Source organism: Rahnella rivi (assembly GCF_019049655.1).
Classification (GTDB): domain Bacteria; phylum Pseudomonadota; class Gammaproteobacteria; order Enterobacterales; family Enterobacteriaceae; genus Rahnella; species Rahnella rivi.
This window is the reverse complement of the sequence record NZ_JAFMOX010000052.1, coordinates 57,672-115,162: the sequence shown is the minus strand read 5'-3', so window position 1 is coordinate 115,162 and position 57,491 is coordinate 57,672. Positions and strand designations below refer to the sequence as shown.

Here is a 57,491-nt window from a genome sequence, read left to right as displayed (position 1 = left end):
CCCACCGGTCATTGATGTGCTTGAAAAAATCAATATCGATGATCATCATTGACAGCTGTGTACTGGTCGTGCTGCTGAGGGTTTCCACAAAATAACGCCGATTCGGAAGCCGGGTGAGTTCATCATGCAGGGCGCTGGTCTGCGCCACGGAAAAACGTGAATTCATCCGCATGATGATGCAATAGACGCTAATAACGGTGAGAAGCATTCCGGACAGCTTTAACAAATCTTCGCAGAAGTAGCCCACCCATCGCGGTTGACTGACTATTTCATCCATCACATCGAATGCACCTGCAGCGATCCAGAGTATGAGGCCGTTAATTGCTCCGCTCAGGGGACGTCCGTCAACGAAAACACAGGCAACATTCCCCAAGGTAAAAATCAGGAGCAGCAGGAAGAAGAGATCAATATATAACCCCGGACTGGACATGATTTCACGGAAGGTGCCCAGTGGGGAACCTGCGCTGATGGCCACAATGGCAGCAGTAGTGAGTGCCATGCAAACCCGGAGGATAACCGCCACCCTGAAGCGAACGGATGAAGACTGCAGCATATTGAATTTCCGTAGTGGTGGATGATGTTTAAAACCAGGACCCATGGAGACGGTGTTTTCGTGTGTCAGTTTGACGCACCACACCGCACAGGCTCGCTGCGATCGGGGCAGTTGTCAGGTAAAACAGGTAACTCAAAAGTAGCTCTGTCAGATAAAGGCGTAAACTCATGATTACCGAAATATTGTCACACCCGGACGACCTCTTAAGTTATCAGAATGGGTAACAAAGGAAGTCGGTTCCCTCCGCCCTCTCGCCGGGTTTTAACCCGCAGCACAAAGCCGACCATCACTCCCTCTAAATTAATGAGCTCACCTAATAAACCCTAGAGAATTACCCACTATAATCAAATTAATCACTCTGCGTTATGCTTTTCCGACACAACAGCTGAAGGATAACCTCATACAAACGGTACCATTTTACAATGGTATCGACATGCCCCTGCTGGACTTTGGTGTTTTTCAGATGACGGATGCCGCCGTATGCAGCGCGCCGTTATTGATGCCATCAATACGGGTTATCGCCTGATTGATACCGCCGCCTGCTGCCTGAACGAAACCCAGGTCGGCAACGCGCTGTGAGTTCAACGAGTCGATGCAACGCTAACTGAACTAACGGGCCGCAAAGAGCGAAAAGCGGACCTTGTTTATGGAATGTATGGTGTTGAGGGGGGGACCTCAAACAAACAACTTCTCAGCAATTAAGCCTTCATAACCAGAAAGCTTAATTGCCAGAGAATGCGCGAAGAGTTTCAGTTCAGAAAAGGAGGATTCTCTTCAGAGAACCAGCCGGGAACGTACTCGCTCCAGCTGAACTTCCACAAACCCTCTTCTTTGCGAAGCTCAATTCGATAATGAGCACCGTACATCCACTCACCATTCTTATTTTTTATCTGTCCTGGTATTAAGCGCCCCGTCCACATTTCAGCTGTTGTACCGTCTGTTCTGAGGGTGATTTTTAGTGGGACACCATAATGCTGCATCCAGGGCCAGTGACGACGAAACTCTTTAAGCGATCCTACAATACTGTGCAGACCTTTTAATGGTCCCAGTGGAGGGAATTGTCCGCAAGCATCTAAGGTGTAACAGGTCCGGAACTGGCTAAAATCATTCTGGTCGATCCCCCACGAATAACGTGAATAGGACTCCTCAATTTGCTCTTCTTCAGTCGCCTTTATCTGGTTCTGCGCAATGCAATGCCAAGGGGAATCCAGCTCACTGACCAGAACAGGTGGCGCATCTCCCGGACGCCACCCCTGTTGCCCAGGAGGCAGACGCCAGTTAACCAGATAATCAGTATCACCTTCCGCCCAGCCGATGTTTATAAGCACTTCGGTCAGCTTCCAGCCATCAGACTCTGCTTTCAGCGTCAGTCGCAACACTGCGCCAAACAGGGCAACGGGATTATATTTTGCGCCTGGTGCTACCTCACCATACAGATAGGCGCTTACCATGGCGGTCCCTTCTCCGTCCGCAGCCGCGTAAAAATTAGAGGTCACCAGATTTAGATGCTTTTCAGAGGATGTATCTTCACGTAACGCTGTGATTAATGCTGATTTACCATGAAGTATGCCTTTGTGGCTGCTTCTGAGTTTGACCGTTTCAGCCACAGAGCAATCCGTATCGGCCCAGTGGCCGGATTCCCAGCTTTTGCGAAGTGTTTCCATAAAACTGAGTGCATCTGAGCGGCTAAGGGGGGTAATCATTGAATATCTCCTGTCTGTACAGCGCCTGTTTTCGATATTTCTCTGTCTGATGTGGGCATTTTTAACGGTCCGGAATTAACCAACGCGATCGCAGGCTAAGAGTGATGTCTTAACGCTTTCTGATTTCGGTGATGTAGGTAATGGCGGCCCAATCGACAAAGTTCGGCACATCCCGGAAGGCTTCCTGACCAACCGGCGAGTCAAATGCAGCCACGGCATCTTCAATGGAGTCGAACCATAATTCAGAAAACCCATCTACCGGGGCATCAGGGTATTTTTCCCGATCGACGGGATTTAAAACGTAGCCCCGTAATCCCGGCAAACGCAGAGCAATTTCCGTGTGTACTTCATCCCAGTGCTTTACAAAGTCTTCAAAACTCTGTCCTTTTTTACGAATAAGAAAGCCCACATGCTTGAAGCCGTTTGAAGGTGTCATCGTGTTCTCCTGTGTGCAGTGTCCTGCAATTCATTGTTTGAAAAGGTGTTATTGATTAATCTGGTGCATCTGGACTCAATGCCATTTACATGACCATCAGCAGGTTAGTGCTGCCTGATGTGCCCGCGCATGGACATTTCACTGGCTGCGCCTCAGTTATGATCTTCAACATGGAAGGGATAGTCGGTATAGCCTTCTTCCCCCCCGCCGTAATAGGAACTTCGCCTGGCCATAGTCAGTGGCCAGCCCTTGCGGACCCGCTCAACAAAATCTGGATTGGCGATAAACGGACTGCCAAAAGCCGCAAGATCGGTCAGCCCATCGTCGATAAGTGCCGCGGCCTGAGCGGGAGTAAGGCCACCGGCGAGGATAAGCGTGCCACGCCATACCTTTCGGAAATCGCGCAACAGGCCGTTAAACATCACGGGCTCCTAGGCCATCAGGTGGACATAAGCTATCCCTCTGCGGCTAAGCTCCTTACCGATATAAAGATAGGTTTCTGAGGTATCGGCGTAAGGAGCCATGTCCTGAAGCTGATTACAGGGGGAAAGGCGCACGCCCGTCCGGCTTGTACCAATTTCATCTGAAATGGCGTCAACAATTTCCAGAAGAAGGCGCGTACGGCTTGCCAGGCTTCCGCCGCCATAGCCGTCATCGCGCGTATTCAGTACAGGATTAATGAATTGTTCAATGAGATAGCCATTGGCACCATGCACCTCCACGCCATCAAACCCCGCCGAAATGGCGTTGGCAGCGGCCTTGCGAAAATCAGCCACTATCAGCTTAATCTCTTCAGTCAGCAGGGCGCGGGGCAGGCTTGCAGTAACCGTTGCAGGTTCACCATTTTCATCCCAGGCAAAGGCGCTGCCACCCTGAACGGCGACGGCGCTGACAGGGGGCTGCCCTCCAGGCTGGAGGCTGGTATGAGATACCCGTCCAACATGCCAGAGCTGAGCAAATATTTTTCCTCCTTTCTTATGCACGGCCTGTGTGACGGGCAGCCAGGCTTCAACATGACTGTCGAGATAGATCCCCGGATTAAAGAGATAGCCAGTGCCTTCGCGAGAGACCGGTAAACCTTCAGAAATAATTAATCCGGCGCTGGCACGTTGTGCGTAATAAAGTGCCGTTAAGGCATCAGCATGCTCGTCCCGTGCGCGGGAGCGCGTCATGGGCGCCATGATAAAGCGGTTTTTCAGGGTGATATCGCCGAGCCTGTAGCCGGTAAATAGCTTTTTCATAGCCATCAGTTCCAGGCTTCAGCGATGAGCTGATGTGACCTGATCCTTGCATCGGCATCATGTATCCACGAATTCACCATAATTTCATCCGCACCGGTACGGCGGACCAGGTCATTCAGGCCGGTCCGGACGGTCTCTTTTGTGCCCCACACCGATTCACGCAGCTGAGTCAGTACGCGCTGAGCCTCTACCGGATGCCAGAGCGCATTCATATCGTCTACCGGCTTCGGTAATTTCACCTCAACGCCCCGCCCAAGATTTACAAACTTCTGCAGTTCGGTAGTCGCCAGATAGTCTGCTTCGCTCTGGTTTTCAGCGGCGACGACGTTGACGCAAATCATCACATACGGTTCGGCAAGCGATTCTGATGGGCGGAAGCCTGAACGATAGGTATCAATGGCAGCGAGCATGGCATCGGGCGCAAAGTGAGAGGCAAAAACAAGGGGCAAACCTTTCTGCGCCGCCAGCTGTGCACTGAAGGTACTCGAACCCAGCAGCCACAACGGAATATCGAGCCCCGCACCAGGCACGGCCGTAATACGCTGTCCGCGTTGTGCAGGCGCAAGAAAATGCTGTAGTTCATCCAGCATGTCGGGGAAGTCGAGTCCCTTGGCGCGGGTTTCACGGCGCAGCGCCTGCAATGTTTCCTGGTCAGTGCCCGGCGCACGGCCCAGTCCTAAATCAACGCGGCCCGGATACATAATCTCAAGGGTACCAAACTGCTCAGCGACAACAAGCGGTGCATGGTTTGGCAGCATAATGCCACCCGAGCCAATACGAATTTTTTCAGTTTTTGCGCCGATATGGCTGAGTATCACCGCCGTCGCCGCGCTGGCGATATCGACCATATTGTGATGCTCTGCCATCCAGAAACGGTGATACCCGGCTTTTTCGGCCGCCTGCGCCAGCCGCACGCTGTTGGTAATGGCGTCAGAAAGGGTATTGCCTTCGGTAATGGGTGCCAGGTCAAGCAGTGACAGGGGGATTGTTTTCTCTTTCATCATTATCTCCACATCGCCGGAACAGTCGTCCGGAGGTAAATTAATCATTTCGGAAATTACTATGATTGTTTTTACACGGATGATAAATCGGGTTTCGGTCGCATCTATGCGGACTTAGATTCTACAATCCTGTTTCTTCTTTAGGGGTATCTTTGATGTCTTACTCTGCGTCAACAAACCAAAACCACCTGCGACACGACACGACAGACAGACAAGGAAAAACCATGACTGAAGAGCAGATTTGGAAAGCCCGGTATTACTCGGCATGTGATATTGCCCATCGCTGGTTTGCTTTTTTTGAGGGACAAACAGAGGAGGTCAGCCGGCATCTGGATATTTTTACTCCGTACGTCAGGCTGGTTCATGCCGGCACGCATCTTCTGGCCGAGGGAAAAGACGGAATGGATAGCTGGTTGAAAAGCCTGCCATACGAAAAGGGCTCGCACTTTATCCGGCGCTTTGAATTTATTCCCGGCCAGGAAAACGAGGCAACCGTTAATATGGATATTGGCTACCAGAGGGTCGAAAGTGATTTGACGGTGGGAGGGGCACTTTCGGAATACCGGACAACGCTCTTATTCGGTGAGGGAGAGGACGCTTTTTTTACTTTCATGCAGAAAACTCCCGTATATCAAAACCCTGATAAGGTATTCCGTGAGTCATTCAGTGAAAACCGGGTACATTCGTTTATAGCCCGTTTCTTTCAGCTTATGCTGACCGCAAGGTCTGGGGCTGTTTCAACGATCGTTTCCGGGAAAGCCGATGAGAATACACGGCAGAATTTACCCGCATTTTTACGCAGTGCCGATCCCGACGGGATAAGTATTGAAGAGACAGACATTCTGGCGATGAAGAGCACCCTGTTACTTCCTGTAGATGGTATTGAACGGAGACTCTGCCTGGAACTGGCTGAAGAGGGAGGCCGCTACCTCGTCATTCGTCACGCAGACTGGTCCTGAAGCACTTAACGGAATATTCAACATGCGAAATACCGATCACCTGGGCGGAATTACCGCCTTTGTCACTACTGCACAGCAGGGAAGTTTTACCGCGGCGGCTGAGAGACTCGGGCTGACAAAATCAGCCGTTGGTAAAAGTGTGGGTCGCCTTGAAGCCAGGCTGGGACTTAAATTGTTTCTGCGATCCACGCGGCGTCTGAGCCTGACGCCGGATGGTGAGCGTTTCCTGATAAGTTGTCAAAATGCCATGGATATTCTTGAGCAGGCAGAAGCCGAGTTGACCTCTCATATCTGCCAGCCTTCAGGGCGGCTTCGGGTGGACTTACCCGCAGCCTTTGGCAGACAGCGTATTTTGCCGATCCTGCTGCAGATTACACGCCGTTATCCCGAACTCGCATTGACCGTCACTTTCAGCGAACGATTTGTCGACCTCATTGAGGAGGGTATTGACCTTGTCATCCGCATTGGTGAACTTGCCGACAGCAGTGGGCTGGTTGCCAGAAGGCTGACCACGCAGAAACTGGTTATCTGCGCTTCTCCTGACTATTTACTGTACGGTGGAGAACCCGTTTCATCTGAAGAACTGAGCCAGCATCAGTGTGTGGTGGGGTTTCGCCGGAATCAGCCGATCTCCTGGCTACTCAAAGAAAATGATGGTCAGATTTCGCGGTATACGCCGCCAGCGACCCATGAGTTTGCGGACGGAGATGCGATGTTATCGGCCACGCTGGCGGGCTGTGGGCTTTCACAACTGCCGTTATGGCTGGTTGGAAAATATCTTGAATCAGGGGAGCTGAAAGAGGTTCTGGTCGGACATTCCGGTGGAGAAATGCCCATCAGTGCGCTCTGGCCTAAAAACCGCCAACTGTTACCTAAAATTCGTTATGTTGTGGACACGTTGATAAAGGCAGCAGAAGACGGCTTACTTGACTGATGGGACGGCTATGCCGTTGTATCTGGCCAGAACGGATAATCGGTATAGCCTTCCTCAGCCCCACCATACATTGTTGCCCGGTTAACTTCATTCAGCGGCCAGTTGTTTTTCATCCGCTCTGTGAGGTCAGGATTGGCAATATAGGGTCTGCCAAAAGCAATGAGATCCGCTTTTCCTTCCTGCAGGTAAATTTCGGCTCGTTGCTTATCGAATCCCCCTGCAATAATGAGAGTGCCACTGTAGGCCTTTCGGAATTTCTCAATGAATCCTTCAGGAATAGCCTGTTCACCTAAAGTCTGTTGATCGCTCAGGTGAACATAGGCCAGCTGGCGTGTCGTGAGCTCTTCTGCCAGCGTCAGCCAGGTTTGTTCTTCACCGCTGAATGCATGCATATCAAACAGACGACCAAATGGCGCAAGTCGTATGCCGGTTTTTCCTCCACCGATCGCCCGTGATACAGCGTCAGTCACTTCAAGCACGAATCGCAGTCGGTTCTCAATTCTCTCACCACCGTATTCATCGCTGCGCGTGTTCAGAGCGCCATTAATAAACTGTTCAAGCAGATAGCCGTTTGCCGCGTGGATTTCGACGCCGTCAAAACCCGCTTCAATAGCATTTTCAGCGGCCTGTACATAATCCTGAATGACCAAACCGATCTCTTTGGCTGAAAGAGCGCGCGGGAATGAAACCGGAACAGGTCCAGCAATGCCATTTTCATCACGGGCATAACACGTCGAGTTTTCAGCCCTGACGGCAACTGAGCTGACGGGGGCGGCGCCATTCTTTTGCAGACTGACATGCGAAATTCGCCCAACATGCCAGAGCTGGATGAATATTTTGCCGCCTGCCTGATGAACAGCCTGAGTCGTTTTCTTCCATCCCTCTACCTGTGCAGCAGAGTAGATACCAGGCGTAAAAAGATACCCCTGCCCCTGAACGGAAATTTGAGAGCCTTCGCTGACGATAAGGCCTGCTGATGCGCGCTGACGATAATATTTAGCGGTGAGGTTATCGGCAATATCCCCTTCTCTGGCCCGGGAACGGGTCATCGGTGCCATGACAATACGGGTTTGAATTGTCGTGTCGCCGACGGTGTATGAAGTAAACAACTTTTCCATTACAGGCTCCTTTTAATCACTGAACTCCATAATGCGGTGCTGAAAGAGGGAATAAAACCCCCGTTCTGTTCCGAACAGAGGTTCCATAGATTCTACTTAGAGCAGCGATCCGTCTTTATTTTTTTCAGGCCATCTCTTCCTGAACCGGTACTGATTTAGTATCAGAGCGGTGTTTAATCAGAATGCTGACAAATGCCAGCAGAGTGAAGATCACGCTGCTCAGTACCACCGAGTGCGTCCCCAGGCGGGCGATAAACCATCCACCCGTCAGTGAACCGAGGGTAATTCCCAGATTGGAGAACGACATATAAAGGCTGTTGGCAAACTCGGGCGCTTCGCTGGCTTCACGCATCAGCCAGGTCTGACTGACCACCAGGCCGGATGAGTGGAATGCGCCCCAGAACACGGTCAGCAGGCACATCACCAACGGTGAAAAGCCAAAGAACCATACCAAAAGCAAAAGCAAGGTGAACAGCAGCGGGTAAACCAGAGTGGTTTTAACTACGTTCTTTTGCAGGAAACTGCTGAACACGAAGTTGCCAGCAAAACCACAGACACCAAAGAGGATTAGCATGGCGCTGATGTAATTGTTATTCAGGTGAGTAACGCGTGAAAGATAATCTGCAACATAGCTAAAGCTGGAAAACATTGCGGCGAAAATTAACGTTACCGTTGAGATGGTCAGCCACAGCTTACCGTTCCGCAGAACGGAAAGCTGGCTGGCAAAGGAAACCTTATGCAGGGTCGGCATTGATGGCATCAGGAACAGGACGCCCAGGAAGGCCAGCACGCACGCTGCAGCACCAAAGTAAAACGCTGCGGATAAAGAGAAATGCTCGGCAATCAGAGAGCTGAGGGGGACACCCAGCACCAGCCCAATGGCCACTCCGGCAAACACTTTTGCTGCAGCGCCTGCGGCTTTTTCTTTCGGTACGGAATTAGCGGCCACAACCAGCGCAACGGCAAAGAAGACGGCATGAGCCAGCGCAGGCAGAATGCGAAACACCAACATCAGGTTGAACACGTCAGTGGTGGCATAAATCAGGTTCGACACAATAAAGACGACAATAATGCTCAGCAGAACCGTTTTCTTGTTAAAGCCAGACAGCATCAGCGTGATAAAAGGCCCGGTAACGGCCACGATAATGGCATAGATGCTGACCAGAAAACCGACCTGGGTGGGCGTGACGTGGAGCTGAGAAACCAGTTTTGGCAGTAAGCCGATGATGGCAATTTCGGTGGTGATTACCCCGAAAACAGCCACAGACAGCGCCAGTAAAAGCAGAGTGCTTTTATTTTGCATGGAATACCCTTAGAAACATTGCAGATGAAATTCACAAAGTTAAATAGCGAAACGTAACTTTTATGCGTTGTTGCCCGGATGATTTTCCGGAGAAAGGATCATCGCTGAGTTTGATAAGGGGGGAAATACGTATTCAGGCGTTTCTATGTAGACATAAATTCTTCAATGCAACAGACCTGATCTTCGTTGGTTGGTATAACTGACCATGAGCAATGTCCGCTTCTGGCACGAAGCAGACATACTGATATGAATGGTCCGCTGTGAGCGAAAAGCTGAAGGTTAGCTCTCGCAGAAGACATATGCGCTTTTATATCCAACTAATCATAGTGGTCATAACTTTGTGAAGATTCTTTGGTGTATATATTTTTGGGTGTGAGCCCAGCTTTTTCATTGAACCCTTCCTGATATATTTTATCAGGCTGTTAGATCATGGCTATCTTCAAGCAGCTCGTATATTTCTTTGGAAGATAGCGGACTGGAAAGAAGTATGCTTATCCAGTGCTCTTTGTTCATGTGGTAAGCAGGAAAGATACCCTCTTTTTTACGCAATGAGCCGATGTGCTCCGGTCTGACTTTCACTTCTAGCACATCGACCTGATCTTCCGTCTATAGACCCAGCTTAGTGCCAGATACATTCATCACGATACCGAACCATTTCTTTCCGTCGTGATGCCTGAGTACTGCGGAGCCCGGCAGGTTGCTCCAGAGATATTCCGGTTCAGATTTAAAGTGTTCTCGTGCGTAGCTGTATAATGCATCTCTCTTCATCATAGTTTCCTTAACATCACTTACTTTATATTTTACTCTGGAAGTTATAATACCGCGTTCATGCCTATTTTAGTCATCCGCATTCTATTTAAGGTGAGTCCGAAAGCACTGGTGCGGGGCAGCTTAGGGCGAAAGCGGTTGTTAACCGCATCCGGATATAATCAGTTTGTCAGAAGCTCTCTGAATGTGGACGATTGGAATTACACGAACGCCTAGATTTAAAGTGCAGCAACAATGACGGCTTCCATTTTCTCCGGCGTAGTGATCGGTGCAAAACGCCTGAGGGGTTTGCCGTCGCGCCCGATCAGGAACTTAGTGAAGTTCCACTTGATCCGCCCACCCAGCACACCGGGTAATTCGTCTTTCAGGTAAAGAAACACCGGGTGCGTAGCCGGGCCGTTGACTTCCACTTTTTCGAATATCGGGAAACTCACGCCATAGTTGATGTGGCAGGTCTGCGCGATGTCGTCGGCACCGCCGGGTTCCTGATTACCGAACTGGTTACAGGGGAAACCAAGCACCACCAGCCCCTGGGCGGCGAACTTCTTGTAGAGCGATTCAAGGCCTGCGTACTGCGGCGTGAAGCCACAATGGCTGGCGGTATTCACCACCAGAACCAGCTTACCCGCATAGTCGGCCATAGAGATGGGCTGGCCACCCAGACTGGTGGCGGTGAGTTGATGAAAGGTGGTCATGTCGGGCTCCTCAGAGAAGATGTGCAAAGTCGAACAGAGGGTGACGCAATAAGTTGCTGTAATAACAGGCGACATGCGGCAGAAGCTCAGTCCGCAAAACCGATGCCTGCAGGGCATTTTAGCACTTTGTAGATCTCAGAAATAACCTGCGCCGTTGCGTCTTCGATGATTCCTTCATTACGGCATAACACCCAGCCCTGAGCTGCAACTTCTCGCTCGAACGCCCTGCTACAAGCGACATGCTCTTCCAGCTTATGAATGACAGTACTGCTTAGCCCACGCGTTCTGGCCGCGGCCCTGGCCCATGAAATGTCAGGCGCAGTAACCACCCCGATATGCAGGTCTGGCGTACGCACGTTTCGTTCAATATTAAGCTGTAAAATCTCTGCAAATGGAACCTTCCGGCGAAACGCGGCTTCCGACGGGTACCAGCGATCCATTAAGATAATGCTGTCCGGTGGCTGTTTAGGCAGCACATGCTCGGAAATCCAGGCACGGCTATCAGCAAAGCGCTCACAAACTTCCCGCTCCAATTCCAGGGAGGGATGTCTGGCGAGCCTGTTCACGAGGGCCATTGTTTCCCCCCTGTAAGGATCGCTTTTTTTCTCGCTAAGTCGGATCACCTTCTTGTTATCTGCCCTGAGCACTTTCGTCATGGCCTCCAGCAGTGTGGTTTTGCCGACTCCCTTGGGCCCGTCCAGAGAAATAAACAGCGGACGACTCATTGTGGAAATGACGTTTGACATAGGGTTTGCTTAACACTCAACTCTGGCAAAAGCATCTTATAACCTTCTCAGTAACAGCCGACCACCCTGTCGTTCGCAGCCGCTGTCTGTCGCGTCAGCATGATCCACCTACCCAAAACGGGTAAGTGAATCGATGACCAACTGATTAAGTAAGATAATGATTTAAATTGATTTTTAAGATCAATAGTGAACCAGGCCGCCGTCCACCGCATACTGGCTTCCGGTTACGTAGGACGCATCGTCTGAGAGCAGAAAAAGTGCCACGGCGGCAGCTTCATCAGCGGTACCGGCTCGCCTGAGAGGCACCTGGCTTACCACAAAATCTTCAAACTTTTGCCGCGACTCTTCGGACATGAAGTGCCTGAAATTCGTCTCGACAGGTCCCGGCACCAGCGTATTGGCGCGAATGTCGCGCGCGGCCAGTGAGGCGGCCCAGCTTTTTACCATGGCAACCACGGCGCCTTTGGTTGCAGCATATAAGCTGGTCATGGGCGCACCTTCGTAGACCGAAGACGATGCGGTGACCAACACGGATGCACCTGGGTTCAACATGTTGGAAAGTGATGCAAGCTGCAACATCGGCCCGCGTACATTGGCATTCATCATGCGGTTAAAGGCGTCGGCCGTAACGGATTCCGGTGCACCAATTTCTGCGTAACCCGCATTCAGCCACAATCCGTCGAGCTGCCCCCAGCCGCTGACTGCGGTAGCGAGCGCATCAATATCCGCCTCACTTGCCGCATCACTTTTCAGGATCAGCGCGGTGTCCGGCAACAGCGTGCGGGTTTGGGCCAGACGTTCGTCACTCAGCCCCGTGATGGCAACCTGTCCTCCCTCTTTCACAATTCGCAGCGCGCCTGCCAGCCCAATACCGCTGGTGCCACCCGTGATAAGTACACGTTTACCGTGAAATCTTCCCATCATTACGCTCCTTTGAACCTTTGAATCGGCATTTACCTTACGAAAGATAACCGTAGTCGTCATCTGTTTAATCATGTGGAAGTGACACGAATGGATGCCCTGCGCAGATCGATTCTGGCAGTACAATTTTTCCATCGGATGATAAGGTGAGATTTCCCTAAATCTTCCGGGCAGGAAAGAAAGTGAACATTTCAGAGAAACATGAGTGGCAGAAGGATATGTACCTGGTAAGCACAGACACAGAGAAATTGGATGTAGAGGCTATACACCGGTATCTGACCAGATCTACCTGGGCTAAAGGTATTGGTCTGGATATTGTCTCTGCATCAATAGAAAACAGCCTTAACTTTGGCGTTTATCATAATGAAATCCAGATAGGTTTCGCTCGTCTGATAACGGACTATGCGACATTCGCCTACCTTTGCGATGTCTATGTGCTTGAAGAATATCAGGGAGAAGGCCTTGGAAGATGGGTGATGGAATGCATACACCTTCACCCTGTGTTTGAAAAGCTACGCAGAATAATGTTGTTCACAACAACAGCTCCCTGGCTTTATGAAAAGCTTGGGTATGAGCCCGTAAATCGCGAAAACTATGCATGGACCATTACCCGGCCTGATATTTATACCCATGACAACAAACCGGGCTGACAAACACTCACCTTCCGCTCCCGGTTGACTTATTTACGCCTGTTTTTGCAAGGGCTGCATGGGCACGAAGCAGCCAGAGGCGAAACTAAGGGCTGCTTTGAGTGAAATGCGGAAGAGTAGTATTCAGCTATTTTCTTGGCTTCTTTTTTCAGGAAAATTACCATGTAGCATAACTTCTGTTATCTCAACCACTTCTCCGGGTGTATTGATCATATGCGTAAATTACAAAAAACTAATTGCAGCCGAATATACCAATCCTCCACCTCAATCCAGTCTCCCTTCGACAGCGATACCTCGTATTGCTTCAAAATGTCGAATTGATGAAGTTGCAGATGCACATATCCTTATAAAGCAGCTCAAAGCTGAGTTGGTCACAGTTCCTGATTGTGATGGAGATACACAGGATGACATCTGGAAGGCTATCGAACTGTTCAGAGCCATCTTGGCGAAGGTAAAATAATAAATTATCCTGACGAACGCCCCTGGCACGAAGCAAACATGAGGGGGTAAATGGTCCGCTTTGAGCGATTAGCGGCCGGTAGAGAAAAGATTATCACTAGAGTGAGTGCTGGTTAAGGTAATCCCTTGAACAATTTAGCTTGGCGCGGAAAGTATAGTTATAAATAACGAAGTTGCTCAGTGATCTTCATCGCACAAATTTCTTTGTTTTGTTTGTCGTTAGCATTTAGAATCCCCGAGTAAGCCATTTGTTTTAAATAGAATATGGGGTAATAATGAAACATGATAAAAGTCTTAAAACTGAAAGACATCATTGGTGGCCACAAACAATTTCTAAACACTGGGGGAACTCAAGAGGCTTCATTAATAGATTGAATGCAAAGGGAGAAAGCACCGAAGTAAAACCAAAATCCTTAGCTGTAATAAAAAATGGTCATATAATTAAACTCAGCGATAATCCAGAAAAAAGGTCGAGTTTCGATCAAAATTTTGAATTTTTTTTTGATAAAGCAGACTATAATTCAAACGTAATAATAAATTTATTATCAGAGATTCGGATTAAGCACTTTCAATGTGAGAGTGAAAGCTCTACAAAATCTAATATCTGTTCGTCAGAAGAACATGAATTACTCATAGAAATAATTGTTTCACTAGCAGTAAGAAGCCCAATGTATAGGGATGGATGTATAGCCATTGCTGAAAAAATTAGGGGAGAGATACGGGCGCTAGAGAAGGATAGGTTGATCGCTATCAATATGAGAGATGCGCTTAAAAATATTACAAATCATATAAAAAACGAAGCATCAATTTACCTTCTTCTAAGTAAAGAAAAAGAGTTTATCTTTGGTGATGGATTTTATCATGACATTCCAACAGTTACTATACCAAATAGATCACCGACATTAGTATGTCCACTTACACCTCATATATGTGTCATTATCGATGCAAAAGAAAGAAAAAAAGATGATTCGTTAATATCAGTAGCAGTAAATGAGGAAGAGGTAAAAATCTGTAACGACACCGTTCAGGTATATTCAAAAAATGAAATATTTTATAGGGAGGATAAGCCAATATTATCTGAGCATTTTAAAGATAATATAAGAAAAGAATATTACCATTATGACAACCCACTATTAAAGTTACTTGAAAAAATCAAGGCGCAAAATCGTTCAAGTTAGTGAGATAAATGGTTTCGTAAGCATACATCAAGTACAACTAGCCGCCAACGGCAACTCTTGGTACAGGGCTGAGTTTGCAGCCCTGACAACCTTAGACTTCAATCGATTCAGGGATCTCTAGCGCATCATCGACTTCAATGCCCAGATAACGGACTGTGCTTTCCAGTTTCCTATGGCCCAACAGAAGTTGGATCACCCGGTGATTATAAGTTTTCTTGTAGATCAGGTAATGTTTTGTTCTTCTCATGGAATGTGTCCTGTACAGTGAATCGTCGAGGCCAAGCTTTGCTACCCACCCATGAAAAATTCGGTTATATTGCCGCGTTGATATGTGCTGGTCAGTACCTACCAAAGATCGGAACAAGAAGTATTTACTGTGCAAATTACCAAGGTTTATCAATGTAGTAATAGCTTCTCTCGTCCCTTGGGTTATCTCAAATTGCACAGGGTACCCGGTTTTCTGCTTCAACACCGTTGCTCTGCTTGAAACAGAGCTATCATATACAACATCAGATACTTTAAGTTTTACCAGATCACAGCCTCGTAACTTACTGTCCAGAGCCATATTGAACAGAGCCAAATCGCGCGTCTGACCTTCCAGTTCAAGCCTGATTAGGAGCCCCAGATATGAGATATCTGAAGTGGTCTTTTTTGACCGACGATACGGCCTTTGTTCCACGGTGACGTGTTCATGCTCAAATCTCCTGCAATGTGGGAGATTTGAGTATGGTCGTCCCTTATGAGCCAGGAGCGGACTAAATGCTTATCTCAGCGGTCAAACAATATTTTTCTTTGACCGTTCTCTTTACAAGAAAATATTATCTATTAGTTTTATTATGAATGTCACTGATTACATCGAGGTAATACTCTTTCTCCTTCCCCTTGAACACTAATCCGAACCCATGATTAATTATAACTCCAACGCTTTTTAAAAGATCGATTTTTGGTTTGGAAGCAGAGTCATTATAATAATAATGAGGAATGTAATATATTACCTCATGTTGTAAGTTTATTTTATTTGTAATTCTATTTCTTTCTCTGAATGTAAGCAACCACCAAAGATCAATCTCTACAAAATCCAAATTCAAGCCTACGACATATACATCCTTAGTAAAAAAATCATCGATCCAACTATTACCAACATCATTTCTTTTCAACCGTTTTGTAAGCGGTTCGTTGTACGATTTATTGGAATACTGACTTCCGGTAGTTGTATAACCCCGCATGCTTTGCAAATAACCACTGTAATGCTCATAGCCAAGGATTATTGAACTTGGGTTATTCAATGCTCCATGTATATGCCATATTTTTTTGTTTTTCACATTATGATGTCTGAAGATATTGTATTTGCTTTCTTTTATTATACCTTCATTCTTTAAATCTTCAGGTCTAACGCCGTCATCTAGGCAATATTCAAACGCCAAATCATAGTTTGTTGTTAGTATATTATTGCATTCTAATTCTATTATTTTCTGGTGGATTTCATTTGGCTTTATTGTATTTATCTTTGATGCAATGGAATTTTTTATTTTATTTTCTGAAAATCCATTCATTTGTTTATGTGAAATATTAAAATAAATCTCTTCATAAGCTAGTGGAAATGGTTTTCCATGTGTGTCAATTATTATCCCATATGTTTCCCCTAGACTATTTAGAACGTCAAGCCAAGAATTTCCATTTGTAATATTATTTATGCCATTTCCAATAAGAAGTGAATAATCGCGCATTTCTATCCCTTTTTTTAGATGAATTTCTTACACCCTACTACTGATAGTATAATACTAATCATTAACATGTTCGACACCGATATGTGCGATCTTACCTAGCAATAGTGGAGCTTTGCAAGTAGACCTATAATCGAGTCCTCAAATTATATATCTTCCACACATTCACTGCGATTAGGTAGACTTTACTAACAGTATTCCGTGTGAATCAATTGGAAAAAGGTCAGAGGATACAGATCAATAAGATCTATCAGACATTTTACCACGTGAGAGTAGGGCAAAGATGTTATTTTAATTAAAACTAACCATCAGCACCTATACTTTGAGCCGATTCTGGACGAACCGACTCAAACTACAAACACATGGAATTCACCAGATAATAGAACATGTTACAATTATTTATACCACTCTGACTTAATGGCAGCAAAATCCATGAATTTCCATTCCTCCTTCCAGAGTTGCCAATAAGGAATATCATTTGAAGATGGGGAGTGAGTACATGGTTCAATTTGGACTATTGAGGGGAGAATTATAGATTCACCAACTAGTAATGCTTCCCCTTGACGAAACGATGTCATTTTATCGATTAAAGAACCGAGCGAGTCTGGAAGTAACTTTTTAACGTATCCTTGATCCGCTGGATTGGTTAACCGCATAGCAATAAAGTTGCTGCACTGTGAAAATATTGTTTCGGATATCTCGGACGGACGCTGACTTGCTAGCAGTAGCGTCACACCATATTTTCTACCCTCCTTTGCAATTCGCTCTATGGCTACTTTTGAAGAACGATATTTCGACAGATCACTATTAGGGACATATTTATGTGCTTCTTCATAAACTAATAGAATCGGAATGTCATTATTGATTTTTTCATTAGGATTTTTGGCACAACGCATACGCTTGTATATGTAACCATATTCGAAGACGAGGCGTGAAATAAGGGATACTGTTATGCTCAAAACTTCGAACGGAACTCCACTTAGGTCAATAACGGTTACGTTCGACTTACTCTTCGAAGAGTATCCCAGCAGCTTTTGGAGGGTTTCTTCAAATGTAGTTTTCATGGATTCTTCACCAAGGAAGAAATTTAATCTACTGTCATTAAGTTTGTTTTCAAGTCGATTCACAAAGTTCGTCAATTTTCCATGGAGACTACCCTGCGTATATTTTGGCTGCCCCGCTTTTTCTTTGTTGCTTGCCGCGTAAACTTCTCCAGTATCAATCATCTCTTCATTTTTTGCGATCGTGTATGCAAGGACTTGCTGAATATCGAACAGGATAGGAGTGTCGAGGTGGATATTTTGTTTTTCAGCATCTGAACCAGAGAATTTCGCAAGTCTGTCTTTTACTATAGCTTCTTTAAAAATATTTCTCTGGTTGTGATCATTGGCCTCAGTATCGAGGAAAAATTCTTCCAACTCTTCACTGTTCAGCATCCAATATGGTAAAACTAAATTGGATATATCAATGTGATTTGCTGATGGAAATGCTGATTTATACTCGGAGTGGATGTCGAAGATAATCACATGTGAATTATTTAGTGAGAAATTCCCTCCTTTTTCGGAGACAGCTTTCTGAATAATAGTCGCTAAAGTATGTGATTTTCCGGAACCAGTGGAACCGACAACTGCAATATGCTTATTAAAAAATTTATTTCCGTTGACGGGAACAGGAACACTGATGTTTGAGGCTAATGTAGCAAAACGGAAAGATGCCTCTTTAGGAACTGAGTCTTCATAGATTTTCTTTATGTCAGCGATGGTTGCTGGCTGAACTTCTTTTGGGGGAATTGCTAGAGAATCACCACCACGCTCAAACTTACCATTTCTTAAGATGCCTAAAGGAAAAGCTTCAATGATGTGATCCCGCTTTCCATCAACGCTAACTGCAATCTGGAAGTTTTCAATGATTGCGATGAGGACTGCGTTTTCGTTGTCAGCAATTTTGACGTAAGAACCAACTTTCAATGATTCTTCCGCTATCTTAAAGTTTTCGAGGTCATCCACAACTATACGTACTTTATCTGGGAAAACGGCAATGACTTGGGCATTGATCTGTTCTTCCTGTCTGTGGTCCATTTTCATTTTCCTTCAACTAGATTATTGATTTAATGTCTGAAAGTTGTTCTATCTGAATTTTGACGTGTTGGACTGCTGGTTTGTTGTATTCAAAAAAGCTAGGGCCTATGTGAAATTGGTAAATACGCCGAGTTTTAGTAATGGTATCAATAGTATTTACAACGTTTTGAAGAGTATTCAGAACCTTAAGCTGGATACCATTGCCATGCGTAGCTTTCAGCATAACCGATTGACAATTAAACTCAGCACCATGGAAGTCGTGACCGTCAATGATCTTAAAACCTTCGATGCTGAGTTCATTTTTAAGTGCAAGTAACTCACTGTCTGGTACCCCTTGCACATAAATGTACGGACAGAACGGAGAAGGCTCTCGCTTCGACAATTTGGACCACTTACGGGAAATCTCAAATAAAAGATTCTTGAGTTCGTATCGAACGTAAGAAGCCGCATCTAGCTCTACAAGAAAGAAACGTTCGAAAGGAGATATGTTCACTTCTGAGAAATATTCATTACGTAGGGCTGAAAAATGTGTTTTCTTTCCTTTTTTCTCTACGAACCATTCATTGAAGAGAATACTGGAAGTGTTAATCTTTTTCAAAAAATCGCCCTTGGTAATTGAGCGATTTGTTTGAGTAGCCTCTATTGAAAGCTCGCGTATAACAGCTAGAGAGTTATTGTAATAAAAGTATTCGGCTGAAAACGACTTAATATTAAATATTGATTTGAGAACATCGATCACTTCACGAAACTGTGTATCAAAATCCACTGCTCTGATGTTTATGGTTAACCGCTTCAGAAACTCTTCAAGATCTGCATCGGTAAGTTGTAAATCCTGATGATGATGGTAGGTAACTTTTTCTTTGGTGTAGGTAAGAAAGTGCTTCTTTAGGAATGCAATGTCTATCTCTATATCTAGTTTTTCTTGACCATACGCATAATGTCCGTAAATGGAGTACAACATCTTTTGCTTCGTACCTACTAGCGTTTCCTTGAAATGTGATAGCATATGCTTAATAGCATCTTTAATAACAGAGTGATTATATTCTGTCTTGGCGTAATACTTGCATTGTGTGGCAGTGACTTCAGTTGCAGTTCGAATATCAATGTCCTCAATGCATTCGATTTCAACGGATTCGTCTAAGGATGTTAATTTTAAGATGCTGAGAATAGTAAGATCAAATTGATAAAAATAACCTCGTATTGTATCAACTGCACTTCTGTCGGCCATGATGTATCCAATAGTTATCGTTGATGTTTTTTAATATTGACTCTCATATTTTTCAGTATGTTACAATTAGATGCATAGTCCAGTTTCTGTGCATGAAAAATTCCAGCAACTAGCGTTTTCGAATAAGCATCCCCATGAAAGTCTTCGATTATTATACCTCTTAATATCCCACAGAGTGCTCTTCGTAGTCAGAAAATGAGAACCCGATAACATCAGCTCATTGATTTACTCCCTACGCAGTATGCGAGTTAGAAACGTCCGCTTCTCGCACAAAGCAAACATGCGTACCTGAACAGTCCGCTCATGCGAGGAGCAGACATTCGTCTTTACCTACCCCAGACTCCCAGCCTCCGGGGTTCCCTGATGAAAAACCAGCCTCCAATGCCTGCTATCAGAACACTCCCAACATGAAGTACGAAGGGAAGCCCTGGTACCCTCCGGATGAATTGTCCGGTAATGCAATATGGCAAAATCATCCCTGATGCTGATGAGCCGGAAGTCGCTGCTGAGAATAGCAGGGGCACCTTCTTCGGCGGTAAGAGAATCAATCGTCTCCTGCCGATTCACCCTTACACCTGATCGTGTGATTTCCGTGAACTCAGGGTGAAGTATCTGTTCAAGCCATTTCCGATCGTTCCCTTTGGCACCGTGAAGGGTGCATTCGAGCGATGTAAGCTTTTCCAGCAACATGGCGTTCCTCCTCGTTAAATTCTGACAGTCGCGCTTATTACTTTAATCATTTTGTGGCGCTTCGCTAAAATGATTTAAACGTAACCAGGGATTCTGATACAAGGCCGCCAGTATGCAGACACAAAAGATCCGCGGAGGTCCAGTTTGCAAAGAACAGGACATGAGAGTGTCTGGATTATCCGCGCTGAATACAAAGAGAGATGCATGAATATTCTTATCGCGAAAATCACTCCGGACAACAACGGTTTTTTGGCGTTAAAAGAGGAGAGCATGGCTGCTGGATTTAACATGCTACGCAGACTTGAAGAAAACTGGCTCAACGGGCAGAACCGCTTTGATAAACCCGGTGAGAATTTGTTAGGTTTTTACGCTGACAGATTACTGATTGCCGTATGCGGATTAAACCAAGATCCTTACATGCCTTCAGTCCGGGCCGGACGACTCCGTCATCTCTATGTAGGAATCGAGTGGAGAAGAATGCGGGCCGGTATCACTCTGCTCAAAACAATACTGGAAGGTTCTGAGCGCTGGTTTGATTTTATCAATACTAACGCGCCTCAGTCAGCATTCAGCTTCTATGAAGGTGCTGGCTTTATTCCACTGGCAGATGCCGGTAACGTTACCCACCGCCTCTACATGAACACATATCAATTTCATCCTCTGAACTGATGCAGGTTGATTGAGACACCATGTTGTTCATCACGTTTGTTTAGCGCGAACACTGCAAGCAGGAGGCAGACGCTTCTTTGTGAACTTCATTCCGCCGCGCTGACATAAAAAAACCGGGCTTTTGCCCGGTTTTCGTTTGCAGCACGTGCTGAAATTACAGCCCGTTTTCGGCAATATCCATGGCGAAATACGTCAGGATAATGTCTGCGCCCGCACGTTTGATCGCACCCAGGCTTTCACGCACCACGGCACGCTCGTCGATGGCACCGGCCTGCGCCGCGAATTTGATCATCGCGTATTCGCCGCTGACCTGATACGCCGCCAGTGGCAGACGGGAGGCTTCGCGGATGTCGCGGATAATATCGAGATAGGCACCGGCAGGTTTCACCATCAGCGCGTCGGCGCCTTCCTGTTCATCGAGCAGGGATTCGCGCACCGCTTCGCGGCGGTTCATCGGGTTCATCTGATATTGTTTGCGGTTGCCTTTCAGCACGCTGCCGCCCGCTTCACGAAAAGGTCCGTAGAGCGAAGACGCAAATTTGGTGGAGTACGCCATGATCGAGGTGTCGATGAAGCCGGCTTCGTCCAGAGCGCTGCGGATAGCCTGCACCTGACCATCCTGTGCAGCGGAAGGCGCGATGAAATCTGCGCCAGCGGCGGCGGCAACCACGGCTTGTCTGCCGAGGTTTTTCAGCGTCGCATCGTTATCTACGCCGTGATCGTGCAGGACACCACAGTGGCCGTGCGAAGTGTATTCGCAGAAGCAGGTGTCAGACATGACGATCATTTCAGGCACGGTGTCTTTGCAAATGCGCGCCATACGGGCAACCAGACCGTTTTCGTTCCAGGTATCGCTGCCGGTGGCATCCATATGATGCGAAATCCCGAAGGTCATGACGGAGCGGATACCGGCGCGGGCATAACGTTCAATTTCAAACGCCAGACGGGATTCGGGGATACGTTGCACACCGGGCATGGCTTCGATAGGTACGTATTCAGAAGACTCTTCCTCTACGAAAATCGGCAGCACCAAATCGTTGACGCTAAATTCAGTTTCCTGAAAAAGTGTACGCAGGGATTCGGACTGTCTCAGGCGGCGAAGGCGTGAGCTCGGGAACTGATTCGACATGAAAACTCCTAAAAATTAATCTGTTGCGCTGAAATTTTTAAAAACAGGAGCGCAGACAGTTCAGACGGCAGGAGGCATTGCAGCGCCGTCAGACGATGAAGCCCGCATTTTATAATAACTTTTAAACAAATGATGAACTTTCCGTGAGGAGATGTAACAGAGGCCGCATTTTTGGCAAGGCGATCCCGGATGAGGGATCGCCTGACGCACACTAACCCAGCCTGATTTCGCGATCGGCGGAGGCGATGGTCGAAGGCCGGTGCGCGATAAATATCCGCGTGATATCCAGTTCGCTGATGGCCTGATTAATGCGCATTTCGTTGTCCAGATCCAGATGGCTGGTGGCCTCATCGAGGAACAGAATGGCCGGACGGCGGTAAAGCGCACGGGCGATCAGCACACGCTGTTTCTGACCGCCGGACAGGCTGCCGCCCAGTTCGCTTATCAGCGTTTCATAGCCCATCGGCATGCGTTCAATATCATCATGGATATTGCAACGGCGGGCGCAATCGATGATGCGCGCCTCGTCTTTCTGCTCGTCAAAACTGGCGATGTTCTCGGCGATGGATCCGGCGAACAGCGTATCATCCTGTAACACACAGGCGATGCAGCTGCGGTAATTGTTCAGACCGGCGGTGGTGATGTCCATGCCGTTGATCAGAATTCGGCCTTCGGTTGGCGTCAGTAAACCGGTCATGATTTTCATCAGCGTGGTTTTGCCCTGCCCGGACGGCCCGGTGATCGCCACACTCTCCCCCGCTGCCACCGACAGATTCAGCCCGTTAATCAGCGGCGCGGTCAGGCCATCGTACTGAAACACCAGATCGCGCACATCCAGCGACGCCGCCTCGCCCGCCCGCAACAACTCACGCTCCGGCAGCGATTTTTCAGTGTCAGTCAGCGCAATATCCGCGATACGGTCACGGTGCAGCGACAGCATTTTCAGCTGTAACATCATATTCAGCAGATTGGCTGCACGTTCTGAAAACTGCCCGCGATAGGTGTTGAACGCCACAAACATGCCGAGCGTCATATGGCCGTCGATCACCTGCGTGGCGCCCAGCCACAGCAGCGCCACCTGATCCAGCGTGGCGATCAGCGTATTACCGCCGGTAAACATCATTTCAAACTTGGTTTTACGCACCGTCGCATTGGCGTTATCAATGTTCAGATTCAGCCAGAAATTGGCGCGCGCTTTCGATAAACCGAGCGCTTTCAGCGTGCTGATGCCGTAGAGCGTTTCCATAAAATGCGAACCGGCGCGCGCACCTTTGACGATTTGTTCCTCCGAAACCTGACGATATGCGTTGTACGTTGCCAGACGGAAAACGACGTACACCGCCGTGAAGCCGAGGATCACCCAAATCAGCCAGCCGCCGTACAACACCATCATCACTATCAGCCCCACCGACATAATGCCGTCGATAATACTGTTCACCACGTTGGTGGTCAGCGTGGTACGCAGCGTGTCGAGCGAGGTAAAGCGAGACTGAATGTCGCCGAGTTTGCGCTTCTCAAAATAGTCGAGCGGCAGTTTCATCAGATGATCGAACAGCCGCGCTTTCCACTGCACGTCAATCAGCGTACTCATCACCAGCGAAGTCCAGGCGCGCAGCATGCTGACGCCGGTGCGGAAAATGATAAAGAACAGCAGGCCGAGGCAAATCAGCGTCAGTAAATCCGGATCTTTCGCCGGGATCACGTGGTCCATCACCAGCTGCATCCCCACCGGCAGCAGCAGATTGACGGATTCAATCATCAGCGACAGGCAAAAGATTTTGGTCAGCGCCGGAATAAGCCCGCTGACGGTACCCATCATTTTGCGCAGATTGAGACGCACGCGCGGTTTTTCAGAGGTAAAACCATTGTCAGGCCAAAGCTCGAGCGCCACGCCGGTGAAATGCTCGGAAACTTCGCGCAGCCCCAGTGAACGGCGGCCAAATGCGGGATCGTGAATAATGACCTTGCCCTGTTTAACGCCGACCAGTACCACAAAATGGTTGAGATCCCAGTGTAAAATACAGGGCGTTTTCAGTGCGTTAAGTTCGTCGATGTCCAGCTTCAGCGCGCGGGATTTCATCTCATTCGCCGCCGCGATATCCATCAGCGTGCGCAGCGTCGCACCGCGTGACGAAATACCGTGGCGCTGGCGCAGACTCTGTAAATCAACGTGTTTGCCGTGATAACCAAACACCATCGCCAGACTCGCCAGCCCGCACTCGGCGGCTTCAGTCTGGATAATCTGCGGCACACGCTGGCGCCAGCTAAAGTGCAGGCGGTCAGCCAGCTCCCGTACATTATCGAGATTCATTGATCGGCCCCACCACGCTTTTCTTCATGCTGTAATACGGAGACAACATCCACTGATATAGCGGCCTTTTCTCCAGGAATAATGTCGATTCGGCTTTCATGCCGCTGGATAAATTCAGCGTCTCGCCGTGCCAGTCCATCGCTTTTTTATCCAGTGACACAATCACTTTGTAATACGGCCCGCTGACCGTGCCGCTGGCGTTTCGCGGTGCGCTGGCGTAGGAATTCAGTTCCTGCTCCGAAACCGGCGCAGAGGAAATCGATTCCACCTTGCCGGGGAACTGGCCATATTTTTCAAACGGATAGGCTTCGTAACGAATATTGATGTGCTCGCCCGCTTTCACGTAAGGCACGCTTTCATTGGGCAACCAGGCAACCAGAAAGAACGGGGAATTGCTGGCAGGTACCAGCTGCGCGAGGCTGTCCCCGGCATTGACCATCTGGCCAGGCGTGACGCTCAGCGAGGAGATTTTGCCGGAGGTTGGCGCCGTGATCAGCAATGAACCTCTGGCATCAGCCTGCGCCAGCTGACGTTCAAGATCATTACGCTGATAGCCGTACTGCGAAATCTGGTTATCGAACTCGGCGGCGCGCGTCACCAGTTCGCTGCGCAGATTGGTGATTTGCAACGCTTCCTGAATCGCCTGAGTGTTCAGGCTCTGGAATGACGTTTGTTGCTGATAAAACAGATAGCGCTGATTATTCAGCTGATCGGTATTGATCAGCCCCTTCTTCTGATATGCACCGTAGTTCTGCATGCTTTTCTTCATCGCATCCAGTCCTTCCTGCGCGGAATCCACCATGCTTTGTGAAACCTGATGGGCTTTCTCATATTGCTCTAACTGCTGTTGCAGGTTTTGCAGCGTTTCCTGCTTATTGCGTTGAAGTTGCGCGACGATGGCATCAATTTGCTCACGCTGTTTTTTAATCGCGGCGAGCGTGGTGGTGCTCACGTTGCCCGCCTGCGTCACCCGGCTGACGTCAATTTCATACAGCGGCTGGCCTTTTTTAACCGGTTTACCGGTATCGACATACAGCTCAGTGATCACGCCCTGTTCTGGGCTGAATAAGTTAATGCTGTGCGGCTGGGTGATAATTTCACCACTGACATTTATCCGTCGGGTGTAATTAGTGAAGATTAGGAATATGAGTAAGGAAATAAGAAAAACAGCGGTCAGTGACGTCACAATCCATAGGGGCCAGCCGGCGAGTAATAACGCTTTACCCGTCCAGTGATTTTGCTGATGTTCATTGACCTCTTTGCGAAAGAGCATATTTATTGTTCCGGAAAAACAGGCTGTAAAAACAGAATCTTTGAAAGATAGCAGCCAGAAAACCTCCTGCCACCGCGATTACTCTGAAACATCGCTGGCGGTATTTCCGTATGGAGACAGTCACGCGGTAATATTAATTTACTTTCTGTAGTGAAAATAATATCTCTCAGTCGTCCGGTTATTTTTTATACGCCAAATGAATAAATCAGATAAGCTTAAGTATTAATTCACATTAAAAACATATAGTTAAACTTAAAATTCTACTTAGGAGATTATTCCTAGTCAAATTCTTCTCCGGGTGCTCTAGGCTTAATCCCTGTGAAGACATTGCGTAGAAATTATCTCCATAGCATTACTCAATGTTTTCATCGCCCCCGGAATATCGGGGACTGGCTTTAACAGATAAGAGGATGACCTAAGATGAAACAATTAACAGAACGTGATATTGAAATGGTTAATGGTGCGGGTTGGTCGGAAGATGTGAATAAAGTGGCCGACCGCTTGTCAAACTTTGGTCAGGACGCGGTAAGTGATACCGGTAATGCGGTGAACAAAGCGTATTCACAAATTTCCGACGGTCTTGCTAAAGCACAGAACTATCTGACAACCTAGTTTACAGTCTTTAAAGGTTTATCAGAGTTATACCAGCCCCCATTTATTTGGGGGCTTTTTTTTGTCGCAGATTTACTTATGACAAAATAAACGTCAGACACCCGCCCTGGTTTTATCGCTCTTCACCATGCTGTTTTTCAGCTTGCCGATGAGCTCACGGCGGAAATCGCCGAGTTTGGGTTTATCCCCTTCCAGCCACGGCAGCGGGCGGCAGAGCTCCATGGTTTTGATGCCCAGACGCGCGGTCAGCAATCCGGCACCGATACCTTGCGCCGCACGGGCAGACAGACGCGCCGCCAGGTCCTGTGACATCCAGTCCATCCCCACTTCGCGCACCAGTTCGGACGCCCCGGCGAAGGCCATATTCAGCAGCACCAGACGGAATAAACGGATGCGGCTGTAATAACCCAGTTCGATGCCGTACAGCACGGCGATGCGGTTGACCAGACGCAGGTTGCGCCAGGCGATAAACGCCATATCCACCAGCGCCAGCGGGCTGACGGCGATCATCAGCGCCGATTCCGCCGCTGAATGGCTGATCTCACGTCGCGCCTGCGCATCGAGCACCGGCTGAACTAACCGCGCGTAAAGCTCGACCACTTCACGGTCATTCTGGGTTTCATGCAGCGACGCCTGCCAGCGTTGTAATGCCGGATGGCTGTTATCGAGCCCCGCCTGCGCCGCCAGCTTTTCGCAGAAAGCCCGCCCCTGCCCCAGTCCGTGACTGTGCATTAACTCACGAGCCTTATCGCGCTCGTCGGCACGCTGCCGCAGGCGGTATAAGCGCCGCCATTCGGTGGCGATTGAGCCGACACCCGCGAGGATAATCAGCCCGCCTGCCGTGCAGGCACCGAGTGCCACCCAATCCTGTTGGATCCAGGCCTGATGCACCAATTGAACGCCCTGCGCCACCACGCTGATGCCCAGCACCGCCACGCCCAGACGCACCAGTTTACTCCACACGCTGCGGCGCGGTTTGAGTGCGCGGCTGAGTACCGCTTCGGCCTCGCCCTCTTCCTGTTGTTCATCCGTTTCGGTGGTGACCGGAATGAAGCGCTCTGAAGCGAATTCGTCAAATGCCAGCGCCGGTTTGATCACCGGTTCGGCCGGGGCTTTTAATTCCGTTTCAAAATCGATACGCGGTTTTAAAGGTTCGCTCATCGCATTTTATCTCCCAGTAAAAACTCCATCACCGCATCCAGACGGATGTGCGGCAACGGCTGATCCACGCTCATTTCCCGCGGACGAAACTCGTCAAAATGGAAACCTTGTTTTTGCCAGAACGCGTGCCCCGGCAGGCGCGCCGGCACTTCGCCGGGGAAAACGGTCAGCGGCGCGCCGTCCTGCAAACGGTGACCTTTCAGCGCAGGCAAACTTTGCCCCTGATATTCCACCAGGCCGGTTTCCGTCGCCTGAACAGAAGCCAGTCCGGCGCAATCCATGCTGATGCCTTCGAACGCCGCGTTCTGCCACGCTTCCTGCACCAGTTGCTGTAACAACGACACCAGATTGGCGTGCTGATCGCCGGTGATGTGATCGGCTTTGGTGGCGGCGAACATCAGTTTGTCGATGCAGGGATTAAACAGGCGGCGGAACAGCGTGCGTTTACCGTAGTGGAAACTTTGCATCAGCTGAGTCAGCGCGAGGCGCATGTCATTGAACGCCTGCGGCCCGCTGTTAAGCGGTTGCAGGCAATCGACCAACACAATCTGGCGGTCAAATTTCACAAAGTGATCTTTATAGAAGCCTTTCACGATGTGCTGACAGTAGTAGTCGAACCGCGCGCGCAGCATGCCGAGATTGCTGTTTTTATCTGCCTGCGCCAGTTGCGCGTCAGAATAGCGGTTCAGTTCAGGCCACGGGAAAAATTGCAGTGCGGGCGCACCGGCCATATCGCCCGGCAGAACAAAACGCCCCGGCTGGATAAAGTGTAAACCTTCGGTTTTGCAGCGCACCAGATAGTCGATATACGCCTGTGCAATCGCGCCCAGCAGATTTTCATCCGCCGGCGCCAGCGGATCGCATTGTTCGCACAGCGTCAGCCACGGCTTCGCCCATTCTGCGCGATCGCCCTGTAACAGCCCCGCCATCTGGCGTGACCAGTCGAGATACTGTTGCTCGAGCATCGGTAAATCCAGCAGCCATTCACCGGGATAATCGACAATTTCCAGATATAACGTGGAGGTATCTTTGAAGTGACGCAGCAGGGAATCGTTGGAGCGGTAACGCAGTGCGAGGCGGATTTCGCTGACGCCACGGGTTGGCGTTGGCCACGCAGGCGGCGTGCCGAAAAGCGACGCCAGCCCTTCATCATAGGCAAAGCGCGAGACGCCCAGATCCCGCTGGGGTACGCGTTTCACGCCCAGCAGTCGCTCCTCGCGGGCAGCCGAAAACAGCGGTAAACGTGCGCCGCTGTGCATGTGTAAAAGCTGGTTAACGAAGGCGGTAATAAATGCGGTTTTTCCGCTGCGGCTTAAACCGGTGACGGCCAGCCGCAGATGCCTGTCCATGCCGCGATTGATCAGTGAATTAAACTCGTTTTGTAGTCTTTTCATTGCTCTCCCTGGCGTAGCGCCCAAACAGCGCGGTCAAAATACGTTTGAATAACGGTTCTAATAATAGTGCTAAAACGTAACGAACGGGTCCTTTTGCTACCACGCCCAGCACGCGCGCCGCCAGCCCGGCAGGGCCAAAAGTCAGCGCCAGCGTCACGATCACGCCGAAAATTTTCTTCAACAGGCTGCTTTTACCCGGCAGCGAGGAATGCAGATAACGGGTCATAAAGATTCCTTAAGCGGGGACGTGAAAAGGAGGTGGCAACCGGCGCGACGTCCGGCGGCCAGAAGCGTTCTTTACAGCTGACGGAAACGGCTGCGTACGCCGAAGGTTTCCGAGGTGACGTAGCGTTCAACCTGACGCAAGCGCTGTTCGCTGGCTTTCAGCTCACGATCGGCCTCCTGCAGCAACGTCCGTGGCGAGGGTGCCGCTTCACCGTCGAACTCACTGGCGGGTACCGGATCCAGCACGTAACTGAGAATGATGTAAGCCACCACGGTGAACATAAACAGGCCGAAGAAAATCGACAGCACCGCCATGATCCGCAGCAGTTTTACCGGTACGCCCAGGTAGTGCGCCAGACCGGCAAGGACGCCTTTTATCACGCCCTCTTCCGGTACGCGGTAGAGTTTTCGTTCTGACATTCGGCTCGTCATTATGATTGCCTCCAGCCCGGATGTTCGGAATCCAGAATTTCTTCCAGCGCCTGAATACGTTCACGCATGCGCTGCGCATCTTGCGTCAGGCTGGAGAGATTTTGCATCTCATGCTGACTGAGCTGAGTGCCATTTTGCTGGCGATTGCTGTAGTGAAGCCACAACCACACGGGCGCCACGAATAAAACGAAAATGGTCAGCGGAATAGCTAAAAACAGGAAGCTCATTGTCTCTCCTTATGAGTCTTTTTTGTGCCGGTTAAGGCGTTTGTCCTGCAGTGTGAACCCGCCCGCAGGCAGGTTCATCAACGGTGCAATGCGCAATTATGCGTCCTGGCTACCGTTCATTTTAGCTTTCAGGGCAGCGATCTGTGCGCTGATTTCATCGTCGGCTTTCAGTTCGGCGAATTCCTGATCCAGCGATTTCTTTTTGCCAATACCGACCGTTTCAGCCTCGGCTTCCATGTGATCGATGCGGCGTTCAAACTGCTCAAAACGCGCCATCGCTTCATCAATTTTACCGCTGTCCAGCTGACGGCGAACGTCACGGGAAGATGACGCGGCCTGATGGCGCAAAGTCAGCGCCTGCTGACGGGCACGGGTTTCGGTCAGTTTGCTTTCCAGCTCGCCAATTTCTGACTTCATGCGATCCAGCGTTTCTTCCACGACGGTCACTTCATTTTTCAGCACAATAACCAGGTCGGAGAGTTTCTGTTTTTCAATCAGCGCAGCACGCGCCAGATCGTCTTTTCCTTTACGCAGCGCCAGCTCGGCTTTGTCCTGCCATTCGGCCTGCTGAGACTCGCCCTGATCGATGCGGCGGATCAGCTGTTTCTTTTCTGCCAGCGCACGGGCGGAGGTCGAACGTAACTCAACCAGCGTGTCTTCCATTTCCTGAATCATCAGACGAACCAGCTTTTGCGGATCTTCAGCTTTATCCAGCAGCGTGTTGATGTTGGCGTTGATGATGTCAGCGAAGCGAGAAAAAATACCCATAATCGAAATTCCTCTTTGATTCTGTTTGGTTTCCGGCCAAATGATTACCGGTCAAATCCGCAGGAAATTTTTCAGCTGCGGCGATAAACCTATATCAGGATCCGTGCCAACTTTTTAAAATCTTTATCTTCATGAATAAATTGAATTTTTTAATGACGACTCTGCTATGCTTATTTTTCAAGATGATGATTTTCACTAAGTGTTAGTGTGTTTCACCACGCAAGGAAGACCAAATGACGGATAACACAGACAATTTACTTGGCGAAGCCAACGCCTTCATCGAAGTGCTGGAACAGGTGTCACAACTGGCAAAGCTGAACAAACCGGTTCTGGTTACCGGCGAACGCGGCAGCGGTAAAGAACTGATCGCGCATCGTCTGCATTATCTGTCCCCGCGCTGGCAGGGGCCGTTCATTTCTCTTAACTGTGCGGCACTGAATGAAAACCTGCTGGATTCCGAGTTGTTCGGCCACGAGGCTGGCGCATTTACCGGCGCGCAGAAACGCCATCTGGGCCGATTTGAGCGCGCCGACGGCGGAACGCTGTTCCTCGATGAGCTGGCGACCGCGCCGATGCTGGTGCAGGAAAAACTGCTGCGCGTGATTGAATACGGGCATCTGGAGCGAGTCGGCGGCAGCCAGCCGTTGCAGGTGGATGTGCGGCTGGTGTGCGCAACGAATGATGATTTACCCGCGCTGGCTGAAGCAGGAAAATTCCGCGCCGACCTGCTCGACCGTCTGGCTTTCGACGTGGTTCAGTTGCCGCCCCTGCGTGAGCGCCAGCAGGACATCATGTTACTGGCCGAACATTTCGCCATTCAGATGTGCCGCGAACTCTCACTGCCGTTGTTTCCCGGTTTCACTGAACATGCGCATGACACGCTGATGCGTTATCGCTGGCCGGGAAATATCCGGGAGCTCAAAAACGTCGTCGAACGCTCGATGTACCGCCACGGCACCAGCGAGTTTCCGCTCGACAACATTATTCTCAATCCTTTCGCACAACGCACCGCGGCGGAAAAACCGGAGACGCCCGCTGATAACCCGACGCTGCCGGACTTACCGCTGGATTTAAAACAATGGGTGACCGGTCAGGAAAAAAATCTGATCGAGCAGGCACTGCGGCAGGCACGTTTCAACCAGCGCAAGGCGGCTGAATTACTGAACGTCACTTATCATCAGTTACGCGGCATGTTGAAGAAGCATGGAATACAGGTAAATGCGCAGGAAAGTGACTGAATTTCAGACAAAAAAAAAGCCAGCACCCGAGCTGGCTAAGTCATTCTGGAAGCAATGTGAGCAATGTCGTACCTCGCGATTAACGCCCCTGGCGGGACACCTCTCGTCCGGTGAAAAGAATGATAATGGTTCTCAGTATCGTCTGTAAAGCACTTTGTTGAGAATTTTTCTCATTACCACAACGTCATTATGGCTACTTATTGAACAACCTTAACCTCCTTAAGGATTACCATTCAGGGAACGGATCGGCCATTGCCATCCAGTTATCGATGCCCTCTGCCATCTGTTCTTCACTTAACAGGCACGCATCCAGCTGGCGGATAATCTCCGCCTTATCGAGATGCTGACCAATAAACACCAGCTCCTGGCGCATGTCGCCGAACGGTTCCACCCATTTCTCCATGATCTGTTCGCGCGTTTCCTCATCCTGCGGCCAGTCGCTTTCTGGCAGGGCGCGCCAGAAAATACCCGCCATGCCGTAGTGGGCAATTCCCCCCGCCTGACTCCACTGCCCGGCGAATCGTGGCCGCGTCGCCAGCCAGAAAAAACCTTTTGAACGCAGCAGATTGCCACCGCCCCAGTCGCCGTGCACCACGCGGTAAAACTTATCCGGATCAAACGGCCTGCGGGCGCTGTAAACAAAGCTGCTGATACCGTATTCCTCAGTCTCCGGCGTGTGCTCGCCACGCAGCTCTTTCAGCCAGCCGGGTGCCTGCTGCGCTTTAGCGAAATCGAAACGCCCCGTATTCAGCACGCTTTCCAGCGGCAGGCTGCCTGGCGAAATCGGAAGTATGTGCGCGTCCGGATTGAGGCTTTTCAGCAACGCGATAACTTCCCGCTGCTGCTGACTGTCGAGCATGTCGGTTTTACTCACCAGCAGAACGTCGCAAAACTCTATCTGGTCGATCAGCAAATCGGTCACGCTGCGGTTATCCTCCTCACCCAGACTTTCGCCTGCCTCCTGCACGCTGCGCGCTTCCTGATATTGCTGCATAAAATTGACGCCATCGACCACGGTGACCAGCGTATCCAGCCGGGCAAACTGCGACAAACTTTCGCCGTTTTCATCTTCAAAAGTGAAGGTTTCCGCTACCGGCATCGGCTCCGAGATACCGCTCGACTCAATCAGCAGATAGTCAAACCGCCCCGCCTGCGCCAGTTCACGCACCGAAATCAGCAGATCTTCGCGCAGCGTGCAGCAGATGCAGCCATTGCTCATTTCCACCAGTTTTTCCTGCTGGCGGTCGAGGGTAATTTCGTTGGCGACCAGCGCGGCATCGATATTCACTTCGCTCATGTCGTTGACGATCACCGCCACGCGCATGCCCTGCCGGTTATTAAGAATGTGATTAAGTACGGTGGTTTTGCCCGCGCCAAGAAAACCGGACAGCACGGTAACGGGAAGTAAGGACATCGTTAACCTCTTATCGAAGGAGAGTGCAGGAATACTTCGCCTGCGATTATTGTTATATTATAACATAACAATATCAGTCCAACTTCAAGGGTTTTATTTTTATCCGCATAAAATTTGCGCGATGTGCCGCAGGAATACGCGGTGTTTCGCGCAATGGATTGGGGTACCTCGCAGAGTACGGTACACTTAAGGCATTGCACCTTAACTTTGAAGCCTTTATGCGTCGTCTAACCTTGTGGATGCTTTTACTGAGCGGTTTGTCCACAGCAGTGTTTGCTGAGACTGCCCCAACACCCGCCAGCGCGCCGGTCATCACTGCGCCGGTGAAAGATATTCGCCAGAGTGGCTTTGTCTATTGTGTCAACGGCATGATCAATACGTTCAACCCGCAGAAAGCCAGCAGCGGGCTGATCATTGATACGCTCGCAGCACAATTGTATGACCGCCTGCTGGATGTTGACCCCTACACCTATCGTCTTATCCCTGAGCTGGCGCAGAGCTGGGAAGTTCTTGACGGCGGCGCGACGTACCGCTTCCATCTGCGTAAAGACGTGCCTTTCCAGCAGACAGGCTGGTTCGCGCCTTCCCGCAAAATGAATGCCGATGACGTGGTCTTCAGCTTCCAGCGCATCATTGATCCGAACAATCACTATCACGGCGTCAACGGTGAAGATTATCCCTACTTCGACAGCCTGCAATTCGCCAAAACCATCAAAAGCATCAAAAAAATTGACGACGCAACGGTTGAGTTTCGCCTGAACAATCCGGACGCCTCTTTCCTCTGGCATCTGGCGACGCACTACGCACCGGTGCTGTCTGCGGAATATGCCGCCAGTCTGCAAAAAGCAGGCAATGAAGAAGAGATCGACCGCCAGCCGGTGGGCACCGGTCCGTTCCAGCTCGGTGAATACCGTACCGGACAGTACGTGCGTCTGATGCGTAACGGGCAATACTGGAAAGGTAAACCGCGCATGGCGCAGGTGGTGATCGATATGGGCGTTGGCGGCACCGGGCGTTTATCTAAACTCCTGACCGGTGAATGCGACGTGCTGGCCTATCCTGCCGCCAGCCAGTTGTCGATTCTGCGTGAAGATCCGCGTTTGCGCCTTTCGCTGCGCCCCGGTATGAACGTGGCGTATCTGGCCTTCAATACGAATAAAGCACCGCTCAACGATCCGCGGATCCGCCAGGCGGTTGCGTTATCTATTAACAATCAACGCCTGATGCAGTCGATCTATTACGGCACAGCCGAAACCGCTGCCTCTATTCTGCCGCGCGCGTCGTGGGCGTATGACAGCAACGCGCAGGTGACGGAATATAATCCGAAGAAAGCGCAGAAAATCCTCAAAGATTTAGGGCAGGAAAAGCTGACCCTGCATTTATGGGTGCCGACCGCCTCGCAGTCGTTTAACCCGAGCCCGCTTAAAACCGCCGAACTGTTACAGGCAGACCTTGCGCAGGTGGGGATTAGAGTGATCATCGTGCCGGTCGAGGGACGTTTTCAGGAAGCCAAGCTGATGGAGATGAATCACGATCTGACCCTGACCGGCTGGTCCACCGACAGTAATGACCCGGACAGTTTCTTCAGGCCGATGCTCAGCTGTGCGGCGATCCCTTCACAGACCAACTATGCTCACTGGTGTGACCCGGCGTTTGATGAACTGCTGCGTCAGGGCCTGCTTTCCCAGCAGCTTTCGCAACGCATTGAGTTTTATCAGCAGGCGCAAAAAATTCTTGAGCAGCAACTGCCGGTGCTGCCGCTGGCCTCTTCCCTGCGCCTTCAGGCTTACCGTTATGACATCAAAGGGCTGGTTTTGAGCCCGTTCGGCAACTCGTCGTTTGCCGGTGTCTTTCGCGATGACGAAGGAAGGAAAGCACCATGATCATCTTCACGTTACGTCGCGTTCTTTTGCTGCTGGTTACGCTGTTTTTTCTCAGCCTGGTGGCCTTCAGCCTGAGCTATTTCACCCCAAATGCACCGCTGCGCGGAGCGTCGTTATGGGATGCCTACCATTTTTACTTCACCAGCTTATGCCAGCTGGACTTTGGCGTTTCCAGCATTAACGGTGAAAGCATCCGCTACCAGCTCAGGGCGGTGTTCCCGGCGACCATGGAACTATGTGTGCTGGCCTTTGCCCTGGCACTGCTGGTCGGCATTCCGTTCGGCATTCTCGCAGGCGTAATGCGCGGAAAATGGCCGGACATCGCGATCAGCAGTCTCGCCCTGCTCGGCTTCTCGATCCCCGTATTCTGGCTGGCCGTGTTGCTGATGCTGTTCTTCTCGCTACAGCTTGGCTGGCTGCCGGTGTCCGGACGGCTGGATCTGTTGTATGAGTTGAAAACCGTCACCGGCCTGACGCTGATCGACGCCTGGCTGTCTGATTCTCCGTATCGTCATGAAATGATTGTCAGTGCCATTCGCCATATGGTTTTACCGATCGCCGCGCTGGCGGTGGCACCCACCACTGAAGTGGTCCGTCTGATGCGGATTTCAACCGACGAGATCCTGACAAAAAACTATGTGAAAGCCGCCGCGACGCGGGGATTATCACGCTTCACGATTATCCGCCGCCATGTGCTGCACAATGCATTGCCGCCGATCATTCCCAAACTCGGTTTACAATTCTCCACCATGCTGACGCTGGCGATGATCACTGAAGTGGTCTTTAACTGGCCGGGCATCGGGCGCTGGCTGATTAATGCCATCCGCCAGCAGGATTACGCGGCGATCTCCGCCGGCGTGATGGTGGTCGGATCGCTGGTCATTGTGGTTAACGTGTTCTCAGACATTCTGGGTGCGCTGATGAATCCATTGAAACATAAGGAATGGTATGCCCTTCGATAACGTATACCGCGAAAAACAGGTACCCAGCCCGCTGCGTCACACGTGGGGGATTTTCTATCGCGACACATTGTCGATGATTGGTTTCTATGGCGTTATCGGGTTGCTGTTCCTGTGTGTTTTCGGGCACTTTCTGGCTCCTTACGCGCTGGATCAGCAATTTTTAGGGTATCAGCTACTGCCGCCATCCTGGTCACGCTACGGCAATGTCTCTTTCTTCCTCGGCACTGATGATCTGGGGCGTGATTTATTGAGCCGCATCCTCACCGGGGCGGCACCGACCATCGGCGGTGCGCTGGTGATTACGCTGGCGGCCTCTCTGTGCGGCGTGATTATCGGCGTTCTGGCGGGGATCTCCCGCGGGCTGAAATCCGCCATTCTTAACCATATTCTCGACACGCTTTTATCCATTCCTTCTTTATTGCTGGCGATTGTAGTGGTGGCTTTTATCGGCCCTAAACTTGAGCACGCAATGCTGGCCGTCTGGCTGGCGTTGTTGCCGCGTATTTCCCGCACCATTTACAGCGCGGTGCATGATGAGCTGGAGAAAGAGTACGTTGTCGCCGTGCGCCTCGACGGTGCGTCGACCTGGCAAATTCTGCGTTACGCGGTGCTTCCCAACATTGTGGCCGTACTGGCGACCGAGTTTACCCGCGCGCTGTCGATGGCAATTCTGGATATCGCCGCGCTCGGTTTTCTCGATTTGGGCGCGCAGCTGCCTTCGCCGGAATGGGGCGCTATGCTCGGTGATTCGCTCGAACTGGTGTACGTCGCGCCGTGGACAGTGATGCTGCCGGGGGCCGCTATTCTTATCAGCGTATTGCTGATTAACCTGCTGGGTGACGGTGTGCGTCGGGCGATCAATGCGGGAGTGGAATAATGCCATTACTTGATATCCGCAATCTGACCATCGAATTTATGACCTCAGAAGGGCCGGTTAAAGCCGTCGACCGCGTCAGCATGACGCTCAGCGCCGGGGAAATCCGCGGCCTGGTGGGAGAATCGGGTTCCGGTAAAAGCCTGATCGCCAAAGCCATCTGTGGCGTGACCAAAGATAACTGGCGCGTAACGGCTGACCGGATGCGCTTTGACGATATCGATCTGTTGCAACTGACACCGCGCGAACGCCGCAAGCTGGTGGGGCAAAACGTCTCGATGATTTTTCAGGAGCCGCAGTCCTGTCTGGACCCTTCCGAGAATATCGGACGCCAGCTGATTCAGGCGATCCCCGGCTGGACCTATAAAGGCCGCTGGTATCAGCGTTTTCGCTGGCGTAAATACCGGGCCATCGAGCTGCTGCATCGCGTCGGCATCAAAGATCATAAAGACATCATGGCCAGTTATCCTTATGAGCTGACTGAAGGTGAATGCCAGAAAGTGATGATTGCCATTGCGCTGGCGAATCAGCCACGTTTGCTGATTGCCGATGAGCCGACCAATGCCATGGAGCCGACCACGCAGGCACAGATTTTCCGTCTGCTGGCGCGGCTGAATCAGAACAATAACACCACCATTTTGCTGATAAGCCATGACCTGCAAATGATGAGCAAATGGGCAAACCGCATTAACGTGCTTTACTGCGGGCAGACCGTCGAAAGCGCCACCTGCGAAGATCTGCTGGCCACGCCACACCACCCTTATACGCAGGCGCTGATCCGCGCGATGCCTGACTTTGGCCGCTCGCTGCCCCACAAAAGTCGTCTGAATACCCTGCCCGGCGCGATCCCTTCGCTTGAGCATCTGCCCATCGGATGCCGTCTGGGGCCGCGCTGCCCTTATGCACAGAAAAAATGCATTGAAACTCCCCGTCTGCGCCTGGCGAAAACCCATGCTTATGCGTGCCACTTCCCGCTGAACATGGAGGAGCAATAATGGCCGAAACTTTCCTCGAAGTGCGTAACCTGAGCAAAACGTTCCGCTATCGCACCGGGCTGTTCAGAAAAATGAATCTTGAGGCGGTAAAACCTGTCAGCTTTACGCTGCGGGAAAAACAGACGCTGGCGATTATCGGTGAAAACGGCTCGGGTAAATCGACGCTGGCGAAAATGCTTTCCGGCATGGTGGAACCGAGCGGCGGTGAGATTCTGATTGACGATCATCCTCTGGCATTTCGTGACTACCGTTTTCGCAGCCAGCAAATCCGCATGATTTTTCAGGATCCGAGCACGTCACTCAATCCGCGTCAGCGTATCGGCCAGTTACTTGAAGCCCCGCTGCGCCTGAACAGCGAAATGGATGCCCAGCAACGGGAGCAGCGCATTAACCAGACGTTACGTCTGGTGGGGATGTTGCCAGACCATGCTAACTATTATCCGCATATGCTGGCCTCCGGGCAAAAGCAGAGCGTCGCCCTCGCCCGCGCGTTGATCCTGCAACCTAAAGTCATTGTGGCCGATGAAGCCCTGGCATCGCTGGATATGTCGATGCGATCGCAAGTCATCAACATGATGCTCGAATTACAGGAAAAACAGGGGATCTCGTATATCTACGTGACACAGCATCTCGGCATGATGAAACACATCAGCGATCAGGTGTTGGTGATGCATGAAGGGGAAGTGGTTGAGCGTGGTAATACCGCGGAAGTGCTGGCAGCACCGCTGCACGATCTCACAAAGCGACTGATTTCCAGCCACTTTGGTGAAGCGCTGACCGCCGACGCCTGGCGGCGTGACGGAAACGGACGCTGATAAATCTCATCAGGCGTGTTTGTGAAAAAACGGTGTCAGGTATCTGATGCCGTTTTTTTTAGCCATTGCGGTACAAATATTCGTCATAAATAGATTTAGCTGGCATTTCTGCGTTTATCTATTCCTTTTCGCTATGATTTATCGCTTAACATTATTTTATCTCGACACCAGGATAGGCAACGATAGGGTCTGTTAATTTGCCTGATGCAAAGGACCCGATCATGGAACAACAACGCAAGGCCGCGCACAGCGGCTGGTATCACGAGACACAATGCAGCCAGCAGGGTTATCTGCCGCTCGATCCGCATGCTGCGTTGGCTCAGGATCGCTTCTTGCTTGGGCTGGATGCACAACTGGACCCTACGCTGCGCGCCTTGATCAACGAACGTCAGGGGCTGCTGAACGCCTCACGAGCGTGTTACGATGTGCTTTTTCCGCACAGCCTGCGCGTGTCGCGCACTGAAACGCTTTCATTATATGACCGCCTGAGCAGTGCGCTCACCGTGGCACAGGTCAGCGGCGTACAGCCACTTTGTAGCCATTACGCCGCCCGCCTCGCCCCGCTCTCCAGCCCGGACGCCTCTCGTGAAAGTAACATCCGCCAGACTCACATCACCCAGTTCGCGCGATTACTTGCCACCCAGCCGACGTTAATCACCGCGCCAATGCTGAAACAGCTCAATGATATTGGCCTGAGCACGCAGGATATTGTCACCTTTACGCAACTGATCGGTTTTGTAAGTTATCAGGCGAGAGTGCTGGCTATTTTAAACGGGTTACGCGGCCGCGCAGCCGCCGTTTTGCCGGGTTTCCCTTCCCCTGAAGGTTGTGAGCAAAAGGGCTTTTCACTGGCGATGTTGCAATGGACATCACGGCTGCCGGAAGTCGCGCCTGAAAGCGCCAGCCAGCATCAGCAGGATGTGCTGGATCTGATTGCACCCGATGCGCGCTCCTCTTCGTTTTACACGCTGCTGGTTCACAATGCCGATGCACTGAGCGAATTCTCGGCGGTGTTCAATAACATCATGCAGGCGGGCGAACGTCCGAAAGCAGCCTGGCGCGAACTGGCCGCTGTGGCTACGTCAGAGCTGAACGGGTGCCTGTACTGCGCGGGCATACACGGGCGTTTGTATCTGGAAGCCGAAGGCAAGCCGGAATTAATCGAACAGTTGTTTGAGGCGACTCACCGTGATGACATTGTGGATGCGGTGTCGCAACAACAGGCCGGCAGTGCAGAAGCGGCATTGCTGGAAAGTGTCATTGCGCTAACCCGTACACCGGAACGTTTCGATGCGCGTCTGCTGCACGGTTTGTCTGACGCCGGTTATACCGCAACACAATCTCTGGATATATTGCTGACCACGGCGCTGTTCAGCTGGTCGAATCGACTGATTCAGACGCTTGGCGATACGCTGAGCAAATGATCGGCTAAATCACCCGCTTTCCTACTGATGCTTTATTCGTCAACTCCGGCAGGATTTCCCCCTGCCTGAGACATCAAATGTAAACACCCTCGCCATTTAACCTCCCTAAGTCGTACTAATCTTATTTTCAATCGGAAATTTAGTGTTAAAACGAGAAGTAGATCACATTACACCTGTTGTCGTTTTAAACGCTGATTTTTGAACACACGAAGAATGGATAAAATGCCACAAACTGCAAATTAACCGGGTTTATTCACTGTTTATTCACGATCAATGAGTGATTTAAACCATCATTGATATCGATGGAAAAATTAAACTTATATGCCTTTGAAGATGAATATTCATACAACATATTCGCGTTGCCTATTTCAAAAACATAAACGTTAATTCTGCATAACATTTCGAACACAGTTTAATCAGGTCGGATAAGTTATATGTAACGGAATATGTCAAACTCCTTGCCTCATTTACGTAGATAGTGAACATTACCTGCCGTCATCCCCATCTTATAACAATGCAAAGGGTGCTTATTTCGCGCCACTTATGCGTTTCCGCCATACGGCCGGAAGGAATAAACAGAGGTACGAGTGTCAACTGCAAACAAAACACCAAACAATGAAAGCGTGAGTCTGAACGCCTTCAAACAACCTAAAGCGTTTTATCTGATCTTCTCCATCGAACTGTGGGAACGTTTCGGTTACTACGGCCTGCAAGGGATCATGGCGGTTTACCTGGTCAAAATGCTTGGCCTGAGTGAAGCCGACTCCATTACCCTGTTCTCGTCATTCAGTGCGCTGGTCTACGGCTTCGTGGCTATCGGCGGCTGGTTGGGCGATAAAGTGCTCGGTTCAAAACGCGTGATCGTGCTGGGCGCGATTGTTCTGGCGTTAGGTTATTCATTCGTTGCCTATTCCGGCCACGAAGTTTTCTGGGTTTATCTGGGTATGGCGACCATCGCCGTCGGCAGCGGCTTGTTTAAAGCAAATCCATCCTCATTGCTTTCTACCTGCTATGCAAAAGATGACCCGCGTCTTGATGGCGCATTCACCATGTATTACATGTCCGTCAACATTGGTTCATTCTTCTCAATGCTGGCAACGCCTTGGCTGGCAGCCAAATACGGTTGGAGCGTGGCGTTCTCTCTGAGCGTGGTCGGGATGCTTATCACTATCGTAAACTTCCTTTTCTGCCGCAAATGGGTAAAACGTCAGGGTTCAAAACCGGATTTCGAACCTTTACAGTTCCAGAAACTGCTGATGGTGCTGGTGGGTGTTGTCGCGCTGGTGTTCATTTCAAGCTGGTTGCTGCATAACCAAACCATCGCACGTATGGTTCTGGGTGTGGTTTCTGTCGGCATCATCATTGTTTTTGCGAAAGAAACGTTCGCGATGAAAGGCATTGCACGCCGTAAAATGATCGTGGCTTTCCTGCTGATGATGGAAGCTGTGGTGTTCTTCGTGCTGTACAGCCAGATGCCAACGTCTCTGAACTTCTTTGCAATTCATAACGTCGGTCATGATCTGCTGGGTATCAGCTTCCAGCCTGAGCAGTTCCAGGCGCTGAACCCGTTCTGGATCATGGTTGCCAGCCCGCTGCTGGCTGCGGTTTACACCAAAGTCGGTGACCGTATGCCAATGCCGCACAAGTTTGCTATCGGTATGGTGCTGTGTTCCGGTGCGTTCCTGGTGCTGCCGTGGGGTGCGAGCCTGGCTAATGAAAACGGTATTGTGTCTGTTAACTGGCTGGTACTGAGCTATGCATTGCAGAGTATCGGTGAGCTGATGATTTCTGGCCTCGGTCTGGCCATGGTGGCACAGCTGGTTCCACAACGTCTGATGGGCTTCATCATGGGCGCATGGTTCCTGACGACCGCAGCCGCTGCGATTATTGCAGGCTACGTGGCTAACCTGACGGCCGTTCCTTCCGACATTCAGGATGCGCACGCTTCGCTGGCCATTTACAGCCATGTGTTCCTGCAGATTGGTATGGCGACAGCCGTCATTGCCGTGCTGATGCTGATCACCGCGTCTAAGCTGCACCGCATGACGCTGGATCGTGACACTGACGAAAAACAACCTGATCTGGCTTCTGCGCAATAATCACAGAAAGCATTTGATGATGGTTACAGAGCGCCTCCTTTCGGGAGGCGTTTTTTTTGGTGCTAATTTAGCAAAGGTCTTCATTGTGTTAGGATTGTGTAAGTTTACTCCTGCGGACATGGCCCTTTCTGATGAGCAACCGTTACACCAAATATGAACAACTCACGCGCTGTTTAGCTGCTGATATCCTCAAAAATAAAAAGTCATTCTCATGGCGACGCATCATCCTGCGATGCATTAAACAGCCTAAGCACCGATACATTTTTTGGTGGAGGATCGCGAGTTACTTGTACTCAACCGACAGCCATTTTTGTAAAAGCCGTGCGCGGAAGATCAACTTCTCCCTCATCAAAAAATACAACATTGAAATTATGCTGGGTACGCAAATTGGTGAAGGGATCAGGCTGCCCCATTTCACAGGTATCGTGATTAATCCCTATTGCAACATAGGGAAAAATGTCCGCATCCGGCAAAATACGACGATTGGAATCAAAGATGATGTGGAGGGTGTGCTCCTGACCATTGGCGATAATGTCGATATTGGCGCGAACTGCTGCATTATTGGGAACGACATCACGATTGGTAATAATGTTGTGATTGGTGCGATGTCTTTTATCAATAAAAGCATTCCGGATGATGTTGTTTGCTATACCGAAAAAACCAATAAGATCATTGTCAGAACAGAGTAAATCGCGCTTTCAGTCAGCCCAGATAATAACGCCCTTTCCCGCCCTGCTTGGCGCGATACATGGCGGCATCTGCGCGTGCCATCAGCGTGTCGGGCATCATAGGCTGACGCGCACGCCCGATGGAGACACCGATGCTGGCAGACAATGCGACCGGCACACCGGCGATTTTTTCGATGGTTGTGAGGGCGCTTATCAGCCCGAGACAGATGCGGCTGACATCATTTTCGCTGTTGCCCAGGTGGCTGAGTAAGACGGTGAATTCATCACCCGCCAGTCGCGCGACGATATCTTGCGAACGCAAATGGGTTCGCAGGGTGTCTGCGAAAAACTTAAGCACCAGATCGCCAAATTCGTGCCCGTAGGTGTCGTTGTAAGCTTTAAAATTATCAATATCCAAAAAGAGCAATGCGATGTCTTTATCTGCTTTTTCTTGTTGTTTTGCGGCATACATCAGGGACTGCTGAAACGCCCGGCGGTTTGGCAGCCCGGTCAGTGAATCATGATTCGCTTCGAACTCCAGCTGCGCCTGAAGTTTTTTGATCTCGGTAATGTCGGTGGAAAGGCCGTAGTAACCGTTACGGACATCGTCGCAGGGAATAAGCGTGGTATGCAGTACGCCCCCCATGCCGAACCCCGAATTATCCGGCAATTCGATCTCATAACTGACCGTTATGCCCTGCAAAACCTGCCTGATGTAGGGCTGAATAATCTGATAACTCGCGTAGCCCACCACATCACGCACCTGCCGACCTCTGACCTTCTCCTCCTCCACGCCATACCAGTTGGCATGAAAATGATTCACAAAGGTGTATTGCTCGCTGGCGTCCACGTGACAGATAAGCGCGGGGATATTATCGGTGATGGCCCGCAGACGATTTTTACTTTCGGTCAGTTCTCTTTCGCGCGTCAGGCGCCGGGCAATCTCCTGATGCAGCTGATCCATTGCGACCTGCAGTTCGACGGTGCGCGCAGCAACGCGGCGCTCAAGATCGCCCTGCAGGGAGTACAGTGCCTGTTCGATGTGTTTGCGTTCGGTTATGTCGCTGATGACCACGATATAGTGATGCGCTTCCCCCGCGGCATTGCGCACCAGCGACGCCGTCAGGGTGACCCAAAGGGTGCTGCCATTGGCACGTTGCAGGAGTTTTTCGACGCTGAAACTGTTGATTTCACCCGACAGTAATCGCGGGATAAGGATGTTTTCAGCGTAGACGTCGTCGGCGTGCGTTACGTCATGCAACAGACAGGCACGCAGCTGAAACTCCGCATAGCCGAGCATGTTGCAGACCTGCGGATTAATGCGCAGCCAGCGCCAGTCGAGCGCGACGAGTGAGAATCCCACGGCAGCATGGGCAAATGTTTGCTCAAACAGGGCTTCGCTTTTTGCCAGATTATCTTCTACGGTCGCGGTGTACTGGCGGTTTTCGAGATGCAGAATGTAGCTTTGGACCAGCGCGGTCATATCCAGCAAAGTTTGCTGATCTTCATCACTCCACTCGCGGGGCTGATCATCCAGCAGACAGAATGCGCCGAGTGCAACACCTTCTTTGGAATGCAGCGCGCATCCTGCATAAAACACAATGTGCGGGTCGCCGCAGACCAGAGGATTGTCGTGAAACCGCAGATCAAGCCGGGCATCTCTGACAATTAACGGCCCTGCTTCAAGAATGGTGTGACCGCAAAAAGAGGTGTCGCGGGGAGACTGATTGATATTGAGGCCAGTTTGGGAGAGAAACCACTGCCGGTCGGAATCAATCAGCGAGACTAAGACCGCCTTAGCCTGAAACTGCCGGGCCGCCATACGCGTAATGCGATCTATCTCCTCGATCCTGGGCGTATCCAGTATGCCCAGTGACGCCAGTATCGTCAGACGCGCCTGTTCATCTACTGCCTGTTGAGGGACTAACATAATGGACTCTCAGTCATTACCGTTGGACATCTCAACAAGTCTACTGCGTTTGCCTCAAAATTCGGCGCTGATTCCGCCACGTGCAGGCAAAATCAGAATAGTGACAGAACATAAAAAATCTCATTTATTAACAACCTTTAAACATTAGTTGTTAAATCAATTCTTTAAAGGGAACTCACCCAATTGACGTGCGTCGCCCCCGGATGACCAGACTGCTCCGCATCGCGGCGGAATCGTTCGCGCATCTCAGACGGCGTTGCGCCGTAGAACTCATTGAAGTAACGGCGAAGCACGCTGAGCTCCAGTCCGCACTGGCGGGCAATGGCCGCCAGACTCTGATCGGACATCGACGAGGTGCGTAACAAACGCTTCGCCAGCAACACCCGCCGGCTGCGAATAAACTGAGCGATGCCGCCGAGGGGTTCGAATAACCGGTATAGCCCCGAACGGGAAATAGCAAAGTGCTTGCACAAGGCATCAATGCCGATCGGCTTGCTCAGGTGTTTTTCAATATGCAGACAGATACGCTCGAGGCGTGCGCTTTGCTCGAAGGGATGTTCCACCTTTTTCCCGGCAATAAGATGCAAGGTTTGCAGAAACACCGAGGCAGCACCTTCACCCGTACTCAGCACTTCCTGTTCGGTCATCTGGTCAAATACCTGCACCATGGTGGCAAAATGGTTGCGCAAAATAATGTTCACCGGAGATGAGGCCGGCACCCTCTTACCGTGCAGCGAGGCAATATCGACATTAAAATGCAGGCTGTGTTTGGGCATAATGATGTACTGATAAGTGCCCAGACGCGGTTTGACGTCTCCCGGATAGACGTGGATTTGTATCGGCTGCGACATATCCTGAATCAGGATATCGCCCTGTGCCAGTTGAAAACGTTCACCGAAGCACAGGCAATCCATACCGCCGATAATCACAATAAAAATCACGATATGATCGGGCATGGAGAACAGGTTTCCGTACTGGCGGTTAATATCGTGCTCACTCACCGTCAGAACGCCGCCAATCACGCGGCCAAAGTTATACCCTGTAACGCCCCAGTCAAACTCTTCCCGGTTCTTATCGGGCAGTTCCAGTTTGAAACCCGCACTCGACATTCCGTCTTCCCATTCATAAAAACGGGTTTCGAAATCCTGATAAATGTTGGCACCATCAACAATCTTTCGTGAAGACGAATCGCTCATTTTCGCACCGGGAATTAAGATAATTCCTAAAAGATACTCTACGCGATACCGGGAGATCAATCTCTGTACAAAAATAACGGGGAGGAAAAGAGATCGCCAATTTGTTATTCTTAACAGACGCTTTGTCACTCCCCGCCTCCCTTAACTCAAACGACTCACCAGGAACAGCCGATGGAAAAACGTAAAGTCCTGGATGAAGGACGTCAGTTAAAACGCATGAATGCCGAAACCCGGCGTCAGTCTCATATGCATAAATGGTTTGCGATTGTGGCAGCGCTCGACTGCGTGCTGGTCATTTTTTACGATCAGGATATGCGTAATATTGTCTTCTCGGCGGGGGTATGCATCGTTTGTACCGTACTGTGGTTAAAAGGCCGTAAACAGTCTCGCGGATACCGGCGTGAGTGGGACAAAAAATTCGGTACGAAGAAACATCTGTAGTTAAGACCTCAAGTTTAACGTCGGTCGTCTGCTTTCTTTACCGTCATCATTCCTGCCTTACGGGTGAATATGCCTTCTCCTGATAAAGAAAATCCTAATTTGTATTTTATTCAGCGCTCCGCACGACTGCGTGCAGGGGAAATCCCGTTTTCGTCCTGAAAAAAACGCGCTGACGGCAGTTGAACGTTATTCACCCGAATAAAATGTCGAATACTTTACTTAGCACATGATAACCAATTGAATTTTAAAATTTAAAAACAACCATAATATTCTCATCCAATTGTGAGTAATAATTGCAAAAACCTGATGAGCTTATTGCCTGACCTACGGGGCCACATCACTTACATTTTCTGCTCGGGGTAGTTAACTCATGCTTACTGATATTGCGATATGCCAGGCGGTTCTTGATGCCCTTCCCGAAGCCACGGTATTAAAAGATGATTCACGCAAACTGGTCTTTCTTAATCAAAAAGCGAGCGAATTTTATGGTCGCCCCAGGGAAGAGTTGATCGGTGAAGACGTGTCCTTTTTTACCGACCCGGAGCAGGCTGCACGTCAGCGCGAACGTGATATCGACGTGCTGGCAACAGGTGAAAAAACCGTTCATGAAGAAACGCTTATAGACCCGGCGGGCAAGCGACGAAATGTTCTGGTGCGTAAATCCCGCGTCACGCTTGAAGAGCGGCAATATATTCTGACGTCGATCATGGATATTTCTTTGCTGCGAAACTCCGAAGCGCAGATCCGCTATCTGGCCCGTCACGATGTATTAACCGGCCTGCCCAACCGCACGGCGTTAAATGAAGAACTCAGTCAGATCGCCGCGCAGAGAATGTATCGTCCGGAAACTTACGCCCTTTTTCTGCTTAACCTGAATGATTTTAATTACATCAACGATACCTACGGTTATCAGGCAGGCGACGCTATTTTATGTGAATTCGGTCAGCGTTTGCGCAATGAAGTCGGAACAACCGGCATTGTTTCGCGTATCGGGGGGGATGAATTTTCTATTATTCTGCGCGACAGCCCGACAAATGAAATGACGCAAAATCTGGCGCTGGAAATATTGGTCATGATGCGCCAGCCATTTGCTCTGACGCGGGCCAATCCTTTGATCACCCTGTCGTTTGGAATAGTCATGTTTGGCGCCGAGAATATTACCGCCGGTGAGATCATGCGCCGTGGAAATACCGCGCTGCTGGAAGCCAAACAACGGGGTAAAAATGTCTTTTCTTATTATTCCGAATTACTTGATGCCAGCACGGTCAGCAAACGCATTATGGTGAAAGCGCTGGCAGAATCCCTCTCACGTGAAGGGGATCTGTCCTGCGTTTATCAGCCTATTTTGCGCAGCCTCGATGAGAAAGTGGTGTGCGTGGAAGCACTGGCCAGATGGAATCACGGCGTGCTGGGGGCCGTCTCCCCGGTGCAATTTATCGCGCTGGCCGAAGAGACAGGCCTGGTGATTCAGCTCGGTGACATCGTTCTTCGCCAGGCATGTCGCGACATCAAGCCACTGGATAAGCTCAATCTGGCCATTAACGTCTCTGCTGTACAGCTCGGTGAACCCGACTTCGGCGCGCGGCTTTTGGCCTTGCTGAAGGAAGAGGATTTTCCGCCATCGCGGCTTGAACTCGAACTGACCGAAACGTCGGTGATGAATGCGAATGCCACCAGCCTCAGCCATCTGATGGAACTGCGTAAGCTTGGGGTCAAAATTTCTCTGGATGATTTTGGTACAGGTTATTCAAGTCTGAGTTTGCTGAAAGATATATCGGTAGACAGCGTGAAAATTGACCGTTCGTTTGTGCAGTACGTCACAGAAGTGAACGATACTGCCGCCATCGTGACCGCCGTCTCCCAGCTGGGTAATAAAATGCATCTCAACGTCATCGCCGAAGGCGTTGAAAATCAGTTGCAGAAATCCTTTTTAGTTTCAGCAGGTTGTTCACATCTCCAGGGGTATTTATTCTCCCGTCCTGTTTCGGTTGAGGTGTTACGTAACCTCCTGGGCGCCGAAATGGATATTTTAGCCAGCTCCTGAGGCGGCTCTCATAAGCGCCATAGATAACTCAAAACACCTTATTAATTCATTCAATTGGCACTGGCCCCTGTTTTACTGACATGATCCGTGGCTGATAAATAACGCCGTTTAAGGAATACATCATGTCATCGTTTTCAGGTATCTGGGTCCCACTGGTCACACCTTTCCATCAGGGTGAGGTCGACTTTACCGCACTGAAATCATTGTGCACCCGGCTGCTCAAACGGGGCGTGGATGGCGTTGTCGTCTGTGGAACAACCGGTGAAGCGCCGATGCTCACCAAAGAAGAACAGCTGCAGGTGTTAGATGCCGTGCTGGAAATCGTCCCCGGACATCAGGTGATTATGGGGTTGTCCGGCACGCATATGCCGGTGATCCGCGATATGCAGAATGCGATTTCACAGCGTCCGGTCGCCGGGCTGTTAGTGCCTGCGCCTTATTACATCCGCCCGTCTCAGCCCGCGCTGGTGGCGTGGTTTACTGAAATCGCCGATCAGGCCACGGTGCCGGTGATGATCTATAACATTCCTTATCGCACCGGTGTGCAGATGGAAATCGACACGCTGCGTCAATTGGCGAAACATCCGCAGATCACGGCCATCAAAGATTGCGGCGGCAGCATTGATCTGACGCTGTCGCTGATTGCTGACGGTGAGCTGGATGTGTTGTGTGGTGAAGATGTGCAGATTTTCTCGACGCTCAGTCTCGGCGGCGCCGGGGCTATTGCAGCCTCTTCGCATATTTTCCCGGAAGAGTTTGTCCGGCTTATCCGGGAGTTTAAAACTCAGGATATCGTCGCCGCGCGCAAAACTTTCTTTGGCCTGTTGCCCATGATTCGCCTGATGTTCTCCGCACCCAATCCGGCTGCGATAAAGTTTGCTCTGTCGCTGGACGGGCTGATGGCGAACGAATTACGTTCCCCCATGCTGCCTGCGCCCGAATCTGTTGAACAGGCCGTCCGCGATTATCTGAATCAGCACGCGCGTTAATTGCTGACTCCTGGCGAACCGCTTCAATGTTCACCATAAAGGCGACATAAGCACGGCAGGCGCAATTTAAACACTGACTTTTACTCCCGCCGGTTCTAGGATAGAAGCAGCGTGTCTATGCCCTGTCGCTGCCCGTGCACCACAGCATTGCCAGGGTTGGCCTGAGTCCTCATCAGATGGAGTAACTATGAAACTGTATTATAAGTCCGGCGCCTGTTCCCTTTCCCCGCACATTATTCTTCGCGAAGCCGATCTGGACTTCAGTATCGAAAAGGTCGATCTGGCAACCAAGAAAACGGAAACCGGCGATGATTTTCTGGCGGTGAACCCGAAAGGACAGATCCCAACGCTGTTGCTTAATGATGGCACCATCCTGACCGAAGGCGTGGCGATCGTGCAGTATCTTGCTGACCAGAAGCCAGACCGCCAGCTGATGCCGGAACAGGGTACGCTGGCCCGTTATCATGCGCTGGAATGGCTGAACTACATTGCGACCGAGTTGCACAAAGGTTTCTCTCCGCTGTTCAATCCGAAAACGCCGGAAGACTTCAAAGCAGTCACCCGTGACGCGCTGAGTAAGAAATTTGCTTACGTGAATGAGTCGCTGAAAAACAATCATTTCCTGCTGGGTGCACGTTTCAGCGTGGCCGATGCCTACCTGTTTACCGTCATGGGCTGGGCAAAAGCACTGAAATTCGACCTGAGCGCACTGACCGAGCTGAACGCCTATCTCGACAGAGTGGCAGCGCGACCGGCCGTTGATGCTGCGCTGACCGCCGAAGGTCTGAAATAAGTTTTTTGTGATGTGAATTTTGTCGCGGTTACAGACGGCAAAAATAAAACGCCCCGGCTGAATCAGCACGGGGCGTTTTTACTGGCACAAACTAAAGAGATAATTACAGCTTAACGGCCGGGAAATGATGTTCAGGTTTGACCATGTTGTCCTGCGCCGCCACGATTTGCAGTTCGTACTCGCCCATCGCGTGGGTCGCCAGCATCACTTCGTAAACCGCTGCGGTGACGTGCTCCAGCGCTTTATCCAGCGCTTCACCCTTCAGCAGATTTACCAGCAATAATCCGCTGGTCAGGTCACCGACGCCGACCGGCTGACGAACACCGAAATCGACCAGCGGGCGGTCGATATGCCAGGCTTCGTTTGCGGTAACCAGCAACATTTCAAAGCGGTCGCTGTGATACCCCGCCCGGCTCAGGTGTTTCACCAGCACAATTTTAGGGCCTTTGGCGATAAGCTCACGCGCTGTCGCAACGGCTTCTTCAACACTCGCCACCGCATGGCCGCCGAGTAATTCCAGCTCCAGCAGGTTTGGCGCGATGATATCGCAGTTAACCAGCGCCTGATTACAATGGAACTCCGCCACACCCGGCGCCACGATACAGCCTTTTTCAGGATGCCCCATGACCGGGTCGCAGAAATACCAGGCATCAGGATTCGCTGCTTTCACCAGACGGACAATCTCCAGAATGCTCTGGCCCTGCTCAGGCGAACCGATGTACCCGCTCAGTACCGCATCACAATCTTTCAGACGATCGATTTCCGCAATGCCCTGAGCGATGTCTGTCAGGTGCGTTGCAGGCATCACACAACCGGTCCAGTGCCCGTATTGCGTATGGTTAGAAAACTGAACGGTATTAAGAGGCCAGACATTCGCCCCCATGCGGCGCATAGGAAATTCTGCCGCGCTGTTACCGGCGTGACCAAAAACGGTGTGTGACTGGATAGAAAGAATGCTTTTCATGAGGAATTTCCGATAGCAACGTCATCGGGAGATGGCGGGATTACTGAGTTCACAGGACAAAAACGAGGGGCTGTAACGCCCCTCGTGATGCCGGTCGTAACGCTTACGCCCAGAGCAGCAGGGTGTAGTTCTTTTTACCGCGACGCAGCAAGGTATAACGACCAAACAGGCGATCACTGTCAGTAAAGTTGTATTCAGTGTCAGTCTGTTTTTCGCCGTTAATGGAAACTGCGTTTGAGGAAATCATGGTACGCGCCTGGCCTTTTGACGGGGCCATACCGGCAATCACCAGCGCCTGTTGCAGATCGGTATCACGTGGCACTTCAAACAGCTCGAGGCCATCCTGCGCCAGCTGGCCGAAATCGACTTCGGTCATTTCGCTCAGCGAACCTGAGAACAGGCTCTGGGTGATACGTTTGGCTGCAGCCAGACCTTCGGCGCCATGCACCATGCCGGTGACTTCTTCCGCCAGCACATATTGCGCGCGCGGTGCTTTGCCGCTGTTTTTATCTTCTTCTTCCAGCGCATTGATCTCTTCAATGCTCATGAAGGTGAAGAACTTCAGGAAGCGATAAACGTCTGCATCGGCGGTGTTGATCCAGAACTGGTAGAATTTGTACGGGCTGGTTTTCTTCGGATCCAGCCAGACTGCGCCGCCCTCGGTTTTACCGAATTTGGTGCCGTCAGATTTGGTGATTAACGGAACGGTCAGGCCGAACACTTGTTTCTGATGCAGACGACGCGTCAGATCGATACCTGACGTAATGTTGCCCCACTGATCGGAGCCGCCAATTTGCAGTTCCACCTTGTGCAGGTCGTACAGTGAAGAGAAATCGTAACCCTGCAACAGGTTGTAAGAGAATTCGGTGAAGGAGATGCCGCTGTCATCGCGGTTCAGACGCTGTTTCACCGCTTCTTTGTTGATCATCTGGTTAACAGAGAAATGCTTACCGATGTCACGCAGGAAAGTCAGCACATTCATGCCGCCAAACCAGTCGTAGTTGTTTGCCGTAATGGCGCTGTTTTCACCGCAGTTGAAATCCAGGAACGGAGAAACCTGATGACGGATTTTCTCAACCCATTCGTTTACCGTTTCGTTGGTATTCAGCTTACGTTCGGTGGCTTTGAAGCTTGGGTCGCCGATAAGGCCGGTCGCGCCGCCCACCAGTGCAACAGGCTTATGCCCGTTAAGCTGGAAACGCTTCAGGCAAAGCAATGGCACCAGATGCCCCAAATGCAAGCTGTCTGCGGTAGGATCGAAACCGCAATACAGTGCAATTGGCCCTTGCGCCAGTCGCTCTGCTAACGCTTCTTCATCCGTCACCTGGGCAACGAGGCCCCGCTCTTGCAATTGTTTAATCAGGTTGCTGCTCGCCATCAAAGACTCCATTTATTAAGTACTGAACCTGTGCAGATTCATGTCCGGCATCATGCCGCGCATGTGCCTTTTCTCTCACCATTAAGGGGAACGCCATAGAATAAAGCGCTCGTCGCCCGAGCGCTAGGGAATCGCGTGTTTTTTCGTGGTTAAGGGGCGAGGCGGTCTATTTTCCAGCCAGTTTGGCTTTCGGCGGTGTCACGCTGATAAATGAACCGATCGTGCAGACGGTGTTCGCCGCCCTGCCAGAACTCCATCGAATCCACTTTCACGCGAAAACCACCCCAGAAACTCGGCAACGGGACTTCGCCTTTGCTGAACTTCTGTTTCAGTTCGAGGAATTTACTTTCCAGCACGCCGCGCGCCGAAATCCGGCTGGACTGCTGTGAAACCCACGCGCCGATCTGGCTGTCTTTCGGGCGGCTGGTGAAATACTTCATCACCTCGAGCGTGGATAGACGCTCAGCCTGACCGAGCACAATCACCTGACGGTCAAGCATATGCCACGGGAACAGCAGACTGATGCGGGAGTTGTTCGCCAGCTGTTGTGCTTTGCGGCTGCCCAGATTGGTGTAGAACACCAGCCCTTTTTCATCGTAATGCTTGAGTAACACGATCCGCTGGTAAGGCTGACCCTGTTCATCGACCGTCGCCACGACCATTGCTGTCGGATCCGCCAGTTTCGCGTCACACGCTTGTTTCAGCCAGTGCTCAAACAAAGGCAGCGGCTCAGCAGTCAGATCGGCGCGACGCAGCCCGCCGCGCGTGTATTCCCGGCGCGAGTCAGCAACATCAAATTCATTATTATCAGCCATATGGGTTCAATTGCATCTCAACAAAAGGTAATGGCATTGTGCACCCGCCGCGTCAGGATCTCAATGTTCCTGACGCGGCGGGTTGGGAAAGGCTAAGGGGGTTATTTCTGCACGCAGTCATCGATGATGACGTTATCACCACGCTGTACGAAGGCCTGACTGCCTTTCGACCAGAAGGTGTAACGGCTGTCGCTGTATTTAGTGCCGGAGGCGGATTCCACCTGTTTCAGTTTCAGTTGCTCACCGTCGAGCACCATGCTCACCTGCTGCGCCGGTTTATCGAGCGTGACGGTCAGCGGCAAAGTGCCGCACTGATAATGTAACTCCTGCGTCGGGCTCTCAGCCTGATGTTGAAACTGGCTACATCCGGCCAGCGTTAATCCTGCTAAAGCAGCGAAAATCGCCTTTTTCATTTTGTGCTCCCTGATTGTTTTTAGTCTCTCTCAGTTATGTACCACGCCCGCTGGCGCGGCACATTGAGATAAAACCGAGAACGCATCAGGATCGGGGGGAAACCACCGGATATATGGCACCGAGCACGGTTTCGCGGCTGGCGCCGGTCACGGAGGGCAGATTACCCGACTGGCCGGATAACGTGCGGAACGCCAGCCAGGCAAACGCCAGCGCTTCCATGTCATCACCGCTGATGCCAAAGGCATCCGTGGTACACACTTCGGTGCCTGGCAACATGGCGGAGAGCCGTGCCATCAGCAACGGATTTCGGGCACCACCGCCACACACCATCAGACGATCGCAGCCGCCGGTCAGTTGAACCTGTTCGGCAATACTGACGGCCGTCAGTTCGGTCAGCGTGGCCTGCACATCGACCGGAGAGATTTCGTGGCCGCGCGCCAGCTGTTTCTCCAGCCACGCCATGTTGAAGTATTCGCGTCCGGTGCTTTTCGGCGCTGGCTCGGCAAAATAGGCGTCAGAAAGCATCTGCTGCAGCAACCGTAAATTCACCCGCCCCTGAGTCGCCCATTCCGCGTTTTTGTCGTAAGGCTGATGCTTGTGACGCAAGATCCAGGCATCCATCAGCATGTTGCCGGGGCCGGTATCATAGCCACGGACCGGTTGTCCGGGCAGAAGCATTGAAAGGTTGGCGATGCCGCCGATGTTGAGGATCATTCTCCGTTCGGCCGTATCGGCCAGCAATGCCTGATGGAACGCAGGCACCAGCGGCGCGCCCTGCCCGCCCCACGCCATATCTCGGCGGCGGAAATCCCCTACGGTCGTGATACCGGTCATGGCCGCAATGCGGTTGTTATCACCCAGTTGCATGGAAAATGTGGTGTCACCTTTTGGCTGATGCCAGACAGTCTGGCCGTGGCAACCAATCGCCGTGACTTCCTCGGGTGAAATTCCTGCGCTTTTCAGTAAGCCCAACACCGCTTCCCCGAAGAGAATACCCAGTTGCGTGTCCAGCTCACCGACCTGTTGCAGTGTCACCTGCTGTCCCTGACACATTCCCAGCACGGCATTTTTCAGCGCGATGGGGATGGGATGCGAATAACTTGCCTGCTGCGCCACCATGCGTTCATCAATGGCCGCCAGCACCACATCCACGCCATCCAGACTGGTGCCGGACATCACGCCAATATAGCGACCCGACTTTATAGATAACATCCTTCACTCCTCACTAAAAAGTGCCGACAGGGTTTGACACAGAGTAGGCAGAATTACGATGACAACACCATGAATTACTGAATTTTTATTACGCCTTGTGATGACTCCGTGTTTTTCATCCCACGTTTTCCTCTTTCAGAAATATCCACAATGTAAAAATCAACATTTAACTATGTTAACTGCCGGTGTTTTTGATTTAACACAAAGCTGTCTTAAACTTAAACCTGCGTTTATTATTAGTTGAGGCGAACTTCGGTATACTCGAAGACAGTTAAGTGAATATGGTATATGACAGCCTCGACAGTGATGTTGAACTGTGTATCGGTTTTTCTCTGTTGTTGTCTCTACCCTGAAAGATGTGCAGCAGCATATAAAGGAGCTATTTATGATTAAGCGTTTACTGGTCGTCGCACTTGCCGGCGTTTCCCTTGCTGGCTGCGTCAGCGATAATTCTCTGTCTGGCGACGTTTACTCCTCTTCGCAGGCCAAACAAATCCAGCAGGTTACCTACGGCACCATCGTTTCTACCCGTGCAGTACAGATTCAGGGTGGCGATGATTCCAACATTATCGGCGCGCTGGGCGGTGCCGTGTTAGGGGGCTTCCTGGGTAATACCGTCGGTGGTGGTACCGGTCGTAGTCTGGCAACCGCTGCGGGCGCAGTGGCCGGTGGCGTGGCGGGTCAGGGCGTTCAAAGCACCCTCAACCGTTCTAACGGTGTAGAGCTGCAAATCCGTCGTGATGACGGGTCAACGATTCAGGTTGTTCAGAAAGCCGGTGCGACTAAATTCAGCGTCGGACAACGTGTCAGCATGGCCAGCAGTGGCAGCACTATCACGGTTTCTCCGGGTGCCTGATAGTTTCTCAGTCTGTAAGACAGCCTGAAACCAAAAAACCGAAGCCAAAGGCTTCGGTTTTTTTATGGGCAACCCTTAAAGAAAGAGTCAAAGCAACGCTGTGTGACGTGAACAGAACAAAAGTGATTTATGATTTGCTTTGCAATGCAGCAATATTTTTTTCCAGGCGAGACAACATCCCCCCCAGTTGTTCAATTTCAGCAGCAGACATACCGGACAAAATTTCTTTGCGCGTTGAGTCAATCACCGTCTCCATTTCATGGATGATCGGCGCAGATTCTTCGGTGAGTTTGATGCGTTTGGCGCGGCGATCGCTGGCGCAGGTCTGCCGGGTGATCAACTTCTTTTCTTCGAGCTGATCCAGCGTGCGGACCAGAGAAGGCTGCTCGATACCGATGGCTTTCGCCAGCTGAATTTGTGACTGTTCCGGAGGTAACATATTGATATTGTGCAATGTTACCCAATGCGTTTGCGTGAGTTCTAACGGCTTTAGCCGATCGTCAATCAACGCACGCCAGGCACGAACTAATCGTGCTAGATCTGACCCCAGATTCGATTCCAATTATCCCCTCCTTATAATTAGCATGCTAAGATAACTCCCCAGAGTTTAGCTTAGTTTTAGGAACTTTAATCGAGAAATTACAATTCTATATATAATGGTAGGTACTGTTGCATCCGGAAGCGGCCACAATGCTTCCAAAGGTAAACTCGTTTATAACACAATCACCGGCAGAGATTAATATTGTGAATGCGCAAATGTTTCACGCAGGCTTCCCGCTCCCCGATTTGGTCGTCGGTGCCTCACTTTATTTCCCCCCGATGTTTAAAGCATTTTTACTGGGACTGGTTTTTTGGCTTTTGATTCATCGGGTGGTACGTGACTGGATTTATTCCGGCGAAGTCTGGCATCCGACGCTGATGGATTTATCCCTGTTTGTGATCTGTATTTGCGCCGCACTGTTGCTTATGGTGAACCTCTGAAAATGAAATTCAAAACCCTTAAATATTTCTCAACTGTGCTGGTTTTCGCGGTCGCAATATGTGCCGGATGGTGGATGTGGAATTACTACATGCAATCCCCGTGGACGCGGGATGGTAAGGTGCGGGCTGAAATTGTTGATATCACTCCGGAAGTCTCAGGCCGGATCATTGACATTAATGTGCATGATAATCAGTTTGTTAAAAGTGGCGATCCGCTGTTCAGCCTGGATCCGGTCCCCTTTAAAATTGCCGTCGATAATGCCGAAGCGGCGCTGGCGAAAGCGGCAGCGGATTTAGCCAAAGCCAATCATGAAGCCGCGCGCCGTCGTGGTCTGGGCACCAACGTTATTTCTGCCGAGTCACTGGATGAGTCCAATATTAGCGCCAAAGCCATGCAGGCGGCTTATCAGGGGGCGCAGTCCTCATTAGAACAAGCCAAATGGAATTTGAGTAAAACCAATATTGTCGCCCCCACTGACGGTTATATAACCAATCTGCAAACCCGCAAAGGCAATTATGC

The 57,491-nt window shown here is 50.5% G+C and carries 54 protein-coding genes and 4 pseudogenes (2 of these 58 cut by a window edge); 24 read left to right on the top strand and 34 right to left on the bottom strand.

Features of this window, described 5'->3' with window-relative positions; translation table 11 throughout:
• Positions 1-499: the 5' portion of a GGDEF domain-containing protein gene (locus tag J1779_RS07265; RefSeq protein WP_183846641.1), read on the bottom strand. The gene continues 347 nt to the left of window position 1, outside the view; only the first 499 of its 846 coding nucleotides appear in the window; it begins with the start codon at positions 497-499; the stop codon falls past the left edge of the window.
• 454 nt (positions 500-953) lie between these two features.
• Here J1779_RS07265 and J1779_RS07260 point away from each other — a divergent pair.
• A pseudogene (locus J1779_RS07260) lies at positions 954-1,129 on the top strand (aldo/keto reductase); the annotation flags it as partial.
• Between the two features lie 173 nt (positions 1,130-1,302).
• Here the strand turns inward: J1779_RS07260 and J1779_RS07255 are convergent.
• The 4 genes and pseudogenes from J1779_RS07255 to J1779_RS07240 all read right to left on the bottom strand — a co-directional run bounded on the left by J1779_RS07255 (position 1,303) and on the right by J1779_RS07240 (position 4,934).
• Positions 1,303-2,256, bottom strand: a complete 954-nt coding sequence (locus J1779_RS07255) for a nuclear transport factor 2 family protein (protein ID WP_053143969.1) — start codon at positions 2,254-2,256, stop codon at positions 1,303-1,305.
• Between the two features lie 109 nt (positions 2,257-2,365).
• Positions 2,366-2,692: an EthD family reductase gene (locus tag J1779_RS07250; RefSeq protein ID WP_053142517.1), complete on the bottom strand. Its 327-nt coding sequence runs from the start codon at positions 2,690-2,692 to the stop codon at positions 2,366-2,368.
• A gap of 152 nt (positions 2,693-2,844) precedes the next feature.
• Positions 2,845-3,933 (bottom strand): annotated as a pseudogene (locus J1779_RS07245) (alkene reductase).
• A gap of 5 nt (positions 3,934-3,938) precedes the next feature.
• A complete protein-coding gene (locus J1779_RS07240; protein WP_041692051.1) occupies positions 3,939-4,934 on the bottom strand; it encodes an LLM class flavin-dependent oxidoreductase in 996 nt (331 codons plus the stop codon).
• Between the two features lie 224 nt (positions 4,935-5,158).
• Between J1779_RS07240 and J1779_RS07235 the strand changes: the two genes are divergently transcribed.
• Together J1779_RS07235 and J1779_RS07230 are read left to right on the top strand one after the other, a co-directional pair.
• Positions 5,159-5,893 (top strand): hypothetical protein, encoded by a 735-nt coding sequence (locus tag J1779_RS07235; RefSeq protein ID WP_053142520.1) that lies wholly within the window; start codon positions 5,159-5,161, stop codon positions 5,891-5,893.
• Positions 5,894-5,915: 22 nt separating this feature from the next.
• Positions 5,916-6,827, top strand: a complete 912-nt coding sequence (locus tag J1779_RS07230; RefSeq protein ID WP_217203313.1) for a LysR family transcriptional regulator — start codon at positions 5,916-5,918, stop codon at positions 6,825-6,827.
• 8 nt (positions 6,828-6,835) lie between these two features.
• On the opposite strand, the gene J1779_RS07225 is transcribed toward J1779_RS07230, so the two are convergent.
• The 6 genes and pseudogenes from J1779_RS07225 to J1779_RS07200 form a co-directional block, all read right to left on the bottom strand.
• The gene (locus tag J1779_RS07225; RefSeq protein ID WP_217203311.1) at positions 6,836-7,945 is read right to left on the bottom strand and encodes an alkene reductase; all 1,110 of its coding nucleotides are present in this window, start codon (positions 7,943-7,945) and stop codon (positions 6,836-6,838) included.
• Between the two features lie 124 nt (positions 7,946-8,069).
• On the bottom strand, positions 8,070-9,248 hold the full coding sequence (locus J1779_RS07220; protein ID WP_217203309.1) for an MFS transporter: 1,179 nt from the start codon (positions 9,246-9,248) through the stop codon (positions 8,070-8,072).
• 414 nt (positions 9,249-9,662) lie between these two features.
• A pseudogene (locus J1779_RS07215) lies at positions 9,663-10,016 on the bottom strand (MmcQ/YjbR family DNA-binding protein).
• 218 nt (positions 10,017-10,234) lie between these two features.
• Positions 10,235-10,711: a glutathione peroxidase gene (locus J1779_RS07210; RefSeq protein WP_217203307.1), complete on the bottom strand. Its 477-nt coding sequence runs from the start codon at positions 10,709-10,711 to the stop codon at positions 10,235-10,237.
• 86 nt (positions 10,712-10,797) lie between these two features.
• Positions 10,798-11,436, bottom strand: a complete 639-nt coding sequence (locus J1779_RS07205) for a dTMP kinase (RefSeq protein ID WP_217203339.1) — start codon at positions 11,434-11,436, stop codon at positions 10,798-10,800.
• Between the two features lie 201 nt (positions 11,437-11,637).
• Positions 11,638-12,378 (bottom strand): SDR family oxidoreductase, encoded by a 741-nt coding sequence (locus J1779_RS07200; RefSeq protein ID WP_122095561.1) that lies wholly within the window; start codon positions 12,376-12,378, stop codon positions 11,638-11,640.
• A 182-nt stretch (positions 12,379-12,560) separates the two neighbouring features.
• Here J1779_RS07200 and J1779_RS07195 point away from each other — a divergent pair, with 182 nt between their 5' ends.
• The 3 genes from J1779_RS07195 to J1779_RS07185 all read left to right on the top strand — a co-directional run bounded on the left by J1779_RS07195 (position 12,561) and on the right by J1779_RS07185 (position 14,665).
• Positions 12,561-13,028 (top strand): GNAT family N-acetyltransferase, encoded by a 468-nt coding sequence (locus J1779_RS07195; RefSeq protein WP_217203306.1) that lies wholly within the window; start codon positions 12,561-12,563, stop codon positions 13,026-13,028.
• A gap of 58 nt (positions 13,029-13,086) precedes the next feature.
• Positions 13,087-13,488, top strand: coding sequence for a hypothetical protein (locus tag J1779_RS07190; protein ID WP_217203304.1), 402 nt, complete (start codon positions 13,087-13,089; stop codon positions 13,486-13,488).
• 274 nt (positions 13,489-13,762) lie between these two features.
• Positions 13,763-14,665, top strand: a complete 903-nt coding sequence (locus J1779_RS07185; RefSeq protein ID WP_217203302.1) for a DUF4238 domain-containing protein — start codon at positions 13,763-13,765, stop codon at positions 14,663-14,665.
• A gap of 91 nt (positions 14,666-14,756) precedes the next feature.
• Here the strand turns inward: J1779_RS07185 and J1779_RS07180 are convergent.
• The 5 genes and pseudogenes from J1779_RS07180 to J1779_RS07160 form a co-directional block, all read right to left on the bottom strand.
• Positions 14,757-15,358: pseudogene (locus J1779_RS07180) on the bottom strand (tyrosine-type recombinase/integrase).
• A gap of 125 nt (positions 15,359-15,483) precedes the next feature.
• Entirely contained in the window at positions 15,484-16,392 is a 909-nt protein-coding gene (locus J1779_RS07175; protein ID WP_217203300.1) for an SIR2 family protein, read from the bottom strand.
• Positions 16,393-16,784: 392 nt separating this feature from the next.
• The gene (locus tag J1779_RS07170) at positions 16,785-18,467 is read right to left on the bottom strand and encodes an ATP-binding protein (RefSeq protein ID WP_217203297.1); all 1,683 of its coding nucleotides are present in this window, start codon (positions 18,465-18,467) and stop codon (positions 16,785-16,787) included.
• Between the two features lie 16 nt (positions 18,468-18,483).
• Positions 18,484-19,695, bottom strand: a complete 1,212-nt coding sequence (locus J1779_RS07165; protein ID WP_217203296.1) for a DUF4297 family anti-phage-associated protein — start codon at positions 19,693-19,695, stop codon at positions 18,484-18,486.
• A 330-nt stretch (positions 19,696-20,025) separates the two neighbouring features.
• The gene (locus J1779_RS07160) at positions 20,026-20,385 is read right to left on the bottom strand and encodes a nuclear transport factor 2 family protein (protein WP_217203294.1); all 360 of its coding nucleotides are present in this window, start codon (positions 20,383-20,385) and stop codon (positions 20,026-20,028) included.
• Positions 20,386-20,589: 204 nt separating this feature from the next.
• Between J1779_RS07160 and J1779_RS07155 the strand changes: the two genes are divergently transcribed.
• Positions 20,590-21,054, top strand: a complete 465-nt coding sequence (locus J1779_RS07155; protein WP_217203292.1) for a GNAT family N-acetyltransferase — start codon at positions 20,590-20,592, stop codon at positions 21,052-21,054.
• A 154-nt stretch (positions 21,055-21,208) separates the two neighbouring features.
• Here the strand turns inward: J1779_RS07155 and hemB are convergent, their stop codons facing one another.
• From hemB to J1779_RS07140, 3 genes are all read right to left on the bottom strand, one after another.
• The gene (hemB, locus tag J1779_RS07150) at positions 21,209-22,183 is read right to left on the bottom strand and encodes a porphobilinogen synthase (protein ID WP_056780997.1); all 975 of its coding nucleotides are present in this window, start codon (positions 22,181-22,183) and stop codon (positions 21,209-21,211) included.
• A gap of 211 nt (positions 22,184-22,394) precedes the next feature.
• Complete coding sequence (locus J1779_RS07145) at positions 22,395-24,494, bottom strand: peptidase domain-containing ABC transporter (RefSeq protein WP_217203290.1); 2,100 nt, start codon at positions 24,492-24,494, stop codon at positions 22,395-22,397.
• Entirely contained in the window at positions 24,481-25,767 is a 1,287-nt protein-coding gene (locus J1779_RS07140) for an HlyD family secretion protein (RefSeq protein WP_122095568.1), read from the bottom strand. The genes J1779_RS07145 and J1779_RS07140 overlap by 14 nt, the downstream gene beginning before the upstream one ends.
• Before the next feature lie 420 nt (positions 25,768-26,187).
• Between J1779_RS07140 and J1779_RS07135 the strand changes: the two genes are divergently transcribed.
• On the top strand, positions 26,188-26,379 hold the full coding sequence (locus tag J1779_RS07135; RefSeq protein ID WP_056781007.1) for a hypothetical protein: 192 nt from the start codon (positions 26,188-26,190) through the stop codon (positions 26,377-26,379).
• Between the two features lie 93 nt (positions 26,380-26,472).
• Here the strand turns inward: J1779_RS07135 and J1779_RS07130 are convergent, their stop codons facing one another.
• From J1779_RS07130 to pspA, 6 genes are all read right to left on the bottom strand, one after another.
• Entirely contained in the window at positions 26,473-27,540 is a 1,068-nt protein-coding gene (locus tag J1779_RS07130; protein ID WP_217203288.1) for a YcjF family protein, read from the bottom strand.
• Positions 27,537-28,934, bottom strand: a complete 1,398-nt coding sequence (locus J1779_RS07125; protein WP_217203287.1) for a YcjX family GTP-binding protein — start codon at positions 28,932-28,934, stop codon at positions 27,537-27,539. Before J1779_RS07125 ends, J1779_RS07130 begins: the two co-directional genes overlap by 4 nt.
• The gene (locus J1779_RS07120; RefSeq protein ID WP_056773717.1) at positions 28,909-29,160 is read right to left on the bottom strand and encodes a phage shock protein PspD; all 252 of its coding nucleotides are present in this window, start codon (positions 29,158-29,160) and stop codon (positions 28,909-28,911) included. Before J1779_RS07120 ends, J1779_RS07125 begins: the two co-directional genes overlap by 26 nt.
• A 71-nt stretch (positions 29,161-29,231) precedes the next feature.
• Entirely contained in the window at positions 29,232-29,591 is a 360-nt protein-coding gene (gene pspC, locus J1779_RS07115) for an envelope stress response membrane protein PspC (RefSeq protein ID WP_136377376.1), read from the bottom strand.
• Positions 29,591-29,818, bottom strand: a complete 228-nt coding sequence (pspB, locus tag J1779_RS07110; protein ID WP_056773709.1) for an envelope stress response membrane protein PspB — start codon at positions 29,816-29,818, stop codon at positions 29,591-29,593. The genes pspC and pspB overlap by 1 nt, the downstream gene beginning before the upstream one ends.
• Positions 29,819-29,914: 96 nt before the next feature.
• Complete coding sequence (pspA, locus tag J1779_RS07105; protein ID WP_056773707.1) at positions 29,915-30,586, bottom strand: phage shock protein PspA; 672 nt, start codon at positions 30,584-30,586, stop codon at positions 29,915-29,917.
• Between the two features lie 233 nt (positions 30,587-30,819).
• On the opposite strand from pspA, the gene pspF reads away from it, so the two are divergent.
• Complete coding sequence (pspF, locus tag J1779_RS07100) at positions 30,820-31,824, top strand: phage shock protein operon transcriptional activator (protein ID WP_217203285.1); 1,005 nt, start codon at positions 30,820-30,822, stop codon at positions 31,822-31,824.
• Positions 31,825-32,050: 226 nt separating this feature from the next.
• Here pspF and zigA read toward each other — a convergent pair whose 3' ends face one another.
• On the bottom strand, positions 32,051-33,238 hold the full coding sequence (gene zigA / locus J1779_RS07095; RefSeq protein ID WP_217203283.1) for a zinc metallochaperone GTPase ZigA: 1,188 nt from the start codon (positions 33,236-33,238) through the stop codon (positions 32,051-32,053).
• Positions 33,239-33,456: 218 nt separating this feature from the next.
• Here zigA and sapA point away from each other — a divergent pair, with 218 nt between their 5' ends.
• The 8 genes from sapA to J1779_RS07055 all read left to right on the top strand — a co-directional run bounded on the left by sapA (position 33,457) and on the right by J1779_RS07055 (position 42,979).
• Positions 33,457-35,121: an ABC transporter substrate-binding protein SapA gene (sapA, locus tag J1779_RS07090; RefSeq protein ID WP_217203281.1), complete on the top strand. Its 1,665-nt coding sequence runs from the start codon at positions 33,457-33,459 to the stop codon at positions 35,119-35,121.
• Complete coding sequence (gene sapB / locus J1779_RS07085) at positions 35,118-36,083, top strand: putrescine export ABC transporter permease SapB (protein ID WP_056773694.1); 966 nt, start codon at positions 35,118-35,120, stop codon at positions 36,081-36,083. Before sapA ends, sapB begins: the two co-directional genes overlap by 4 nt.
• The gene (gene sapC, locus J1779_RS07080) at positions 36,070-36,960 is read left to right on the top strand and encodes a putrescine export ABC transporter permease SapC (protein ID WP_122095575.1); all 891 of its coding nucleotides are present in this window, start codon (positions 36,070-36,072) and stop codon (positions 36,958-36,960) included. Before sapB ends, sapC begins: the two co-directional genes overlap by 14 nt.
• Positions 36,960-37,952 carry a putrescine export ABC transporter ATP-binding protein SapD gene (gene sapD / locus J1779_RS07075; protein ID WP_056773685.1) on the top strand — a complete coding sequence of 331 codons (993 nt, stop codon included), beginning with the start codon at positions 36,960-36,962 and terminating at the stop codon, positions 37,950-37,952. Before sapC ends, sapD begins: the two co-directional genes overlap by 1 nt.
• On the top strand, positions 37,952-38,767 hold the full coding sequence (gene sapF / locus J1779_RS07070) for a putrescine export ABC transporter ATP-binding protein SapF (RefSeq protein WP_056773684.1): 816 nt from the start codon (positions 37,952-37,954) through the stop codon (positions 38,765-38,767). The genes sapD and sapF overlap by 1 nt, the downstream gene beginning before the upstream one ends.
• Before the next feature lie 221 nt (positions 38,768-38,988).
• Positions 38,989-40,191, top strand: a complete 1,203-nt coding sequence (locus J1779_RS07065; protein WP_056773681.1) for a CMD domain-containing protein — start codon at positions 38,989-38,991, stop codon at positions 40,189-40,191.
• A 587-nt stretch (positions 40,192-40,778) separates the two neighbouring features.
• On the top strand, positions 40,779-42,290 hold the full coding sequence (dtpA, locus tag J1779_RS07060; protein WP_056773678.1) for a dipeptide/tripeptide permease DtpA: 1,512 nt from the start codon (positions 40,779-40,781) through the stop codon (positions 42,288-42,290).
• Positions 42,291-42,421: 131 nt separating this feature from the next.
• Positions 42,422-42,979, top strand: a complete 558-nt coding sequence (locus tag J1779_RS07055) for a serine acetyltransferase (protein WP_056773675.1) — start codon at positions 42,422-42,424, stop codon at positions 42,977-42,979.
• 13 nt (positions 42,980-42,992) lie between these two features.
• Here the strand turns inward: J1779_RS07055 and J1779_RS07050 are convergent, their stop codons facing one another.
• Together J1779_RS07050 and J1779_RS07045 are read right to left on the bottom strand one after the other, a co-directional pair.
• Positions 42,993-44,888, bottom strand: coding sequence for a diguanylate cyclase domain-containing protein (locus J1779_RS07050; protein ID WP_217203279.1), 1,896 nt, complete (start codon positions 44,886-44,888; stop codon positions 42,993-42,995).
• A 164-nt stretch (positions 44,889-45,052) separates the two neighbouring features.
• A complete protein-coding gene (locus tag J1779_RS07045; protein ID WP_056773665.1) occupies positions 45,053-46,084 on the bottom strand; it encodes an AraC family transcriptional regulator in 1,032 nt (343 codons plus the stop codon).
• A 171-nt stretch (positions 46,085-46,255) separates the two neighbouring features.
• Here J1779_RS07045 and J1779_RS07040 point away from each other — a divergent pair, with 171 nt between their 5' ends.
• The 4 genes from J1779_RS07040 to gstA all read left to right on the top strand — a co-directional run bounded on the left by J1779_RS07040 (position 46,256) and on the right by gstA (position 50,351).
• On the top strand, positions 46,256-46,525 hold the full coding sequence (locus J1779_RS07040) for a hypothetical protein (protein ID WP_056773662.1): 270 nt from the start codon (positions 46,256-46,258) through the stop codon (positions 46,523-46,525).
• Positions 46,526-46,895: 370 nt separating this feature from the next.
• On the top strand, positions 46,896-48,569 hold the full coding sequence (locus J1779_RS07035; protein ID WP_056773659.1) for a putative bifunctional diguanylate cyclase/phosphodiesterase: 1,674 nt from the start codon (positions 46,896-46,898) through the stop codon (positions 48,567-48,569).
• 122 nt (positions 48,570-48,691) lie between these two features.
• Complete coding sequence (gene dapA, locus J1779_RS07030; protein WP_217203277.1) at positions 48,692-49,558, top strand: 4-hydroxy-tetrahydrodipicolinate synthase; 867 nt, start codon at positions 48,692-48,694, stop codon at positions 49,556-49,558.
• 187 nt (positions 49,559-49,745) lie between these two features.
• Positions 49,746-50,351 carry a glutathione transferase GstA gene (gene gstA, locus J1779_RS07025; protein ID WP_217203276.1) on the top strand — a complete coding sequence of 202 codons (606 nt, stop codon included), beginning with the start codon at positions 49,746-49,748 and terminating at the stop codon, positions 50,349-50,351.
• A gap of 103 nt (positions 50,352-50,454) precedes the next feature.
• On the opposite strand, the gene pdxY is transcribed toward gstA, so the two are convergent.
• The 5 genes from pdxY to anmK all read right to left on the bottom strand — a co-directional run bounded on the left by pdxY (position 50,455) and on the right by anmK (position 55,125).
• Positions 50,455-51,315 carry a pyridoxal kinase PdxY gene (gene pdxY, locus J1779_RS07020; RefSeq protein WP_056773648.1) on the bottom strand — a complete coding sequence of 287 codons (861 nt, stop codon included), beginning with the start codon at positions 51,313-51,315 and terminating at the stop codon, positions 50,455-50,457.
• Between the two features lie 103 nt (positions 51,316-51,418).
• Complete coding sequence (gene tyrS, locus J1779_RS07015; protein ID WP_056773644.1) at positions 51,419-52,693, bottom strand: tyrosine--tRNA ligase; 1,275 nt, start codon at positions 52,691-52,693, stop codon at positions 51,419-51,421.
• Between the two features lie 149 nt (positions 52,694-52,842).
• Positions 52,843-53,508, bottom strand: coding sequence for a pyridoxamine 5'-phosphate oxidase (gene pdxH, locus J1779_RS07010; protein ID WP_056773638.1), 666 nt, complete (start codon positions 53,506-53,508; stop codon positions 52,843-52,845).
• A 101-nt stretch (positions 53,509-53,609) separates the two neighbouring features.
• A complete protein-coding gene (locus J1779_RS07005; protein WP_056773634.1) occupies positions 53,610-53,921 on the bottom strand; it encodes an MliC family protein in 312 nt (103 codons plus the stop codon).
• 85 nt (positions 53,922-54,006) lie between these two features.
• On the bottom strand, positions 54,007-55,125 hold the full coding sequence (gene anmK / locus J1779_RS07000) for an anhydro-N-acetylmuramic acid kinase (RefSeq protein ID WP_217203336.1): 1,119 nt from the start codon (positions 55,123-55,125) through the stop codon (positions 54,007-54,009).
• Positions 55,126-55,519: 394 nt separating this feature from the next.
• Between anmK and J1779_RS06995 the strand changes: the two genes are divergently transcribed.
• Entirely contained in the window at positions 55,520-55,990 is a 471-nt protein-coding gene (locus J1779_RS06995; protein WP_056773629.1) for an outer membrane lipoprotein, read from the top strand.
• A gap of 127 nt (positions 55,991-56,117) precedes the next feature.
• On the opposite strand, the gene slyA is transcribed toward J1779_RS06995, so the two are convergent.
• A complete protein-coding gene (gene slyA / locus J1779_RS06990; protein ID WP_056773626.1) occupies positions 56,118-56,552 on the bottom strand; it encodes a transcriptional regulator SlyA in 435 nt (144 codons plus the stop codon).
• Between the two features lie 194 nt (positions 56,553-56,746).
• On the opposite strand from slyA, the gene J1779_RS06985 reads away from it, so the two are divergent.
• Entirely contained in the window at positions 56,747-56,971 is a 225-nt protein-coding gene (locus tag J1779_RS06985) for a DUF1656 domain-containing protein (RefSeq protein ID WP_056773732.1), read from the top strand.
• A 2-nt stretch (positions 56,972-56,973) separates the two neighbouring features.
• On the top strand, positions 56,974-57,491 hold the 5' portion of the coding sequence (locus J1779_RS06980; protein WP_056773621.1) for an efflux RND transporter periplasmic adaptor subunit. The gene runs 340 nt beyond the window's last position; the window shows 518 of its 858 coding nt (coding positions 1-518); it begins with the start codon at positions 56,974-56,976; its stop codon lies off the right edge, out of view.

Excerpts from the sequence above, each read along its gene's own strand:
- J1779_RS07255 (WP_053143969.1), bottom strand. The coding sequence starts at position 2,256 with ATGATTACCCCCCTTAGCCGCTCAGATGCACTCAGTTTTATGGAAACA.
- J1779_RS07250 (WP_053142517.1), bottom strand. The coding sequence starts at position 2,692 with ATGACACCTTCAAACGGCTTCAAGCATGTGGGCTTTCTTATTCGTAAA.
- J1779_RS07240 (WP_041692051.1), bottom strand. The coding sequence starts at position 4,934 with ATGAAAGAGAAAACAATCCCCCTGTCACTGCTTGACCTGGCACCCATT.
- J1779_RS07235 (WP_053142520.1), top strand. The coding sequence starts at position 5,159 with ATGACTGAAGAGCAGATTTGGAAAGCCCGGTATTACTCGGCATGTGAT.
- J1779_RS07230 (WP_217203313.1), top strand. The coding sequence starts at position 5,916 with ATGCGAAATACCGATCACCTGGGCGGAATTACCGCCTTTGTCACTACT.
- J1779_RS07225 (WP_217203311.1), bottom strand. The coding sequence starts at position 7,945 with ATGGAAAAGTTGTTTACTTCATACACCGTCGGCGACACGACAATTCAA.
- J1779_RS07220 (WP_217203309.1), bottom strand. The coding sequence starts at position 9,248 with ATGCAAAATAAAAGCACTCTGCTTTTACTGGCGCTGTCTGTGGCTGTT.
- J1779_RS07210 (WP_217203307.1), bottom strand. The coding sequence starts at position 10,711 with ATGACCACCTTTCATCAACTCACCGCCACCAGTCTGGGTGGCCAGCCC.
- J1779_RS07205 (WP_217203339.1), bottom strand. The coding sequence starts at position 11,436 with ATGAGTCGTCCGCTGTTTATTTCTCTGGACGGGCCCAAGGGAGTCGGC.
- J1779_RS07200 (WP_122095561.1), bottom strand. The coding sequence starts at position 12,378 with ATGGGAAGATTTCACGGTAAACGTGTACTTATCACGGGTGGCACCAGC.
- J1779_RS07190 (WP_217203304.1), top strand. The coding sequence starts at position 13,087 with ATGGGCACGAAGCAGCCAGAGGCGAAACTAAGGGCTGCTTTGAGTGAA.
- J1779_RS07185 (WP_217203302.1), top strand. The coding sequence starts at position 13,763 with ATGAAACATGATAAAAGTCTTAAAACTGAAAGACATCATTGGTGGCCA.
- J1779_RS07175 (WP_217203300.1), bottom strand. The coding sequence starts at position 16,392 with ATGCGCGATTATTCACTTCTTATTGGAAATGGCATAAATAATATTACA.
- J1779_RS07170 (WP_217203297.1), bottom strand. The coding sequence starts at position 18,467 with ATGGACCACAGACAGGAAGAACAGATCAATGCCCAAGTCATTGCCGTT.
- J1779_RS07165 (WP_217203296.1), bottom strand. The coding sequence starts at position 19,695 with ATGGCCGACAGAAGTGCAGTTGATACAATACGAGGTTATTTTTATCAA.
- J1779_RS07160 (WP_217203294.1), bottom strand. The coding sequence starts at position 20,385 with ATGTTGCTGGAAAAGCTTACATCGCTCGAATGCACCCTTCACGGTGCC.
- J1779_RS07155 (WP_217203292.1), top strand. The coding sequence starts at position 20,590 with ATGAATATTCTTATCGCGAAAATCACTCCGGACAACAACGGTTTTTTG.
- hemB (WP_056780997.1), bottom strand. The coding sequence starts at position 22,183 with ATGTCGAATCAGTTCCCGAGCTCACGCCTTCGCCGCCTGAGACAGTCC.
- J1779_RS07145 (WP_217203290.1), bottom strand. The coding sequence starts at position 24,494 with ATGAATCTCGATAATGTACGGGAGCTGGCTGACCGCCTGCACTTTAGC.
- J1779_RS07140 (WP_122095568.1), bottom strand. The coding sequence starts at position 25,767 with ATGCTCTTTCGCAAAGAGGTCAATGAACATCAGCAAAATCACTGGACG.
- J1779_RS07135 (WP_056781007.1), top strand. The coding sequence starts at position 26,188 with ATGAAACAATTAACAGAACGTGATATTGAAATGGTTAATGGTGCGGGT.
- J1779_RS07130 (WP_217203288.1), bottom strand. The coding sequence starts at position 27,540 with ATGAGCGAACCTTTAAAACCGCGTATCGATTTTGAAACGGAATTAAAA.
- J1779_RS07125 (WP_217203287.1), bottom strand. The coding sequence starts at position 28,934 with ATGAAAAGACTACAAAACGAGTTTAATTCACTGATCAATCGCGGCATG.
- J1779_RS07120 (WP_056773717.1), bottom strand. The coding sequence starts at position 29,160 with ATGACCCGTTATCTGCATTCCTCGCTGCCGGGTAAAAGCAGCCTGTTG.
- pspC (WP_136377376.1), bottom strand. The coding sequence starts at position 29,591 with ATGACGAGCCGAATGTCAGAACGAAAACTCTACCGCGTACCGGAAGAG.
- pspB (WP_056773709.1), bottom strand. The coding sequence starts at position 29,818 with ATGAGCTTCCTGTTTTTAGCTATTCCGCTGACCATTTTCGTTTTATTC.
- pspA (WP_056773707.1), bottom strand. The coding sequence starts at position 30,586 with ATGGGTATTTTTTCTCGCTTCGCTGACATCATCAACGCCAACATCAAC.
- pspF (WP_217203285.1), top strand. The coding sequence starts at position 30,820 with ATGACGGATAACACAGACAATTTACTTGGCGAAGCCAACGCCTTCATC.
- zigA (WP_217203283.1), bottom strand. The coding sequence starts at position 33,238 with ATGTCCTTACTTCCCGTTACCGTGCTGTCCGGTTTTCTTGGCGCGGGC.
- sapA (WP_217203281.1), top strand. The coding sequence starts at position 33,457 with ATGCGTCGTCTAACCTTGTGGATGCTTTTACTGAGCGGTTTGTCCACA.
- sapB (WP_056773694.1), top strand. The coding sequence starts at position 35,118 with ATGATCATCTTCACGTTACGTCGCGTTCTTTTGCTGCTGGTTACGCTG.
- sapC (WP_122095575.1), top strand. The coding sequence starts at position 36,070 with ATGCCCTTCGATAACGTATACCGCGAAAAACAGGTACCCAGCCCGCTG.
- sapD (WP_056773685.1), top strand. The coding sequence starts at position 36,960 with ATGCCATTACTTGATATCCGCAATCTGACCATCGAATTTATGACCTCA.
- sapF (WP_056773684.1), top strand. The coding sequence starts at position 37,952 with ATGGCCGAAACTTTCCTCGAAGTGCGTAACCTGAGCAAAACGTTCCGC.
- J1779_RS07065 (WP_056773681.1), top strand. The coding sequence starts at position 38,989 with ATGGAACAACAACGCAAGGCCGCGCACAGCGGCTGGTATCACGAGACA.
- J1779_RS07055 (WP_056773675.1), top strand. The coding sequence starts at position 42,422 with ATGAGCAACCGTTACACCAAATATGAACAACTCACGCGCTGTTTAGCT.
- J1779_RS07050 (WP_217203279.1), bottom strand. The coding sequence starts at position 44,888 with ATGTTAGTCCCTCAACAGGCAGTAGATGAACAGGCGCGTCTGACGATA.
- J1779_RS07045 (WP_056773665.1), bottom strand. The coding sequence starts at position 46,084 with ATGAGCGATTCGTCTTCACGAAAGATTGTTGATGGTGCCAACATTTAT.
- J1779_RS07040 (WP_056773662.1), top strand. The coding sequence starts at position 46,256 with ATGGAAAAACGTAAAGTCCTGGATGAAGGACGTCAGTTAAAACGCATG.
- J1779_RS07035 (WP_056773659.1), top strand. The coding sequence starts at position 46,896 with ATGCTTACTGATATTGCGATATGCCAGGCGGTTCTTGATGCCCTTCCC.
- dapA (WP_217203277.1), top strand. The coding sequence starts at position 48,692 with ATGTCATCGTTTTCAGGTATCTGGGTCCCACTGGTCACACCTTTCCAT.
- gstA (WP_217203276.1), top strand. The coding sequence starts at position 49,746 with ATGAAACTGTATTATAAGTCCGGCGCCTGTTCCCTTTCCCCGCACATT.
- pdxY (WP_056773648.1), bottom strand. The coding sequence starts at position 51,315 with ATGAAAAGCATTCTTTCTATCCAGTCACACACCGTTTTTGGTCACGCC.
- tyrS (WP_056773644.1), bottom strand. The coding sequence starts at position 52,693 with ATGGCGAGCAGCAACCTGATTAAACAATTGCAAGAGCGGGGCCTCGTT.
- pdxH (WP_056773638.1), bottom strand. The coding sequence starts at position 53,508 with ATGGCTGATAATAATGAATTTGATGTTGCTGACTCGCGCCGGGAATAC.
- J1779_RS07005 (WP_056773634.1), bottom strand. The coding sequence starts at position 53,921 with ATGAAAAAGGCGATTTTCGCTGCTTTAGCAGGATTAACGCTGGCCGGA.
- J1779_RS06995 (WP_056773629.1), top strand. The coding sequence starts at position 55,520 with ATGATTAAGCGTTTACTGGTCGTCGCACTTGCCGGCGTTTCCCTTGCT.
- J1779_RS06985 (WP_056773732.1), top strand. The coding sequence starts at position 56,747 with ATGTTTCACGCAGGCTTCCCGCTCCCCGATTTGGTCGTCGGTGCCTCA.